This window comes from Anoxybacillus thermarum (assembly GCF_000836725.1).
In the GTDB taxonomy this organism is placed as follows: domain Bacteria; phylum Bacillota; class Bacilli; order Bacillales; family Anoxybacillaceae; genus Anoxybacillus; species Anoxybacillus thermarum.
This window is the reverse complement of record NZ_JXTH01000014.1, coordinates 1-46,608: the sequence shown is the minus strand read 5'-3', so window position 1 is coordinate 46,608 and position 46,608 is coordinate 1. Positions and strand designations below refer to the sequence as shown.

43 protein-coding genes and 7 pseudogenes are annotated in these 46,608 nt (G+C 39.6%); 34 read left to right on the top strand and 16 right to left on the bottom strand.

Annotation, left to right across the window (positions count from 1 at the left end; all coding sequences use genetic code 11):
- From LH47_RS15075 to LH47_RS05350, 3 genes and pseudogenes are all read left to right on the top strand, one after another.
- A pseudogene (locus LH47_RS15075) lies at positions 1-146 on the top strand (UPF0236 family protein); the annotation flags it as partial.
- A 148-nt stretch (positions 147-294) separates the two neighbouring features.
- A pseudogene (locus LH47_RS05355) lies at positions 295-534 on the top strand (aldo/keto reductase); the annotation flags it as partial.
- A 148-nt stretch (positions 535-682) separates the two neighbouring features.
- Entirely contained in the window at positions 683-1,885 is a 1,203-nt protein-coding gene (locus tag LH47_RS05350) for an MFS transporter (protein WP_043965371.1), read from the top strand.
- 36 nt (positions 1,886-1,921) lie between these two features.
- Here the strand turns inward: LH47_RS05350 and LH47_RS05345 are convergent, their stop codons facing one another.
- Genes LH47_RS05345 through LH47_RS05335 form a run of 3 tightly spaced genes read right to left on the bottom strand, consistent with a single transcriptional unit; the run spans position 1,922 to position 3,532 of the window.
- Positions 1,922-2,626 carry a pirin family protein gene (locus LH47_RS05345; protein ID WP_043965369.1) on the bottom strand — a complete coding sequence of 235 codons (705 nt, stop codon included), beginning with the start codon at positions 2,624-2,626 and terminating at the stop codon, positions 1,922-1,924.
- Positions 2,627-2,637: 11 nt separating this feature from the next.
- A complete protein-coding gene (locus tag LH47_RS05340) occupies positions 2,638-3,036 on the bottom strand; it encodes a DoxX family protein (RefSeq protein WP_043965368.1) in 399 nt (132 codons plus the stop codon).
- Positions 3,037-3,091: 55 nt separating this feature from the next.
- On the bottom strand, positions 3,092-3,532 hold the full coding sequence (locus LH47_RS05335; protein ID WP_043965366.1) for a MarR family winged helix-turn-helix transcriptional regulator: 441 nt from the start codon (positions 3,530-3,532) through the stop codon (positions 3,092-3,094).
- A gap of 257 nt (positions 3,533-3,789) precedes the next feature.
- On the opposite strand from LH47_RS05335, the gene LH47_RS05330 reads away from it, so the two are divergent.
- Positions 3,790-4,377 (top strand): cell wall hydrolase, encoded by a 588-nt coding sequence (locus LH47_RS05330; RefSeq protein ID WP_043965364.1) that lies wholly within the window; start codon positions 3,790-3,792, stop codon positions 4,375-4,377.
- A gap of 65 nt (positions 4,378-4,442) precedes the next feature.
- Here LH47_RS05330 and LH47_RS15070 read toward each other — a convergent pair whose 3' ends face one another.
- Positions 4,443-4,604, bottom strand: a complete 162-nt coding sequence (locus LH47_RS15070; RefSeq protein WP_003397421.1) for a hypothetical protein — start codon at positions 4,602-4,604, stop codon at positions 4,443-4,445.
- Positions 4,605-4,617: 13 nt separating this feature from the next.
- Positions 4,618-5,463: an SPFH domain-containing protein gene (locus LH47_RS05320; RefSeq protein WP_043965361.1), complete on the bottom strand. Its 846-nt coding sequence runs from the start codon at positions 5,461-5,463 to the stop codon at positions 4,618-4,620.
- A 150-nt stretch (positions 5,464-5,613) separates the two neighbouring features.
- Here LH47_RS05320 and LH47_RS05315 point away from each other — a divergent pair, with 150 nt between their 5' ends.
- The 6 genes from LH47_RS05315 (at position 5,614) to LH47_RS05290 (ending at position 13,218) form a co-directional block, all read left to right on the top strand.
- Positions 5,614-6,486, top strand: a complete 873-nt coding sequence (locus tag LH47_RS05315; protein ID WP_043965360.1) for an ABC transporter ATP-binding protein — start codon at positions 5,614-5,616, stop codon at positions 6,484-6,486.
- A gap of 11 nt (positions 6,487-6,497) precedes the next feature.
- Positions 6,498-7,292: an ABC transporter permease gene (locus LH47_RS05310; RefSeq protein WP_043965359.1), complete on the top strand. Its 795-nt coding sequence runs from the start codon at positions 6,498-6,500 to the stop codon at positions 7,290-7,292.
- A gap of 11 nt (positions 7,293-7,303) precedes the next feature.
- A complete protein-coding gene (locus tag LH47_RS05305) occupies positions 7,304-7,954 on the top strand; it encodes a TetR/AcrR family transcriptional regulator (RefSeq protein ID WP_043965358.1) in 651 nt (216 codons plus the stop codon).
- A 131-nt stretch (positions 7,955-8,085) separates the two neighbouring features.
- Complete coding sequence (locus LH47_RS05300) at positions 8,086-10,269, top strand: malate synthase G (protein ID WP_043965387.1); 2,184 nt, start codon at positions 8,086-8,088, stop codon at positions 10,267-10,269.
- Between the two features lie 57 nt (positions 10,270-10,326).
- Positions 10,327-11,091 (top strand): IclR family transcriptional regulator, encoded by a 765-nt coding sequence (locus tag LH47_RS05295; protein ID WP_043965356.1) that lies wholly within the window; start codon positions 10,327-10,329, stop codon positions 11,089-11,091.
- Positions 11,092-11,157: 66 nt separating this feature from the next.
- Complete coding sequence (locus tag LH47_RS05290; protein ID WP_043965354.1) at positions 11,158-13,218, top strand: GDYXXLXY domain-containing protein; 2,061 nt, start codon at positions 11,158-11,160, stop codon at positions 13,216-13,218.
- Positions 13,219-13,303: 85 nt separating this feature from the next.
- Here the strand turns inward: LH47_RS05290 and LH47_RS05285 are convergent, their stop codons facing one another.
- Positions 13,304-14,068, bottom strand: coding sequence for a CAP domain-containing protein (locus LH47_RS05285; RefSeq protein WP_043965352.1), 765 nt, complete (start codon positions 14,066-14,068; stop codon positions 13,304-13,306).
- A gap of 226 nt (positions 14,069-14,294) precedes the next feature.
- Between LH47_RS05285 and LH47_RS05280 the strand changes: the two genes are divergently transcribed.
- Positions 14,295-15,695 (top strand): PTS mannitol transporter subunit IICB, encoded by a 1,401-nt coding sequence (locus tag LH47_RS05280; protein WP_043965351.1) that lies wholly within the window; start codon positions 14,295-14,297, stop codon positions 15,693-15,695.
- Positions 15,696-15,890: 195 nt separating this feature from the next.
- Positions 15,891-17,063: pseudogene (locus LH47_RS05275) on the top strand (BglG family transcription antiterminator); the annotation flags it as partial.
- Between the two features lie 317 nt (positions 17,064-17,380).
- Here the strand turns inward: LH47_RS05275 and LH47_RS05270 are convergent.
- On the bottom strand, positions 17,381-17,773 hold the full coding sequence (locus tag LH47_RS05270) for a hypothetical protein (protein WP_043965384.1): 393 nt from the start codon (positions 17,771-17,773) through the stop codon (positions 17,381-17,383).
- A gap of 922 nt (positions 17,774-18,695) precedes the next feature.
- Here LH47_RS05270 and LH47_RS05265 point away from each other — a divergent pair.
- The 4 genes from LH47_RS05265 (at position 18,696) to LH47_RS05250 (ending at position 21,535) form a co-directional block, all read left to right on the top strand.
- Positions 18,696-19,823 carry a two-component system sensor histidine kinase NtrB gene (locus tag LH47_RS05265; protein ID WP_235341060.1) on the top strand — a complete coding sequence of 376 codons (1,128 nt, stop codon included), beginning with the start codon at positions 18,696-18,698 and terminating at the stop codon, positions 19,821-19,823.
- A 169-nt stretch (positions 19,824-19,992) separates the two neighbouring features.
- Complete coding sequence (locus LH47_RS05260) at positions 19,993-20,352, top strand: ArsR/SmtB family transcription factor (protein ID WP_043965347.1); 360 nt, start codon at positions 19,993-19,995, stop codon at positions 20,350-20,352.
- Positions 20,345-21,292, top strand: a complete 948-nt coding sequence (locus LH47_RS05255) for a permease (protein WP_043965345.1) — start codon at positions 20,345-20,347, stop codon at positions 21,290-21,292. The genes LH47_RS05260 and LH47_RS05255 overlap by 8 nt, the downstream gene beginning before the upstream one ends.
- A 12-nt stretch (positions 21,293-21,304) precedes the next feature.
- The gene (locus LH47_RS05250) at positions 21,305-21,535 is read left to right on the top strand and encodes a thioredoxin family protein (RefSeq protein WP_043965343.1); all 231 of its coding nucleotides are present in this window, start codon (positions 21,305-21,307) and stop codon (positions 21,533-21,535) included.
- 26 nt (positions 21,536-21,561) lie between these two features.
- Here LH47_RS05250 and LH47_RS05245 read toward each other — a convergent pair whose 3' ends face one another.
- Complete coding sequence (locus LH47_RS05245) at positions 21,562-22,605, bottom strand: cytochrome ubiquinol oxidase subunit I (RefSeq protein ID WP_043965341.1); 1,044 nt, start codon at positions 22,603-22,605, stop codon at positions 21,562-21,564.
- An 18-nt stretch (positions 22,606-22,623) separates the two neighbouring features.
- Positions 22,624-23,943: a c-type cytochrome gene (locus LH47_RS05240; RefSeq protein WP_235341059.1), complete on the bottom strand. Its 1,320-nt coding sequence runs from the start codon at positions 23,941-23,943 to the stop codon at positions 22,624-22,626.
- A gap of 183 nt (positions 23,944-24,126) precedes the next feature.
- On the opposite strand from LH47_RS05240, the pseudogene LH47_RS05235 reads away from it, so the two are divergent.
- Positions 24,127-24,416 (top strand): annotated as a pseudogene (locus tag LH47_RS05235) (YnfA family protein).
- Positions 24,417-24,442: 26 nt separating this feature from the next.
- A complete protein-coding gene (locus tag LH47_RS05230; protein ID WP_043965339.1) occupies positions 24,443-25,174 on the top strand; it encodes a YkgJ family cysteine cluster protein in 732 nt (243 codons plus the stop codon).
- Positions 25,175-25,213: 39 nt separating this feature from the next.
- Here the strand turns inward: LH47_RS05230 and LH47_RS05225 are convergent, their stop codons facing one another.
- From LH47_RS05225 to LH47_RS05200, 6 genes are all read right to left on the bottom strand, one after another.
- Entirely contained in the window at positions 25,214-25,468 is a 255-nt protein-coding gene (locus LH47_RS05225) for a sigma-G-dependent sporulation-specific acid-soluble spore protein CsgA (protein ID WP_043965337.1), read from the bottom strand.
- Positions 25,469-25,520: 52 nt separating this feature from the next.
- Positions 25,521-26,558: an iron-containing alcohol dehydrogenase family protein gene (locus tag LH47_RS05220; protein ID WP_043965336.1), complete on the bottom strand. Its 1,038-nt coding sequence runs from the start codon at positions 26,556-26,558 to the stop codon at positions 25,521-25,523.
- Positions 26,555-27,205 carry an MtnX-like HAD-IB family phosphatase gene (locus LH47_RS05215; RefSeq protein WP_043965334.1) on the bottom strand — a complete coding sequence of 217 codons (651 nt, stop codon included), beginning with the start codon at positions 27,203-27,205 and terminating at the stop codon, positions 26,555-26,557. Before LH47_RS05215 ends, LH47_RS05220 begins: the two co-directional genes overlap by 4 nt.
- 48 nt (positions 27,206-27,253) lie before the next feature.
- Positions 27,254-28,372 carry an NAD(P)/FAD-dependent oxidoreductase gene (locus LH47_RS05210; protein ID WP_043965332.1) on the bottom strand — a complete coding sequence of 373 codons (1,119 nt, stop codon included), beginning with the start codon at positions 28,370-28,372 and terminating at the stop codon, positions 27,254-27,256.
- A gap of 81 nt (positions 28,373-28,453) precedes the next feature.
- Positions 28,454-29,443: a sodium-dependent bicarbonate transport family permease gene (locus LH47_RS05205; protein WP_043965330.1), complete on the bottom strand. Its 990-nt coding sequence runs from the start codon at positions 29,441-29,443 to the stop codon at positions 28,454-28,456.
- 119 nt (positions 29,444-29,562) lie between these two features.
- Positions 29,563-29,922, bottom strand: a complete 360-nt coding sequence (locus LH47_RS05200) for a DUF2294 domain-containing protein (RefSeq protein WP_043965328.1) — start codon at positions 29,920-29,922, stop codon at positions 29,563-29,565.
- A gap of 295 nt (positions 29,923-30,217) precedes the next feature.
- Between LH47_RS05200 and LH47_RS05195 the strand changes: the two genes are divergently transcribed.
- The 4 genes and pseudogenes from LH47_RS05195 (at position 30,218) to LH47_RS05180 (ending at position 35,269) form a co-directional block, all read left to right on the top strand.
- Positions 30,218-31,135, top strand: coding sequence for a diacylglycerol/lipid kinase family protein (locus LH47_RS05195; protein ID WP_043965326.1), 918 nt, complete (start codon positions 30,218-30,220; stop codon positions 31,133-31,135).
- Positions 31,136-31,249: 114 nt separating this feature from the next.
- Positions 31,250-32,227: a permease gene (locus LH47_RS05190; protein WP_043965324.1), complete on the top strand. Its 978-nt coding sequence runs from the start codon at positions 31,250-31,252 to the stop codon at positions 32,225-32,227.
- 9 nt (positions 32,228-32,236) lie between these two features.
- Positions 32,237-33,094 (top strand): TIGR03943 family putative permease subunit, encoded by an 858-nt coding sequence (locus LH47_RS05185; RefSeq protein ID WP_235341061.1) that lies wholly within the window; start codon positions 32,237-32,239, stop codon positions 33,092-33,094.
- A gap of 30 nt (positions 33,095-33,124) precedes the next feature.
- Positions 33,125-35,269, top strand: a pseudogene (locus LH47_RS05180) (DNA topoisomerase III).
- A 12-nt stretch (positions 35,270-35,281) separates the two neighbouring features.
- On the opposite strand, the gene LH47_RS05175 reads toward LH47_RS05180, so the two are convergent.
- Positions 35,282-35,647 (bottom strand): rhodanese-like domain-containing protein, encoded by a 366-nt coding sequence (locus tag LH47_RS05175; RefSeq protein ID WP_043965321.1) that lies wholly within the window; start codon positions 35,645-35,647, stop codon positions 35,282-35,284.
- A 108-nt stretch (positions 35,648-35,755) separates the two neighbouring features.
- Between LH47_RS05175 and cysK the strand changes: the two genes are divergently transcribed.
- The 12 genes and pseudogenes from cysK to LH47_RS05115 all read left to right on the top strand — a co-directional run.
- Positions 35,756-36,709 carry a cysteine synthase A gene (gene cysK / locus LH47_RS05170; protein WP_043965319.1) on the top strand — a complete coding sequence of 318 codons (954 nt, stop codon included), beginning with the start codon at positions 35,756-35,758 and terminating at the stop codon, positions 36,707-36,709.
- Positions 36,710-36,755: 46 nt separating this feature from the next.
- A complete protein-coding gene (yfmF, locus tag LH47_RS05165) occupies positions 36,756-38,033 on the top strand; it encodes an EF-P 5-aminopentanol modification-associated protein YfmF (protein ID WP_043965318.1) in 1,278 nt (425 codons plus the stop codon).
- Positions 38,030-39,310: an EF-P 5-aminopentanol modification-associated protein YfmH gene (yfmH, locus tag LH47_RS05160; protein WP_043965316.1), complete on the top strand. Its 1,281-nt coding sequence runs from the start codon at positions 38,030-38,032 to the stop codon at positions 39,308-39,310. The genes yfmF and yfmH overlap by 4 nt, the downstream gene beginning before the upstream one ends.
- Before the next feature lie 6 nt (positions 39,311-39,316).
- Positions 39,317-40,030, top strand: a complete 714-nt coding sequence (gene ymfI / locus LH47_RS05155; protein ID WP_043965314.1) for an elongation factor P 5-aminopentanone reductase — start codon at positions 39,317-39,319, stop codon at positions 40,028-40,030.
- 65 nt (positions 40,031-40,095) lie between these two features.
- Positions 40,096-40,344: a DUF3243 domain-containing protein gene (locus LH47_RS05150; RefSeq protein WP_009362683.1), complete on the top strand. Its 249-nt coding sequence runs from the start codon at positions 40,096-40,098 to the stop codon at positions 40,342-40,344.
- 182 nt (positions 40,345-40,526) lie between these two features.
- On the top strand, positions 40,527-41,318 hold the full coding sequence (locus LH47_RS05145) for a DUF3388 domain-containing protein (protein ID WP_043965312.1): 792 nt from the start codon (positions 40,527-40,529) through the stop codon (positions 41,316-41,318).
- A 9-nt stretch (positions 41,319-41,327) separates the two neighbouring features.
- Complete coding sequence (locus LH47_RS05140; protein ID WP_084221253.1) at positions 41,328-42,194, top strand: helix-turn-helix domain-containing protein; 867 nt, start codon at positions 41,328-41,330, stop codon at positions 42,192-42,194.
- A gap of 29 nt (positions 42,195-42,223) precedes the next feature.
- Entirely contained in the window at positions 42,224-42,802 is a 579-nt protein-coding gene (pgsA, locus tag LH47_RS05135) for a CDP-diacylglycerol--glycerol-3-phosphate 3-phosphatidyltransferase (RefSeq protein ID WP_043965307.1), read from the top strand.
- 21 nt (positions 42,803-42,823) lie between these two features.
- Positions 42,824-44,056, top strand: a complete 1,233-nt coding sequence (locus tag LH47_RS05130; protein ID WP_043965305.1) for a competence/damage-inducible protein A — start codon at positions 42,824-42,826, stop codon at positions 44,054-44,056.
- 105 nt (positions 44,057-44,161) lie between these two features.
- A pseudogene (gene recA / locus LH47_RS05125) lies at positions 44,162-44,770 on the top strand (recombinase RecA); the annotation flags it as partial.
- 80 nt (positions 44,771-44,850) lie between these two features.
- A complete protein-coding gene (locus tag LH47_RS05120; protein WP_009362677.1) occupies positions 44,851-45,474 on the top strand; it encodes a DUF559 domain-containing protein in 624 nt (207 codons plus the stop codon).
- 280 nt (positions 45,475-45,754) lie between these two features.
- Positions 45,755-46,183, top strand: a pseudogene (locus tag LH47_RS05115) (recombinase RecA); the annotation flags it as partial.
- Positions 46,184-46,608 lie beyond the last annotated feature (425 nt).

Below are 46,608 nucleotides of genomic sequence, written 5' to 3'. Positions count from 1 at the left end.
AGTCCAAGCGGGTTGAACAGGCCAAACGGAAGGCAGGACGGTTGTGGGCAGATGTGGTGCGTCAGAATCTACCGTGTCTGCAGCGGTCATCCGGGACGCCGATCCATCAAGCGTTGTCGGCGCTTCGGGATTTTGGTTGGGTGTAAAAAAATGGAATACAATATCATCACTTCAAGATGAGGGATGAGAGTCCAAAAGCGCTTACGATATCAATTCCTGAAAATGGTTCGCTAACTAGTGATTGACAACACCCGTAGTGAACCGAAAAAATGTTCTCCACAAAGTCTTGACTGACTCGACAACGAGAAATTTCCGAAAGTTAATGAAGTGCTTGGACGAATAGCGGAGGAAAAAGGAGTAAGCAAGTCAGCGATTGCCGTCGCTTGGATTTTGCGTCATCCAGCGAACATGCAAGTCATCATTGGCACGACAAACTCCGCTCGTTTAAAAGACATTTGCCAAGCAAGTCATGTGCAACTCTCCCGACAAGAGTGGTACGAGATTTATCGTGCGGCAGGCCATCGCTTGCCGTAATGGCGAAAACACTTTTTTGGCGATTGCTGAAAAAGTGTTTTTTAGTGTGCTCGGCATGGGTGCAATTTCTAGTAGGCAAAAAAATTGAAAGATTGGCAGAAGCGATTATAATGTAAATATTCAATTTGTTTTCCAGGGAGAGAAGAAGATGCAAGCAAGTGTTGAACAACGTACAAATATGCAAACAGTCGTTTATCCGATTTTAATTGCCATTAGTATTGGTCATTTATTGAATGACGCGATGCAAGCTGTTGTACCGGCGTTGTTTCCGATTTTAGAATCGTCGATGCACTTATCTTATACACAAATCGGTTGGATTGCATTTACGCTTAATATGACTTCGTCTATCCTGCAACCGATTGTCGGATTGTTTTCCGATCGGCACCCATCACCGAGCTTTTTGCCGCTTGGTATGGGGGCGAGCTTGATAGGGATGGTTGGATTAGCGTTTGCACCTAATTTTTTCTTTGTGTTATTGTCCGTTTTATTCATTGGATTTGGTTCAGCTATCTTTCATCCAGAAGGTTCGCGTGTCGTTTATTTTGCTGCGCGGGCGAGAAGGGGATTCGCTCAATCCATTTACCAACTTGGCGGCAATACAGGCAACGCCCTTGCTCCATTGTTTACAGCGCTCATTTTTGTTCCGTTTGGTCAAAAGGGAGCAGGTTGGTTTGTCATTGTTGCGGCGTTAGGAATGGCTGTTTTATTTTGGGTGTCAAAATGGTACGCTCTTCAGTTGCATCAACTGAAAAATCGTCCAAACAAAACGGTAGAAGGAAAGAAGCATACAAGCAGACGAATTATATTTGCCCTCGTTCTTCTCGTGTTGCTAGTATTTGCACGTTCGTGGTATTATGCAGGGATTGCAAATTACTATCAATTTTATTTAATGGAATATTACGACATTTCCATTCGTAAGGCGCAGCTTTATTTGTTTGTTTTTATGATTGCGGGGGCGATCGGTACCGTTTTTGGCGGTCCACTTGCTGATCGATTTGGGAGACGAAATTTAATTTTTGCATCCACGCTTGGTACGGCGCCGTTTGCACTCATTTTGCCATATGTGCCACTTCATTTTGTTTTGCCAATTGTTTTTGTCACAGGCTTTATTTTATCGTCTAGTTTCGCTACCTTTGTTGTTTACGCACAAGAATTGCTTCCAGGAAATGTCGGGATGGCTTCTGGATTAATTGTTGGTCTCGCATTTGGAATGGGGGCACTTGGAGCGGTTGCACTTGGAAAAATTGCTGATGTGTATACGTTAAAAGCACTTATGGTCATGTGTAGCTTTCTTCCGTTGTTTGGCGTGTTGACATTTTGGCTGCCGAAAGATGCAAATGTTGCTTGCTAAAATTCAGCTTGCCCAATAAAACGGGCAAGCTGGCAACTACGGTAAGTCAATGAGCATAAAACGGCTGTCTATGTTCGCTGTTATGTGCAATCGTGTGATATCTGTTATACGAGCGGCATCACGACGTTGTAAAATCGTATCATCATTTAATACAAGTTCTCCCTCAATAACAAACACATACATTCGACGTCCTTCTTGCTGTTGAAATGTAAGTTGTTGATTATTTTCTAAATCGGATAAATACATTGTTATATCTTGGTGAATGTAGGCAACTTGCTCACCGGCTTGTTTTTTTGAAACAATGGGCAATAACCGATTTTTCATGTTTTCAACATCATATGAAATTTGTTCGTATGATGGAGTAAGACCGTACGTTTCAGGTAAAAACCAAAGCTGTAGAAGATTGACTTCTTCCGTAGTAGACGGATTCATTTCTGAATGTACAATACCTGTTCCGGCTGTCATTCGTTGTACTTCACCGAATGAGATGATGCGATGATTGCCAAGATTATCGCGATGTTCGAGTTGCCCTTTCAAGACGACTGTAACGATTTCCATTTCTTGATGAGGATGTGCGCCAAATCCGCGTTGTGGAGCAATTATATCGTCATTAAAGACGCGCAATGGGCCAAAGTTCATATTTTTTTGATCAAAATATTCAGCAAATGAAAAACTAAAATAACTTTGCAACCAACCGTGGTTTGATTCAAATCGTTCATGTGCAGGATATATGTGAATCATGGTGTGCCTCCTTATTTTATAAGTGCATCAAGTGAGTAGTCGCCTGCGCCAATAAGTGCAACGCCAATGACAACCACAATTAAAATGAGATTGTATTCAAATCCATTTTGTGTGATCCAAAATCCATTTGGTGCATGTACTTTTACAATGGCGACGAACATCGTTGCAGCGATTAACAAAGCTGCAAATGGGGTAAACAGCCCAAGCGCAAACAACACCCCTCCAACGAACTCAGCTAAACCAGCAATGAGAGCCATTGTCACCCCCGGCTTTAGTCCAATAGATTCAAGCCATCCTCCCGTTCCTTTTAAGCCATATCCTCCAAACCATCCGAATAATTTTTGAGCGCCATGACCTACAAAAGTTAAACCGACAGCTAGACGAATAAGTAAAATACCGATGTGCATCATAATCATTTCTCCTTTTATATATCTTGACTTCAAGATAAAAGTTGTGCGATAGGCCTTAAAAAGGCGCTAACGAAAGACCTATCTTTTTGAGTAAGTGAATCGCCGTTTCTTTTTCATCTGTGGATAAAGATTGGAAAATTTCCGATATTTTTTGTGCGTGTTGAGGAAAAATGTGATCCATTAGTGCTTTTCCTTCGTCAGTAATGACAGCGTACGTAATGCGGCGGTCCTTTTCACAACGTTGCCGGACAATATATCCTTTTTCCTCGAGCTTGTCGATGACGTATGTCATGCTTCCACTAGTGAGTAAAATTTTGTCACCGATTTGTTGAATCGGCTGCGCTCCTTTATGATACAACAAGTCGAGAACACCGAACTCTGTTGGGTTTAGTCCGTAACGTTGAATGTCATGTTTTACATGTCCCGACACCGCCTTATGTGCTCTAGAAAGAACAATGAATAGTTTTAATGATAATGTTTGATCGTTTTGGCTCATATGCATCAACCTTTATCTTGATTTCAAGATAATTATAAACTTACAAAAAGTAAGTTGTCAATACGTATTGTATTTTTTGTTTTGAGATATGCATGAGTGCTTATTCATGATGAGAACTCTACTAAATGAATAAATTTCCATATGCCGTCCCGATCGTTGCATACTATGTATTTTGAGATTTTTCCATAAATTAGATAATGATAGATTGCTAAATCCCTGCTAGTCTTATAAGCGAGCAACGGACTAGGAGGGATAATATGAGGAAATTGCTAGCACTTGCTTCTGCCTTTGTAGCAGCTTTTTGTTTTTCAACAACTGAAGTAGCTGCACAAACGACAGTTCATTATGTAAAACAAGGGGAAACGTTTTGGACGATTGCAAAAAGTTACAATGTTTCATTGCTAGAGCTTCAACGAATCAATCAAAAACAATCCGATATTTTATTCGTTGGTGAAGCGTTGCGTATTCCGCAACCTATTTCTCAAGCCGATAAAGATTTGTTAGCTCGCCTCGTTCATGCGGAAGCAAAAGGAGAGCCGTTTGCAGGGAAGGTGGCAGTTGCTACAGTCGTGTTGAATCGTGTCGACCATCCGAATTTTCCAAATACAATTCGCCAAGTCATTTATGGGCGTTCAGGGGGATATTATGCGTTCACTCCTGTACAAAACGGCGAGATTAACAAACCAGCGGATCGAGAAGCATATCGAGCGGTTGAAGAAGCCATTGCTTTTCGCGGTTTAGGAAGTGGTTCATTGTACTTTTACAATCCAAAGACGGCGAAAAGCGAATGGATCCGCTCGCGCCAAGTGACAGTTGTGATTGGAAACCATGTATTTGCGAAATAGTATTTCTCCATGCGTAGAGGTATGATGACGGAAAAAGGTGTCCCGAAAGCTTTTGGGACACCTTTCTATTTTTTATTTTCTTTCAAACGTCCTTCGCGCTTTGCTGCTTCACGCAGTAGAAATTCGATATGAGCATTCACACTTCGAAATTCATCTTGCGCCCAACGCTCGATAATTTCATACAATTTTGGATCGATTCGTAGCGGAAAGTTTTTTTTCTTTGTCATTTCGTATTCACCGTTAGTATAACGTTCCGGCGTTGATCACTGGTTGGGCTCCACGATCAGAAATAATTGCTACCATTAAATTGTTAACCATATTTGCTTTCCTTTCCTCATCTAACTGTAAATGAGCTTCTTTGTCCAGCTGTTCAATCGCCATTTTGGCCATTGAAACTGCTCCCTCAACAATTTTTTTCCTTGCTGCTAAAATGGCGGCAGCTTGTTGGCGTTGTAACATAGCGCTTGCAATTTCCGTAGAGTACGCTAAGTGCGTTAAACGCGCTTCAATGACTTCAACGCCTGCAACATTCAATCGTTCTTGTAGTTCTTCTGCTAATACCTCTGAGACAATATCAGCGTTTCCGCGCAGTGAAATGTCTTCGTTTTCAAATGTGTCATATGGATATTTTGTGGCGACGTGACGAATGGCTGTTTCACTTTGAATTTCGACAAATTGCTCGTAGTTATCTACATCAAATATTGCTTTGGCTGAATCAATCACTTTGAAAACAACGACAGCTGCAATTTCGATTGGATTTCCTTCGACGTCATTCACCTTTAGTTTTGCACTATTAAAGTTGCGCACACGTAATGAAACCGTTTTGCGAACGCTGAGGGGAACAGTTAGGAATAAACCGCTATCGTGAATGGTCCCGATATATTTCCCGAAAAAAATGACGACTTTTGCTTGATTAGGTTGAACCATTGTCATGCCTGTTGCTAATAGGAAAGCGAGGACAACAAATAAAAGTGGAAGGACAAGTTCCATCTCCATAAAAAATCGCCAAACAGCTCCTGCAAGTAACGCGATAATGAAAAATAAAGCGAAAAACCCGTTTACATACCATGCTTTTGTTTCTTTCACGTTTCTTCCTCCTAACATCATAAAGATATTTTAATGATATCATTTTTTGAATTATATGTAAACATATCCTTATTGACTATTGAGTCAAATTGTTGTATTGTGGAATTGACTTATTAGTCAATAAATGAGCGATGTCGAGGAGGCGGAATAATGGGCATTGTTGGTGTTAAACAGTTAACGAAAATGTATAAAAACAATCGAGGAATTGAACATGTTACATTTTCGATTGAGGAAGGAGAAATTTTTGGATTTATCGGACCGAATGGGGCGGGAAAAAGCACAACGATTCGTACATTGCTGAATTTCATTTATCCAACGAGCGGAAGTGCGACGATTTTCGGAAAAGATATTGTGAAAGATGCAAAAGAAATTCGGAGACATGTCGGCTATTTACCTTCTGAAGTGCATTACTATGATGACATGAAAGTAATCGACTTATTGACGTATTCGGCATCATTTTACAAAGTGTCGGGTCGACGATTGAAACAGTTAGCTGAACGTCTTGATTTAGATATCTATAAAAAAATTGAAGATTTATCATTTGGAAATCGAAAAAAAGTGGGGATCGTTCAGGCGTTGTTGCACGAACCGAAATTGTTAATTTTAGATGAGCCAACAGGTGGATTAGATCCGCTTATGCAGCATACGTTTTTTGAACTTCTTTTAGAAGAGCGGAAAAAAGGGGTGACGATTTTCTTCTCCTCACACATTCTTTCTGAAGTACAAAAACTTTGCGATCGTGTAGCAATTATTAAAGAAGGCAAGCTTATTCAAGTGGAGACGATTGAACACTTAACGAAAAACCAGTTGAAACATGTGACGGTCGTGTTTGAAGACGGTCAATACGCCCCATTTGATTTGGCGGGTGTTGTAAAAAAAGAAATCAACGGCAATGAAATGACGATGCTATATAAAGGGGATATGAACGAACTAATAGCCGAGTTGCACAACTTGCGCATTAAAGATGTGTCGATGAGCGAACCGTCTCTTGAAGATGTATTTATGCACTATTACGAAAAGTGAGGGGATAGACGATGTTTAAACGGGAATGGAAACGGAACGCAAAATCTTTAGTTATTTGGACTGTTGTGCTTAGCGGACTCATACTGTTGACGCTAAGTATTTTTCCACAGTTTGCGGAGCAGCAAAAAGAAGTAACGAAACTTCTTCAATCATTGCCACCAGCGATGATTAAGGCGTTTGGGATGGATCAATTGAGCATCGGTGATTTGACAGGGTATTACGGTGTTCGTGTATATACGATGACGACGTTACTTGGTAGCGTTTACGCAGCGATGTTAGCCGCAAACATCGTTGCGAAAGAGGAGAACGATAAAACGATTGAATTTTTACTTGCTAAACCAGTCACAAGAAGTGAAATTTTGACAAATAAAGGGCTCGTTGTCGTTGTAAATATTATTATCATAAATACGGTTTCCTTCCTTGTTAGTCTAGTCGGTTTTCAGATAGCTAAAGAATATGATGTTTCGTTAAAAGCTATTTATTTGCTGACAGGAGCAACGATATTTCTTCACGTGACGTTTGCGGCTGTAGCATTTTTGTTATCAACGATGATGCGTAAAACGAGAAATGCTTCATCGCTTGCCCTTGGGCTTGTTTTCGTCACTTATTTTATGAGCATGATGTCAAGTATTTCTGAAGATTTATCGTTTTTAAAATATGTGAGTCCGTTTAAATATGTCGATGCGGCACCGATCATTTATGATTTACAAATAGATCCATTGTATGCAAGTTTAATGATTGTAATCATTATTTCAAGTATTGTTGCAGCATACGTCGTTTATCAAAAGAAAGATATTGTCGCATGAGGGTGGTTTGATTGTACGAAACGTTTGAAAGGCAACCAGAAGAAAAAAAGAATGTCATTATTCAAAACGTTATTGAAGAGTTTGTGCAGAACGGATACGAAAACGCATCAACAGATGTGATGACGAGCCGTGCTGGCATTTCAAAGGGATTGTTGTTTCACTATTTTAAAAGCAAAAAAAATTTGTATTTGTATGTCGTTCATTATGCAAAACGGTTATTGACTGAAAAAACGATGGAAGCAGTAAATGAACTGAGATGTAGTGACTTTTTTGAACGAATAAAACAAATTGTGCTTATCAAGCAACGAGTATTTATGAAATATCCGAATGAAACACAACTAGTCATCGATGCAGTCGCTAATCCACCAAAAGCGGTGAAAAAAGAAATGGAACAACTGCTTGCAGAACATTACGAAACATATGCTGAAGATTTTCAATTGCAACATATTTTTTTAAAAGATCTTCTGCAGAAAGAAACATTGCGTGACGATGTATGTGCTGAAACTGTCGTGCGCATGACGATGTTGATCATTGAACAATTGTCGAATAAGTACATGCAACTGTATAAAAATAAAAAATATAACCCGATTCAACAAGGAGATTTGCTTGTACAAGAGTTAGATGAATATGTGAATATTATAAAATATGGGATTTACAAGTAAGGCGGGACTTTTCCCGCTTTTATTCATTGTAAGAAAATTGTTGAAATTTTCTGGTTTTGTATGGTATGATATTTTCGAGAAATTTGAAACGATGTTTCATAATACGCAACAAAAGGGGAAGGGGAATGATGATGGGAGAATATGTACAAGTTGGACGTTTGCAAGTCGCCAGCAACTTTTATGATTTTATAACAAATGAAGTGCTACCGAATAGCGAGGTAGATGCGAGCAAGTTTTGGAGCGATTTTGAGCAGCTGATTGAAGAACTCACACCGAAAAATAAAGCGTTGCTTGCGAAGCGTGATGAACTGCAAGAAAAGATTAATGAATGGCATAAGCAACATCGTGGGCAGTTCGATTTTGAAAAATATAAATCGTTTTTGCAAGAAATCGGATATTTAGAGCCAGAAGTTGATGACTTTGAAATTACAACAGAAAATGTAGATGATGAAATTGCTAAGCAAGCAGGTCCACAGCTTGTTGTTCCAATTACAAACGCACGTTATGCCCTTAATGCAGCCAATGCTCGTTGGGGAAGTTTGTACGATGCGCTATATGGGACAGATGTGATTAGTGAAGAAGATGGTGCACAGCGAGGAAAAGGATACAATCCGGTGCGCGGTGAGAAAGTCATTGCTTACGTCCGTGCCTTTTTAGATGAAGCGGTACCGCTTCGTGAATATTCGCATAAAGATGCTGTTCAATACGCTGTTGTAGACGGTATATTAACTGTAACAGTAAAAAATGGACAAACGACAACATTACAAGATGGGGAGAAATTTGTCGGGTATCAAGGCTCACCAGAGCAACCTTCTGCTATTTTGTTAAAAAATAACGGCTTGCATATTGAAATACAAATTGATCGAACTCATCCGATCGGACAGACAGATGCAGCTGGGATTAAAGATGTTTATTTAGAGTCAGCTTTAACAACAATTATGGATTGCGAAGATTCCGTTGCAGCGGTGGATGCGGAAGATAAAGTACTTGTGTATCGCAACTTACTCGGTTTAGTTCGAGGTGACTTAACGGCAAGCTTTACAAAAGGAAACAAAACTATTACACGCAAGCTAAATCCAGATCGTGTATATACAACGCCAAGTGGCGAAACGCTCACATTGCCAGGCCGTTCACTCATGTTTGTGCGAAACGTTGGGCATTTAATGACGAACAATACGATTTTGCTTGAAAATGGGGAAGAAGTGTATGAGGGCATTTTAGATGCTGTTGTGACAACTTTAATTATGAAACATTCACTTCTCGGTAATGGAAAATATGTGAACTCAAGAAAAGGTTCCATTTACATCGTAAAGCCGAAAATGCACGGGTCAGAAGAAGTAGCATTTGCGAACGAATTGTTTGATCGGGTTGAAGATATGCTCGGTCTTGAGCGAAATACAATTAAAATTGGCGTGATGGATGAAGAGCGTCGTACAACACTGAATTTGAAAAATTGTATTTATCGGGTAAGAGATCGAATTATTTTTATTAACACAGGATTTTTAGATCGTACAGGCGACGAAATTCACACATCAATGGAAGCAGGACCGATGATTCGGAAAAATGAAATGAAGTCGTCCGTATGGCTACAAAGCTATGAAAATTCGAACGTGGCGATTGGGTTAGCGACAGGTTTTCAAGGACGAGCTCAAATTGGTAAAGGGATGTGGGCGATGCCTGATATGATGGCGGAAATGTTAAAGCAAAAAATTGCCCATCCGCAAGCTGGGGCAAATACAGCCTGGGTTCCGTCGCCGACTGCCGCGACGTTACATGCGCTTCATTATCATCAAGTAGATGTGTTTACGGTGCAAGATGAGCTGAAGAAAAATGTGAAGAACTATCGTGACGACATATTACAAATTCCTGTCGCTGTCAACCCACAATGGACGCCTGAGGAAATTCAACAAGAGTTAGATAATAATGCACAAGGTATTCTTGGTTACGTTGTTCGTTGGATCGACCAAGGGATTGGATGTTCAAAAGTACCTGATATTCATAACATTGGTTTAATGGAGGACCGTGCAACGCTTCGTATTTCGAGTCAACATATTGCGAATTGGTTGCATCATGGGATTTGTACGAAAGAACAAGTGCTTGAAACATTGAAGCGAATGGCGAAGGTTGTCGATGAACAAAATGCTGACGATCCAGCATACCGACCAATGTCAGCGGATTATGATAACTCAGTTGCCTTCCAAGCAGCGTGCGATCTCGTTTTCAAAGGATATGAACAGCCGAACGGCTACACAGAACCGATTTTACATCGCCGTCGTTTAGAAGCAAAAGCAAAATTTGCTCATGTAAAACAATAATGTGATGAGGGCATTCCATGTGAATGCCCTCGTTATGTGCTAAAGGTGGGAAGCAGCATGGAAAAAGATTCGTTTGTGAAATCAGTCGATAGAGCTTTACAAATTATGGATATTTTAAGTAATGAACGTCATGGAATGGGTGTAACTGAAATCGCAAAACAAATAGGTATTCATAAAAGTTCAGTTTATCGGTTACTGTCGACACTGGCTGAACACGGATACGTTGAACAAGATGGAGAAACAGAGCGATACAAGCTCGGTTATAAGCTTTTGGAAATGAGCTCAAAGTTGTTAGAATCGATTGATTTGCGAAAAGAAGCGAAACCGTATTTGCGTGGGTTGGAAAAATTGACAAATGAAGTTGTGCATCTTGTCGTGTACGATCAAGGAGAAGTCATTTATATTGAAAAGTTAGATGGGAATGAAACGTTGCGCATGCATTCGAAAGTTGGAAAGCGAGCGCCGATGCATTGTACGGCTGTTGGAAAAGCGATTTTAGCACATTTGCCCAAGCATGTTGTTGCGGATATTTTAGATCGAAAAGGATTGCCGCCACATACTCATTATACAATTACAGATCGTCAAATGTTGTTTCAAGAGCTAGAACGTGTTCGGCAACGTGGTTATGCGCTCGACTTAGAAGAAAATGAATACGGTATACGATGTGTCGCTGTTCCGATTTTTGATCATACGAAACAAGTCATTGCCGCAGTAAGTGTTTCCGGACCGACCATTCGCATGACAAATGAACGGATTGAACAACTTCACGAACAAATGAAAAAGATAGGTAAACAAATTTCGGAGCGGCTTGGATATCGATGAATGATGTATACGTTTGGCCCCTAGTCATAGTATAATGATAAAAAGGATGTTTAAGGAGGCCACTTTATGGCACAACGTGTTGTGAAAACAACATATTTGTTAGGGCTTTTGTTTTTTGTCGCAGCGCTCGTTTATTTTTTCGCTTCTAACTGGCCTGAACTTGGGCGCTTGATGAAAGTCGGGATTGGTGCTGGGTTTATGATTTTGTTTTATGGCATGAGCGCCACGGTTTTTCGCCATCATTTTTTAAGTAAATGGTTGCTTATTTTTGGGGCGATAACATTTGGAATTTGTGTCGCATTAATTGGTCAAGTATATAACTCGCATGCGGATAGCTTTTTATTGTTTTTCATTTGGTTCATTCCTACTGCTATGTTTGCCATGTTTACTCGCATTCGATTTCTCGCTATATTCAGTTTCGGACTGCTACAGCTTACGTTTTGGTTTTACTACTTTCCGTCTTCGTATCAAATTGAGCGAGGAGAATGGCTAGCGTTTTTTATTTTGTTGCTTTTTGCCGTAATCAATGGAATTATTTCATTTCTTGGACGTCCGTCGATTGTTTCTGTTCTGGCTTATATGGCAACGCACATTTGGCTATTTGTCATATTTGTACACGGGATTTCCGCAGACCAGTTTCATTTTTGGCCGTACGTATATGCTTTGATCTTCGTATTGTTTTTAATATATGTAAGGAAACAACCGTATTTTATATGTACGGTGCTGTTTGCAGGTATGTTTTGGGTTGTGCAATATTTTCGCTTTGTTGAGCGACATTTTGGTGGTAATTGGTATATATTTGGGCTTGTGTTGGCGGCCGTCATCGTTTATATAGGCATTTATGCGCTTCGTTGGATGAAAAAGCGAAGCAACGGAAAAATAGAGAAAATATTTTTTGTTGCTTTTCAAGTGATTGTTACAGGGGTTGCTTCGATTATTACAGTTGGAAGTATATTGCAATTATTGTCGTTTTGGTTTGATGTGTTTTCTCCTTATTGGTTGTTAAGTATATCAGTTTTTTTGTTTGTTGTTCCGGGATTGTTATTGAAAAGATGGAACGATGTTGTTCGCTACACATTGCTTGCGATTGGATATATCCTCGGTGCGTTTAGCGTAACAGAGGTTTTCTTTATTGTCATTACTGTATATATCGCTGTATTATTTGTTGTTTCATGGCGAATGTCGGCGGGTGTACGAACGATGACGAATGTGGCTGTTTCTCTTTATTTCGTCATGATGATGCTTGATGAGTGGAGCGACATTCGTTTCACGTTATTTACCGTATTTGTTTTTTACGGCATCATTTATTGGATTACAAAACATACGTATGAGCGACTCGTTTTCCTCGTTTTTTCATTCGCTACGCTTCTTTTATTGACGAGTGCTGATTTAGTTGTGGTGGATTGGGCGTATGTTGTATGGAATATACTGTTTCTTGGCTTTGTTGCTTTTGTTCTCTTTTTCCGTACGAATGAAAAAGAACAAGCAATTGCTTGGTTATATATCTTTTTGTTTTTAGCGTTAAAGTATTATGAATGGGTATGGAATTTATTGCATAAATCTATGACATTAGCCATTGTTGGAGTATGTTTATTGATCGTTGCTTCGGTCGTACAAAAAAGAAAGTCGATTTCATTATCTTTCCATGAGCAAAAATGGTTACCGCTTTTCGTCATTATCATGTTGCAAGTTGCTTTTATCACCTATGTGACGTTTGATAAAGAGCAACATCTTCAATATGGTCAACAAATGAAATTGCAACTTGAACCGATAGACCCACGTTCGCTCATTCAAGGAGATTATGTTCGTCTTCAATATGAAATTTCAACAATTGAGGGAATGGATGAGTGGGGAAAAGCACAAGTCATTTTACGAAGGGATGAAACAGGCGTTCATCGGTTCGTTGGCGTGTATTCGTTAAATGGAAAACGACGCGATTCGAATATGTATCGAGAAGGCGATGTATTAGTAAATGGAAATATATACGGAAATACAATCATTTATGGAATTGAAACGTATTTTGTTCCAGAAAAAACAGGAGGAGATATACAACGCCATGCTCGTTTTGCGTATGTACGTGTAAGTAAGACAGGAGATGCGTTATTAGAAAAAGTGTCTGAACGGTAAGATAAAAAACCGTCGCCTCGTATTGAGACGGCGGTTTTTTTATGATGTTCAACTGCCGTTTCCTTTGACAGTGGTAAAGGAGACTTTACTTTCCAATAAACATTTGTGTCCAATAGTTTCCGTTTCCGTCAAATCCAACACCGATATGCGTAAAGTTTCGATTTAAAATGTTGGCGCGGTGTCCGGCACTATTCATCCACGCGTTAACTACTTCTTGAGGTGTTCGCTGCCCTTTGGCGATGTTTTCCCCAGCTGTTCGATAAGAAACGCCAAAATCGCGCATCATATCAAAAGGAGAGCCGTATGTTGGGCTTGTATGCGAGAAATAATTATTTTTTCGCATATCTTCCGATTTTTTCTGAGCGACCGAGCTGAGCTGCGCATCAGCACGTAAAGCTGGCAGCCCTGCCCGAGCACGTTCTTTGTTTGTCAAATCGATGACTTGTTGTGCATATTGACTAATACTTGTTGTCGGTGTTGTTTGTTTTTGTTGCTGCTGAGTCGGTTGTTGTGTTTGTCTGTTCGGTTGTGTCGGCGTCACCTGATTTGGACGTTGATACGTATTTGGTGACGGCGTGTAAGGTCTCGGTTGTACATACATTCTTTGTTGTTCCGTTAACGATCGTTCGATTTGTGTGCGTAAATTGGCTGCGTCTTTTGGATCGATCGGAACAAATTTATAGCGAGCTTCTTGAATCAATATCGCTTTTGTATGAGGATATTGATCGCTTGATAGCGTCGTATGCAAAGCAGAAATGTTTGAACGGTTGTTCATATCCATTGCGTTGTTACAGCCAACAATGGCAAGTAAACCTAAGGCGGCAATAGATTTCGTTAGTTTTGTTATCATTTGTGCATCCCTCCTTGACATTTTAATTGTTATGCATCATTAGTTTTTGCCGTTACGAAGCAAACTAATAATGGGAATGGTTGAGAAATGTTTTTTCCTCTTTTTGTTTTTAAAAAATGACAAGATTGTGACAGACAAAATGATATTTACTTTACATTGAATGTGACCTGTAAGCGCTTTAATATGAAGCTATAGCAAGACCAAATAAAAAAGAGGAGGAAAAAACATGGAAAATCAAACAGGTTTTCGTGTAAAAGTGCAACGATTTGGCAGTTATTTAAGCGGAATGATTATGCCAAACATCGGGGCATTTATTGCGTGGGGAATTATTACTGCATTATTTATCCCGACAGGTTGGTTGCCAAACGAATCATTCGCTAAATTAGTTGGCCCCATGATTACGTATTTATTGCCATTATTAATTGGTTATACAGGCGGAAAAATGATTTATGACGTTCGTGGTGGTGTCGTCGGTGCAACCGCAACCATGGGGGTTATTGTCGGTTCAGACATTCCGATGTTTTTAGGTGCCATGATCATGGGGCCGCTTGGCGGATATGCCATTAAACAGTTTGACAAACTTGTTCATGGGAAAATCAAACAAGGTTTCGAAATGTTAGTAAACAACTTTTCGGCAGGTATTATTGGTGGGTTACTCACATTAGTCGCTTTCAAAGGAATTGGTCCAGTTGTTTTAGGATTAAACAAAACATTAGCAGCGGGCGTAGAAGCAATTGTTAACGCGAAATTGTTACCTTTAGCAAACATCTTTATTGAACCAGCAAAAGTATTATTTTTAAACAATGCCATTAACCATGGTATTTTAAGTCCGCTTGGTATTGAGCAAGCAGCAAAAACAGGAAAATCTATTTTATTCTTGCTTGAAACAAACCCGGGTCCAGGTCTTGGTATTTTACTTGCCTATTGGTTGTTCGGAAAAGGGATGGCAAAACAATCAGCACCGGGTGCAGTGATCATCCATTTCCTTGGAGGAATTCACGAAATTTACTTCCCTTACATTTTAATGCGCCCAGTACTCATCTTAGCTGCCATTGCCGGTGGTGTGAGTGGGGTGTTTACATTCACAGTATTTAATGCAGGTCTTGTTGCAGTTCCATCGCCAGGAAGTATTTTTGCGCTACTTGCTATGACGCCGCGCGGTCATTACTTAGGGGTTCTTGCCGGTGTAATCGTTGCTGCTACCGTTTCTTTCTTAGTGGCATCCTTCTTCTTAAAAACATCAAAACAAGGAGAAGGCGATCTAGAACAAGCGACAGAACAAATGCAACAATTAAAAGGAAAGAAAAGCAGCGTGGCTTCAGCTTTAAGCACTGCGGCGCCAAAACAAGTGAAAAAAATTGTTTTTGCTTGTGATGCAGGAATGGGATCAAGTGCGATGGGTGCTTCCATTATGAGAAACAAAGTGCAAAAAGCTGGACTTGATATTGAAGTAACAAATACAGCGATTAATCAATTGCCAGCGGATGCAGATGTGGTTATTACTCATCAAAATTTAACAGATCGTGCGAAAGAAAAATTACCAAATGCATACCACGTATCTGTTGAAAACTTCTTAAATAGTCCAAAATATGATGAATTGATCGAGATGTTAAAAAAAGGTGAATAACGAATAAACAAGCAAAAAGGTAAGTGAACAGCTTACCTTTTTGCTTCTTTCATTTAAAAAATGTCAACATGTAAAGTGACGAAAAAGCGCTTTCTATTTGTTGTGATTTAAGAAAAGTGACGGTAAAATTTTTCTTGAAAAGCAAACGTGTTTTTAAAAATTGTCAACAATCGTTGCTAGATGGGAGGTGAGTGTGTGTATATATCAGCGAGAGAAAGAAAAATATTAGATCTTTTATTAGCGAACCCAAAAGGAATTACAGTAGGAGATGTCGCCAAGCAATTAGATGTAAGCGAGCGAACGGTTCACCGTGATTTAAAAGGTGTTGAACCAGTTGTTGAATCATATGATTTACAACTAATAAAAAAAGCAGGTGTTGGTATTCAAATCGTCGGAGAAGAAGAAAAAAAGCGTCAGCTACAAATGCATGTATTTCGTTTATCACATACGGAATATACACCTGAAGAGCGGCAAACGATGATTTTAATTGCTTTATTAGAATCAGGAGAACCGGTGAAGTTAGTCTCTCTTGCGAATGATTTAAACGTAACAGTCGCCACGATCAGCAACGATTTAGACAAAATGGAAGAAAAGGTAGAAAAACACGGACTTTCTCTCATTCGTAAAAGGGGATATGGGGTCGAAATATGTGGCTCCGAAGCAGCAAAACGTAAAATGATGAGCGAACTGTTATTTGATCATTTTGATGAATCACAATTTCTCTCTTTAATGAAAGAGTCTATTCAAAAAAAGTCAACAGATTTAGTAAATACGGTAACAGAGAAGTTGCTTGGGCTTGTTGATAAAGAAAAATTGTTTATGATCGAACAACAAATTGAAGCGATGAAAGAAAATCTTCCGTTTACGATTGCCGATAGTTCGTATATCGCTCTCGTTATTCATCTGGCGTTAGCCATTGAGCGCATTGTGCAAGGAGAGGCTATCCATTTTGATGCCCAACATTTGCAAGCGATTCGTGCAACGAAAGAATATGAAACAGCAGAAAAAATCGCAAAAAAATTAGAAGAAGTTTTTCATGTTGTGATTCCCGAAGAAGAAATTGGTTACATCACGATGCATTTAATGGGTGCAAAGTTAAGAACTCGGCGTGGATATATGTTAGAAGAGGCGAGTTTAGCAATCGCGATGAAAGCGCAAGAGCTCATTCGTTTTGTGAGCGATAAAATAGAGATTGATTTAACGGACGACTATCCATTGTACGAAGATTTAATTGTCCATTTAAAACCAGCTTTATATCGTATACAGCATCATATGGGCATTACTAATCCGTTGCTTCATAAAATTATGCAAGACTATAGCGAATTGTTTCATATTGTGCAACAAGGTGTACAACATGTATTTTCGGAGACAGATGAAGTAATACGAGTAGCTCGTTCGCCAATTCGTAAACTCGGATCAAACGATCGGCTCATTCGCCCAGCAATGAAATATTATGAATGCTTTGGAGAAGTTCCTACATCTTTAGCCAAAGGAATCGCAGCATTGTTGTTATTTGATTATGAAGGGGATGCAGAAGCAGTACAACTTCAGCAAACGATAAAAGAAAGCGGAGTAGAAGGAGCACTTGAAACGTATGCGAAGCTCCCGTCTGATCATCCACTTGCGGTCGAAATCAAAAAACAAATGCTTTATATGTAGGGAGCCATCTTTATAGATGGCTCTTTTTACTTGGGCTTCTTTTTCAAAAAAGCGCGAATAATTTCGGCAATAACTCCGGTAACAACGCCAAACAATGAAATAGTGAGAAAAGAAATGATGCTTGTTATATCGCTCCATCCTTGGTGAGCGCGGGTCATAGAAATAAAAACAACGTTTATCATTCCGATAATTGAAAAAGTGAAAGATACAGTAGTGAATGCTACTTTGCCAAAAAAGCCACCGGTTCCGATGATACTCGCTAAAATGAAGGATATCACGGCAAAAACGATCAATTGTTTAAAGTCCATGGAGATGTGAAGCAACAATTGAGAACCGGCAAGTGTACAAAGAAAGAGAAAAAATAAAAACGCACTGATACCATACCATTGTTTTGAATGATTTTTAGGCAACTTAATCATTGCTGTCACTCCTTGGTCATTTTCTTTTTTGAAAGGCAAGAAAGTATAAAATTTTTCCATTGGGTAGGGAGCTGTCTAGCTTCAAGGGCCATCGACTTAAGGAGTTTCCTCCTCAGTGAGGCTTGTACGCTCTTCGCGGAGCCATGGATAGCGACATTTCGTCTTTGCTCGTAGGGTGAGAACCGTCTTTAGGCGAAATGGGGGACGCTTTGCGCTTTTCTTATATTGTATCATATCGATGATTGCTTGGAATAATAGAGAACACAAAAAAATCCTGTGTTGCTTATTGTTTCAGTTTGCCATAGAATGATAGAGTCAAACTATTACAGATAGGTGAGTACATTTCATGAGACGATTATTTGTACTATATGTGACGCTCATTTCTTTGTTTGGGTGTGCATTATTTCTGTATATATGGCCATTTTCTAGCGTGCACGTAGAAGAACAGTGGCTGTTGTTATTGTTGTTTGCCGGGGCTGTGGCATTGCTAGATCGATATTTAATATGCCTTCCGCCTAGTGGTAATTCATTTACATTGGAGTCATCGATTTATTTGTCCTTACTTTTTGTTTTTGGATTGAAATATACACTAGTGGTTTTAATATTGGGGAGCTTTATCATATATTTTACTCATCTTCAAAAAATGGTTTGGTGGAAACATGTATTTAATTTCTCTGTCTATGTGATTATGATATGCGTTTCATATTACGTGTACAACATTTTCGGAGGGGGAGTTGGAGAAATATCTTTAAGATATTTTTTAGCCTATATCTTTTGTTTCCTCACCTACTTTATTTTAAATGCTGTACTTATGGCTTTATATTTTTCGCTTCATTCGTCTACGGACTTCATTGTTGTACTGAGTAGCACAGTGAAGGAAGTTTCGTATATTTATGCGGTTATGTTGGTGGTAGCCGTTATATTGTCTGTTTTATTTAAATTCGATTCATTATTTGGCTTATTTTTATACACAATCATTATGCTACTACTCTCGTCAACATTTCGCCAGTATTCTCGACTATACGAAAAACTACAGGATGATAAAGTATATATTGAGAGATTACTAAATTCGTTGCCTATCGGTTTGATTACAATCGATAATTCAAAGCGGGATCATTTCATTAACGATTCCGCGGCTGCTTTGCTTCATTTAGATAAAAAAGAAATTAAGCAATTAATTCAACAAGAAAAAGAAAGTGAACATAATGCTTTATTTTGGGAACTTTTCATTCATCGCGATCCATTCCAACAACTAAAAGTACCATATGAAAGGGATGGGGAGAAAAAAATTTTTTTAGTGTCACAATCGAGTTTACTTAATTTGTATGGCGAAACGGTAGGGCGTACACTTTTCTTTCTTGACATCACTGAAATAGAGAAACTCACAAAACGCATCCATCAATCGGAAAAGTTGGCGTTAATGGGGGAAATGGCGGCGAAAGCAGCGCATGAAATTCGCAATCCACTCGCGGTCATTCACGGCTTTTTAGCGTTTATGAACGAAAATTTATATGAACGCGATCGCGAGCAATATCACATTCCGCTTTTATTAAAAGAAATTGACCGCATTAATGCAATTGTTGAAGATATGCTTCTGATCGCAAAACCGAGCGCACCGATGTTGAAAGAGACGTATATGGAAACGATCGTTCAAGACTTGCTTTCGTTGTTGCAACATACGTTAGAGGAAAAACATATTCGCGTGTACGTTCATCTTGACCGTGTTTTGTTGAAGCTCGATCCGAAACAGATGATGCAAGTGTTGTACAATTTACTTTATAACAGTATCGAGTCCATTGAAGAAGATGGGACGATTTGCATATATTCTGATGTCGGCGAGACGTACAATATGTACGTTTACGATTCTGGAAAAGGAATTCCACAAGGGATGCAAGCAACGATGTTTGAACCGTTTATGACAACCAAGCCGTCAGGGACAGGTCTAGGGTTAACGATCGTCAAACGAATCGTTGAAAACCATGGCGGGACGATTGCGCTTCACAACAGCTCGGAACAGGGAACGACGTTTGTCATTAAGCTGCCGATTTGACGGTAGACGGAGTAAAGAAGTCAAGGTGTCCGTTACGGGCATCTTTTCTGTATGTTTTTTATTTCCATTATTAAAGATGGTTAAAATCATGTTAAAAAAATGTTCATTATTTAAAACTACAAAACTAGAAAAATAGTTTTATTATAAAAGTAAAGGGAGTGAATGACAGATGAAAAATCATTGGCAACTAAAAAATGAACAAGAAATAAACGGGGTGATTGAAAAAGCAAAGCAAACGTTTCCTTTTCTTCAAGATGATCAGCTCATACAACATCGTGCCCAATTGTTTAAAGCACTTGGAGATGAAACACGTTTGCGTATTGTTGGTATGTTAACGCACAGCGATTTATGTGTATGTGAGATTACAGCTGCCTTGCAGCTACCCCCATCGACTGTCACGCATCATTTGAAATTGCTTGAGCGTGGAAACGTAGTGAGCGTATATAAGCAGGGGAAATTTACAATTTATCAACTAAATCAAGAAGTGGTGATGCCACTTATGGAAGAAAGAAGAGATGTTCATGTTTAACATGTTTGCGGATTGGTTAGTTGAGGATGTATTCGGACTGTCGATCACTTCAAAGTTTGGAGGAGCACTCCATTTTTTTATTTATGATACGTTAAAAATTCTTTTTTTATTGTCTGTGATGGTGTTTACTATTTCGTTTGTACGTAGCTATTTTCCGCCTGAAAAAGTAAAGCAGTGGATTAGCGGGAAGAAAAAAGGGATTGCGGGCGTACTAGCAGCTTTGCTTGGAGTCGTATCACCATTTTGTTCATGTTCAACCGTTCCTCTTTTTATTGGATTTGTTGAGGCAGGCATTCCACTTGGGGTGACGTTTACCTTTTTAATTTCGTCACCGATTGTCAATGAAGTCTCACTTGTTATGTTGTTTTCGATTTTCGGATGGAAAATTGCCGTGTTGTACGTCTTGTTTGGTGTATTATTAGCCATGATCGCTGGATTGGTGATTGGAAAGTTGAATTTAGAGAAATACATCGAGCCATATGTGTTTGATATTAAATTAGGGGAATCTGTTGTCCAAGAAATGACGATGCGTGATCGATTCGCTTATGCAAAAACAAATGTCATTGATACCGTAAAAAAAATATGGATATTTTTGCTTATTGGTATTGGAATTGGGGCGTGGATTCACGGATATGTTCCTGAAGATTTACTCGTTCGTTATGCTGGAAAAGAAAGCATATTCGCTGTTCCAGTGGCGGTCATTCTTGGAGTACCGTTATATTCGAATGCAGTCGGATCACTTCCGATGATTGAAGCGTTAATGGGAAAAGGAGTGGCGTCGGGAACGGCACTTTCCTTTATGATGGCGATGACAGCGCTATCGTTCCCAGAGATGGTGTTGCTTCGCAAAGTGATGAAACCGCAACTCATTGGTATATTTGTCCTTATTGCAACCATTGGCATTATCGCCATTGGCTATATATTTAATGCGATATTGTAGGAGGATGAGAAAATGGTGATTAAAGTGTTAGGAACAGGATGTAAAAAATGTAAAGAGCTCGAACAAAACGTTCGAATGGCCATTGCGCAACTTCAAATCGATGCGCAAGTAGAGAAAGTAGAGGATATTGGAAAAATTATGAGCTATGGGGTGATGAGTACACCGGCGCTTGTAGTAAATGAAAAAGTTGTATCAACAGGAAAACTGTTATCTGTCGATGAAGTCAAGGCGTTCATAAAATAAGAGGCGGCGTACAAAACGCCCCCTCTCTATTTTATTGGTTGAACATTTTCTTTTTGAACATCGAACGTTCGTGGATATTCGTCCATGTAAGGCTGCAAATATGCTTCCCGCACTTCGTGCCGCATCCATCCCATAAGCGCAACAATCAAAACGAAACAGGCGATTGATGCGTAAAACCATTTGGGAGTATCTTTTTTCATTGCTACATATAAAAGGGCACATAGTACAATTGTCAATAAAATCGATGTAAGTAAAAGCGTTGTAAGCAGCAAATCATCGCCCATAAACAATAGCATGACATCGCGGCGAAATGACATGAGCAACAAAGAACCGAATACTAATTGCAACAATGTAATCCAAAACGTCACTTTCACACCGCCAATTTTTAACGTTTGTTCAACGTCAGATAACGTTTGTTTTTTCTGTTTCCACGTAAAGTAGAAGTACATATAAAATCCACCGGCAGCTAGGCTAGCTAAAATAAAGTGAGCATATCGTTGCCAAATTTGTGGATAATGAACAATGCTATGGAAAAAGCCGTTTGCAGTTTCCCATTTCTCTGGATATAGCATAGAAACGATATTGACGATGAAAATGAACGGGATAAACAGTAAAATAGCTGACGCAATAAGACCAACAATAAAATGCAATCCTTTTTTATTTTCCCATTTTTCCCATGAAAACTTATATAAATATAAGAGAAGAAAGGATGTAATCAGCAGAATAATGATGCTGAGCCACGCTTTTCCGATTAACAAAGTAGATGTATAAAAGTATTGCGTATAAATGACGCTAATAATTAACAGAGGAGCGACGCCGAGAACAACAGCAATACTTTTGTGAACGGAAGCATGGAACGAACAAATGCGAGCCATATCGTCCAATCTTTTTGATTTCTTAATCATTCCAACTCCTTCGAGGGCGATAGCGCCATTGGCGAGCGATATTGTAAGATTCACAAATACAATATGAAGAAGGAAAGTTAAAACGATTAAAAACTCAAGTAACGATAAATTTCCTGGTATTGGCAAGGGAAAGTCTGGTGGGATGGCTAATTGTAATACATGCATATGTGTTTCCACTCCTTTCTAGTTTTGTTCATTAACCACCTTATATAAATAAGCAGCGAGTGCTTCAAGTTCCTCTTCTGTTCCAACAAACGGTGGCATCATAGGTCTTACGTTATGCATGTTTGGAATAAATGACTTAATTGTCTCCTGAGACCATCCGTCAAGCCGATTAGCGAGTGCTCGTTTTGAACGCCAGCCATCGATTGTATGACATGCCAAACATTGTCCTAGATAAATTTCGCGCCCGGCTTCAAGTTTGTTTTCATCTGTTATTTCTTTTACCTTGGCAATTGTTGAATGAGCCAAGTATCCTTCTCGATTCATTGCTTCTGCTTTTGCTTTGGTAATTCCGTTTACATACATATAGTTGTAAATGATATACGGTTTCCGAACGGATTCGCGAACGACTTCGAATTCACCGATAAAGCCAATGGCTGAAACAAACATTGCTAACGCGAGCACTATCGGTAGTTTTTTTGGTCGAATAACGAGCCAAGCGAGAAAAACGACAATTAGTACAAACGCAAAAATATTTAACACGTTAAATGTTTGTTCAGGTAAGCCGGTTGACCAGACAATAAGCTTCGCGGCTTGCTCGGGGATCGATTTCAAATACCAAAGCCCAAAAACAAATGTTGCCGGTAGTGAAATTGCACCCCAAATTGAGAAAATACGAAAGAGCTGTGGGCGAACGTCTTCATCTTTAACAAACAGGCGTACGAAGATTGTAAACAACGAAATAGTCAGCGTGACAGCTAAAAATGTGCGAAACGCTAGTGAAGGTAAGTATGTTGGATTGAAAAAGGCGTTCCAAAACGAAAGCGTTTCCATCCAACGGCCGGGTGTAAGTTTAGCCGCTAAAATACCCGTAATGATCGCCATCGTAAGCCACGAAAAAATGGAAAGAGTAATGCCGATATTCAGATGTTTTTGCTTTTTTCTTCCTTCTTTCCACTTCTCCCACGTATAGTAGTAAATGAGGAGGAGTACAACTTCTCCGATAAAAATGACCCATTCTGTTACCCATGCCCAGAAAAAGATGCGCAACAAGGAACCGATGGAATCTGGCTGAATCACCATTGTAGAAAGCCAAATTCCTACCCCTGTCATAGCGCCGATAGTTGTTGTGATGATAACGATCCACTTTGTCATTTGTTTAGCTAGTTGATCCAATTTTGCATTTTTTGTTTGCATGGCATAATATTCAGTTGATACAACGATAGCTGTTGCGCCGATCGCTACCCCATGGCTAATGAGAACATGAATAATAGCGATGAGTGCAACGATGTTTCCGTTCCCAAACCACGGAAATTCAACGATTGGAAAATTCACTTTCATTCATCTCCCTTCATCAATTCTACCCGTTATCACTATAGCAATTGTTTGTGAAGTAAAAATGGTTATTTTGTGAGAAATGTTTTCGGAAAGTATTACGATTTTGTGGCAAATTATTGTACAATCCAGCCATCTGTGTAATAAAAGGCAGGAAGGAATGGACATATGGGTGCTGTGATTTGATTTTTGTTAGCTGGTGTTGCAGAAATTGGTGGAGGATATCTTGTATGGATTTGATTACGTGAAGGAAAGTCAGCGATGTATGGGATTGCTGGGGGAGTATGTTTAGCGTTATACGGTGTCATCGCAACATTTCAGTCATTCCCATCATTTGGACGTGTGTATGCGGCGTACGAAGGAATCTTCATTCTTTTATCTTTACTATGGGGGGATGGGGGATCGACAAAAAAACGCCAGATTTGTATGATTGGATTAGTGGGTTTGTATGTTTAGTTGGTGTGGCAATTATGCTATAGGCACCGAGACAGTAAGGAGGATACACATGCCTTTAACATATGAGCAAATTGTTCGGATTTGTAAGCAAATTAACGACAAGCATATGCCGGATGGACAAGCGTTCGTTGATGCAGTTGATGAATGGTTGGAACGATATGATGGGGAAAATGGGAAGGAATTTATGTTTCAAGCATTTAAAAAATTGCTTTCGCTTGTTGATGAACATATTCATACAATTGAGCGCAAAGTGAATATTCGCCCAACTTGTACAAAAGGGTGTACACACTGTTGCTATTTTCCTATTATTACGACGCGTGCAGAAGCAACATGGATTATGACTCATATTGCTAAACTGCCAAATGACGAGCAAGAACGCATATATAAGCATATACAATGGTATATTCAACACTGCTCGGAACAAATAAAGCGAGTAGAAACGTTAGATTTTACAGAAGAGAGAAATTTTAAAAAAATATATATGAAAGAGCAATTACCTTGTATATTTTTAAATCCCGAAACAAATACATGTTTCATTTATGATGTACGACCTATTCCATGTCGCACGTATGTGAACTACTGTTCACCGAGTGTATGTGCGAAATCGCATATGCCTAATGAACCGTTTAGTTATGAATTTTTATATGAGTTTTATATCGAGTCGCTTCATGATTTGATTCAAACGCTCATTTATGAAGGGGAAGATGTAGGGATCGACTATCCAGACGATTTGTTTACGATGGACTATTTGTTTTGTTATTTTATTAACGAAAAGAAATAACCATGTCTAGCGCCCATGTAAGCGCTAGACATAGTTTGCTTAAATGAGTTGTTCATATACTTCATTTAAATGATAAACTCGAACAACATCTTGTTCTTCTTTTGCATACTTCATTTCTTGACGAAGCATGCGATCTAAAAATGCCGCTTCTTTTTGCGATAAATCCCGAACGAATTGTTCCTCGTTTTTGTATGATTTACTCATCAGTTTTTTATATAAATGAACGGCTATCATGTGATGCCGATCAGCATAGTTTGTTAATGCCTCACGCAAATAAGCCAACGTTTGATTCAACCGCCCACCTCCTCAATAGTAGGGTAAGCGATTTCGTGATCAATTATGTGCGTTATAAGAAAATCTCTTGTAAGATACGGTCTTCGTCAAGAAGTTGAATGGCACGCTTTCGGTATTGTTCATCATGAATATAAGTATAACGGTTTGGCTTGATCGTTGGCGCGATGTTGATCGCTTGGCGATATTCTTCTTTATTTAAACGCAATGTTTTGACGTAGTCAAAAAATCCGGTACGTGCAAACACTTTTGTGATACGTTCCGCTCGATGTTGTTGTACGTGTGCCATGATATACGTAGCGATCCCAACTTGAATGCCATGCATATGCGGTGATTCGCTAATTTGATCAAGCGCATGGGAGATTAAATGTTCAGATCCGCTAATAGGTGCGCTATTCCCACTAATAACTGTTGAAATGCCACCCATCGTTAAGGAACTAATTAGTTCTTTTAAAAAAATGGGATGCTTAATGTTTTGCATTGGCGTACGAATGAAACTATTGACTGCCTTTTTGCTAATCATCGCTGCAAAAGCATTGACACGGCTAACTCCATGGTTTTGTTCGAACTCCCAGTCATACAAAGCTGTAATATTCGACATTAAATCCCCGACGCCCGCTAAAATAAAACGATCCGGTGCCTGTTGAACGATACGCAAATCAGCTAAAATGCCAAATGGTACTTTGGCGGGAACGGTTGTTTTTTTACCGTTGACAAGTAACGAACAGTTAGTACTTGCAAACCCGTCATTTGACGCAGATGTCGGTATGCTAAGAAACGGCACTTGTCGTAAGAACGCCATATATTTGCCGCAATCAATGACTGCTCCGCCACCCATGGCCATCATGACATCACAGTGAGGAAGTTCAAACGCCTTTTTCATAATGTCAACGATATCAAGCTGGGGGGGTAAGCAAACAGTGTGAACAGCAGCAGATGAAATGGCTCGCTTCATTTCTTTCTCGTACGTTTGATAAGTGAAATCATCAAATAATATAACAGCTTTAGAAAAACGATACGTTTTCATCAGCTCGTCGATGCGCCAAATGACACCTTCTCCAATTTCAAGAATGGATGGAATAGGGATGTTCATTTCAATACTCCTTTTTCTTGTAAATAACGTTCAACATCCGCAAACGTGTCCACAGGAACAAAAGGAATATGTTGTTCGCGCAACAACGCTTGTAACGTTCCTTTTGCAAATGTGACATCTGCGACTTTGGATGCATGAACATCTGGTTCGCTATCGCCGATAAAATAAACCGTTTTGTACGTTTGTTTTAATGTGCGAACGACACTTGATTTATCAATACCGTATCGTTCTGAATAATGAATATGATTCGGATCAATGCGCATATGAATATTTTTATCGTGATAATACCCTTCATTAGAAAAAATGTCTACGCCACGTATATTGTACTTTTTGAAAATATGGCGAATATAGTAATCCGATCCGGCGCTTAGCACGTAAAAATCGCCACCGTTTTGTTGGATGCGTGTAATAAAGGGTAAAACTGTTTCGTCAATCGGAATGTTATAAATATCTTCAATAATTTTTTCTTCATCTTGATGAATAGATGTAAAGACGGTGCTTAAAAAGTCAATATCTTTTATTTTTCCAGCCCGCCATTGTTGAAATAATTGTTCACCTTCAGGAAAATATTTTTCAATAACAATCCAGTAAAAGTCTTGATGCGAAATCGTTCCGTCAAAGTCAGAAACAAATGCCCATTTGTTCATAAGAAAACCTCCACTTTCGATAGGATATGCAATTAAACAGTACGTTCATCAAAGAAATCGAATCGCTTGAGCGACATCGTAGTCGCTTCGTTGTAATGAGGTAGATTGCCCGAGAATCATTTTGGATAGTTCGAAGCCGACGTATGGTCCTGCAGTCAAACCGGATGCCCCAAGGCCGTTTGCAACATAAAGCCCTTCGATCTGTGGGACGGCACCGAATACAGGTAAAAAGTTTGGTGCGTGAGGTCGGAAGCCGACACGTGTTTCTAAGTGAGTCCAATCAGCAAGATGGGGGGCGACGGTTAACGCTTTATGTAACACTTCATATATTCCACCAGCAGTCACGCGACAATCGATGCCAACACCATCTTCATGTGTAGCCCCAATGACAATTTTTCCTTTTGGGAAGGCGAGTATATATTGGTTGTTTGGTGGCATGACGACAGGCCAATGATCAGTATGTTGCTCAAGGTTTTGTAAATGGACGATTTGTGCTCGCTGGGGGGTAATGAGAAAATCAATACTTAGCGGTAAAAGTAACGATTTTGCCCAAACTCCTGCCGCGACAATAACCGCATCCGCTTCATAACGTTCATTCCCAACTGTAGCGCCAATAACCCGTCCATTTTTATGCAAAAGGGTCGCACTTCCTTTTATATATGTTGCCCCTAATTGAATAGCAGCATGAATAAGAGAACGTCGCAATGCGCGTCCGTCCACTCGAGCAGCTCCGCTTACATATAGCGCTTCGTATTCGTCACTTAATACAGGAAATCGTATTTTTACGTCTTGCGAAGATAGACGAATAATCTCTCCAATTTCAGGCGCTTCTTCACGCCGATTGTACAAACGCTCTTCCATGCTTTGTAACTTATTATCATCATGATGTAAGCAAATTGCTCCGACACGTTTATATCCTGTTTGATGACCATATGTTTGTAATTGTTCAATGAGATGGGGATAAAATGCCGCACCGCCTTTGGCAAGCGCATACCACTTTTTATTTCGCCGTTGTGACGTCCACGGGCAAATGATTCCTGCTGCTGCATCTGTTGCTTGCCCTCGGTCTTCACGATCGATTAAAATCACCTGCCCTTTTTCTTTTGCTAGATGAAAGGCAATAGAAGCACCAACAATTCCAGCCCCGATGACGATATAACGATTCATTGCTCACACCTTTTCTTTCGTTGTTTCGTACCATTACAATAACATAAGACGTCAAAAAAGCAAGGGACGCCCCTTGCTTTTTCAATAAAACCATTTAGCCATTTCATAATATAGTGGCATGCCGATCGTTAAGTTAAACGGAAATGTAAGCCCGAGTGCCATGCCAAGATAAATCGCAGGATTTGCTTCAGGAACGGATGCGCGCATCGCTGCTGGGGCAGCAATATATGAAGCACTTGCAGCAAGCACGCTAAGTAAAATGGTTCCTCCCAACGATAGCCCTGAATAATAACCGATCACAACTCCTAAAAAGCCGTATACAGGAGGTAAAAGAATACCTAATGCAAGCAGTTTGATCCCATATTTACGTACGGCTGCAAGCTGATTTCCGGCTGTTAAACCCATTCCTAGTAAAAAGAGAACGAGAACACTTGGGTATAAATCAATAAACAACGGTTTCACAATCGTAAGGGCACGATCGCCGCCGATCAACCCGACGAGAAGGCTGCCGACCATTAAAAAGACGCTTTTTCCAAATAGACCTTCTTTAATGATTGGTCCGTATACAGATGTAGCTGAGAAACGATATACTACTTCTTGCTTATATGAGCGATTTTCTAACAATTTCAATATGACGAGGGACACGATAATCGCAGGGCTTTCTAACAAGACGACAAAGGCGTTCATGTAGCTTTCGTACGAAATATTTGCTTGTTCAACAAAAGCGATTGCGGCACCAAATGTAACGATGCTAACGGATCCGTAAGTTGCTGCAATGCCGGTTGCATTTTTACGATCAATGCCAAGACGGCGGCAAATCATAAACGTAATGATTGGAATAATGATACCAAGCGACAACGTTCCAACTAACGGGCGAACGAGTTCATGAAAAGAATGTTCCGCAAGTTCAATGCCACCTTTCATTCCGATTGCGATTAACAAATAGATGCTTAACGATTCATTTAACCCGGTAGGTAATTTTAAATCTGATTTGACGAGAGCAGCAATAATGCCGAGAATAAAAAATAAAATAGCTGGCGATGTTAAATTGTTGATAATCATTTCTTGCATAGCAATCCTCTCCTTCTATTTCTTTTTTATACTCAACAAAAAAGCCGGAAACATTTTTCGATTTGGTCGAAAAATATTTCCGGCGTATCTTTTACTGACCGCAATCGGCCTTTAAAAGATCAACCTTGTATATCGATTGGTTCTTGTAATAAAAAGACGATCATCCGTTCCCCTGTTTTTGTGCTAATATCTGTATGCATGCTTGTTACTTGCTTACCTGTTAATGTATAAATCATTTGTTTTAGTTGCTCGCTACCTGATTCAATTAAATCTGCGCGAATGCGTTTAATCGACAACATACCTTCTTTTGTTTCGCACAATACTTTTTCAGCAGGAGTTAAAATGCCGCGCAACTGCACGATGACCATATTTCGTAAAATATCTGTTTTCACAGAGAGTGGACCGCGACCTAAATATTCTTTTTCCCATTGAGTAAGGGCGCGACTAATTTGATCTTCTAGTTCCCCTTTTGTTCTCATACGAATCCCCCCTTTAGAAACGAAAATCGGCATGCTACACATCATGTGAAGCATACCGATGTATCTTTAGCCTAAACGGTTTTAACGTTTGCCTTTTCGCTTTCGCCATGTCACCACGTCAAAAGCGCTAAGGTAAAACAATGGAACTGTTTGGCTATCAATCGCTCGGTGCAATAATTTGTTTTTAATTTTATAGGTCTTAAAAAATTATGTCAAGGGAAAAGATTGATGTTATACATAGATATGCCATGATAGAATAAAAGGAAAGGGGAAGATAAGGAATGGGGGAGAAAGTTTGAAACTGTATTTTATTGTAAACCCTTCTGCTAAAAATGGAAAATGCAAAAAAATATGGTATAAAATTGAACAAGTGCTTCGACGACAGCATATTTGTTATCGTGTTGCGTTCACACAAAAACAAGGAGACGGGGCGAAATTAGCACAACAAATAGCAGAACAGACAAATGAACCGATTACATTAATTGCTGTTGGGGGAGACGGAACAATTCACGAAGTAATGAACGGGGTCGCGATGTACAGTCATGTGACTGTAGGGTATATGCCCGCTGGGACAGGAAACGATTTTGCTCGTGGGATACAAATTCCAATAAAGTGGAGTGAGGCTCTTAGCTACATGTTATCGAGTGTTAAGGACGCGCATGTAGATGTATATGACATTGGAACGTTTAAAGGTGTAAAACAAGGTGTTTTTGTGAATAACGTTGGTTGTGGATTCGATGCACATATTTCACGAAGGGTGAACCATTCTAAATGGAAACATCTGTTAAATCGGTTGTATTTGGGGAAGTTTGTTTATGTGCTTTATTTATTGAAAGAATTGTTCGCATATAAACCAACCGTTGTGCAATTGACTATTGATCAAAAACAATATACGTTCTCAAACGCGTGGCTTGTCACCGTTGCAAATCATCCATATTATGGCGGTGGAATGAAGATTGCTCCATTTGCGCTGTCAAATGATCAGCATTTTGATGTTGTCGTTGTCGATAATATATCACGTTTAAAATTGCTCGCTTTATTTGTGACAGTTTTCTGGGGCGGTCATGTGAAGATGAAAGAAGTACATATGTTTCAAGGGAAATATATTCATATTTGTAGCAATACGTCTCTTCCCCTTCATGCAGATGGCGAGCAAATTGGCGAAGGCGAAATTACGATTTCAGTAAACAAACAAATACGTGTGCTGAAGTAGCCCGAATGGATTTTCATCTATTCGGGATTTTATTTTGACAAGAAAAAAGTTGTATGTTAAAAGAAAGACAAGCATATAAAGAAAATAAGAATCATTATGTTTTGGAGGGAGCATATGGAGAAAGTGGTTGGTAAGAAAGGAGATTTAGCTTCATTGATATTATTTATATCCATCATGACCTTATTTTTATTTGGGGATGTTCTTGTTAAGGAAGTAAACGTTCCTTCATTTGCTTTGCAAGTAGGAACAATTTTCCTAAGTATCTTGTTGGAAGCTATTCCATTTATTTTACTAGGTGTATTTGCCTCTTCATTGATTCAGACGTTCGTTTCGGAACAGATGGTACAAAAATGGATTCCGAAACGTCCAATTGTTGCACTTGTTCCAGCGGCAGTTGTTGGTGCCTTGCTACCTATTTGTGAATGTGCCATCATTCCTGTTGTTCGTCGACTCATCACAAAAGGAATGCCACTTCATGTAGGGGTAGTTATTATGGTAACGGCACCGATTTTAAACCCTGTTGTATTTGCGTCTACGTACTATGCGTTTTCGGCAAATATGTCTATCGTTTATGGAAGAATGGGCATTGCATTTGTTGCGTCTTTGATTATTGGCTTAATCGTTTATGTTATTTTTCGGAATCATTTGCCATTAAAGTCGATTAAGCATTCACATGATCATCATGTAAATAGTCGACTAACAGCAACGTTGACTCACGCAGTTGATGAATTTTTTGATGTTGGTCGCTACTTAATTATTGGGGCATTTGTCGCTAGTTTCTTTCAAGTTGTGATTCATCGTGAAATATTAGTTGAAGTTGGACAACACGAAATAATTGGCCCGGCTTTAATGATGGGATTTGCTTATGTGTTGTCGCTTTGTTCAGAGGCAGATGCGTTTGTTGCGGCATCGTTTACATCGACATTTGCTCCAGCGTCTCTGTTAGCATTTTTAATATATGGTCCAATGATTGATTTTAAAAATACGTTAATGATGCTTGCATATTTTCGGCGAAGATTTGTCGTTATATTTATCGGTGTTGTGACGACTGTTGTGTATGTGTGCGTCTATATATTTCACTTCATAGGATGAGGAGGGGTGATGATGATTCGAGGTGTTTTATTGTGTGGATATGCTTTATTGTTTATCAAATTATTATTAAGCGGGAACTTGACAAACTATATCGTCCCTAAAATGTTACCTTTTATTTATTTTGCAACGTTCACAATTTTACTACTTGGAAGTATACAAATATGGAGAAAGGAAGAGGATGGATGTTGTCATCATTGTGAAGGCGGGCATCATGTTCCGAAAACAGTCGGACAAAGCATACGAGTGTATGGAGTGTTTATTGTTCCGTTGCTTATCGGTTTTATGTTTTCAAACTATGTACTAGATAGTGCACTTGCAGCTAAACGTGGTGTGCAGTTAGGTGGAAGAGAAATAAGTGAAGAAAATAAACAGATGGTCGAACAGTTTTTAGAAGATCCAGAAGGGTATATGCAAAATATTGACAATCAAATTGAAAATATTATGCAAGATGAAGGTACGGAAAAAGTTGAGAAACAAGAACAGTTAAAAGAAGATTTATTAGAGGCACAAACGGTTGTTGTAAACGATGACAAGTACGTATCAACATTAAACTTCATTAACGAACAAATCGACGCTATGATTGGGAAAAGAATTGAAATTACAGGATTTGTATTTCGAGAACGTGATTTTGCTGCCGATGAGTTTGTTGTTGCGCGTTATGGATTAACTTGTTGTGTGGCTGATGCAACAGTTTATGGGATATTAGTAAAAACAGATCAGGCAGCAAAATGGGAAAACGACACATGGGTAAAGGTTGAAGGGATTATTGACGAAACGACATACAGAGAGAGATTTGTTCCCGTAATCATAAAGCCAAGTGTCACCGTTGTGAATGCGCCAGATCAACCGTATGTATATGAGTATTAAAGGCTCTAGCCATCGTGAAGGGGTGGAAAAATGAAAGTGATTATTGCTGAAAAACCTGATCAAGGAAAGACGCTTGCATCTATTTTTCAAACAAAAAAACGAGAAGGGTATATTGAAATTTTACCGAATGAGCTGTTTCCGAAAGGCGCTTATATGACATGGGCAGTTGGACATTTATTTGAATTAGCTTCTCCGGAAACGTATGAAGCAAGCTGGAAGCGGTGGACACTAGATACGTTGCCGATCATTCCTAATCGTTTTCAATATAAAATGGATCGAAAAAAGGTGAAACAATTTTCCATTATTAAACAATTACTCCATCAGCCAGAAGTGACAGAAATTATTCATGCAGGCGATGCAGGGAGAGAAGGAGAATTGATTATTCGAAATATCATTTATATGAGCGGCGTCAAAAAACCGATCAAACGGCTTTGGATTTCATCGTTAACACCGAAAGCAATCGAACAAGGCTTTCGCCAGTTGTTAGATGAAAACGAGACCCGTCCGCTATATGAAGAGGCGTATGCGCGGACGTGTGCCGATTGGCTTGTTGGCATGAACGCATCGAGAGTGTACACAATTTTATTGAAACAAAAAGGGATGAACGATGTTTTTTCCGTCGGGCGTGTGCAAACGCCGACGCTTGCATTAATTGTGAGACGAGAAAAAGAAATTGAACAGTTTCGTCCCGAGCCGTTTTGGGAAGTTGTTGCTACGTTTGATGTGAATGGAAAACGATACGAAGGAAAGTGGTGGCATGAAAATGAAACAAGAACATATGATCAGCAGCTCGCCGAAAAGGTGAGCGCATTTTGCAGAGGAAAACAAGTAGAGATAGAAGAAGTTACATGTGAGCGAAAAACATTTTTACCGCCGCTTTTGTTTAATTTATCAACATTACAAGCAACAGCCAACAAGCGATTTAAATATTCACCACAAAAAACACTAGATATATTACAAAAGCTATATCAAAAAGGATATGTATCGTATCCGCGTTCGGATTCACAATATGTCACGAAAGGGGAAGCGGAAACGTTTCCGCATATTTTAAAGTGGCTTGCCCAAAAGGAAGAGTATGCTTCTTATTTTCCACTTGCTCATTATTCAATTTTACATAATAAAAGTTATGTAAACGAAAAGAAAGTAACAGATCACTATGCCATTATCCCGACTGAACAAGTTCCAGATTTGGAAAAACTGAGCCATGATGAGCGAAATATTTACGATCTTATCGTTCGACGCTTGATCGCTGCCCATTGTGAAGAGGCGGTATTTGACTATACGACGATGATTACTCTTGTCGATGGACGGGCACGTTTCATTTCAAAAGGAAAAAAGCAAATACAAGCAGGATGGCGGAACGTCCTTATGTCACAAGATGATGATGTGCAGCTTTTACCAAATGTACAAAGCGGAGAAAAAGGGACTGTATATGATGTGCATGTGAAAGAAGGAAAAACACAGCCGCCAAAGCGATACACGGAAGGCGAGCTGATTACGTTAATGAAGACAGCAGGGAAATTTTTAGACGATGAACAACTAGAAAAAGTATTAGCAAAAACAGAAGGACTCGGTACGGAAGCGACTCGTGCTTCCATTATTACAACATTAAAGGAACGAAACTATATCGAAATAAAAAATAATCAAGTATATGCAACCGATAAAGGAAAAGTATTAATTGAAGCCATCGGTCCACATATTTTAGCGTCACCCGAGATGACAGCGAAATGGGAGCAACGATTAAGTGAAATTGGCGAACAAAAGGCGTCAGCTACACATTTTATGGAATAAGTCAAAAAATTAGCAGCGAAAATCGTAACAGATGCGGTGCAAATGGCAAGCAGCTGGTCGTTTGAAGGGCTTGATATGGCTTCGATTCGGCGAAAGAAAAAAACAACGATCGGAAAACATGTTGGGACTTGTAAGTTTTGTGGGGGATCCGTCATTGATAAAGGTTCGTTTTACGGCTGTGTCAATTACGCAAAAACAAAGTGCTCATTTACTATTTCAAAAACGATGTTAGGAAAATCCATTTCACAAACAAACATAAAAAAATTGTTAACAGAAGGAAAGACAAATGTCATCAAAGGGTTTAAAAAGGGAGAAAACACATTTAACGCTGCGCTCATATGGGATGAAAAAGAAAAACGTATATCGTTTTCGTTTGAAAAATAGGAGGACTGCCTCCTATTTTTCAACATCACCATTCCACTCGTTCATGCCACCAGTCATATTATATATATTTGTAAACCCTTCTTTCGCTAGCAATTCGCTTGCTTGCGCTGAGCGATTACCTGAACGACAAACAACGATATATGTCTCGTCTTTTTTCAGTTCATTTATGCGCTCTTTCAGTTGTTGTAAAGGAAGTAACATCGCACCTGGAATATGACCAGAAGCGTATTCTTCTTCTGTTCGAACATCAAGAACAACAACGTCTCCTTTTTGGATCATTTGTGCTGCTTCATCAACAGAAATGTTTGCATACCCCCCTTGTGCACATCCGCTTATGATGAAAAGAAATACGAATAAAAGAACTGCCCATTTTTTCATTTTGTTCCCAACCTCCGTATATAATCGAATACCCACTCGTGTATTCTAACTGATTTTTTTCATTTCTTCAAACGTTTCGACACCATTGTTATTTTAATGTGTAGTACAATGAAAAAAAGGTTTACATGGAAAGAAGGGAAAATGATGTATCAATCGATTATCGATTTGATCGGAAACACGCCCATTGTGAAGCTCAATCGGGTCGTTTTTCGAGAGGGAGCAAGTGTATATATAAAGCTCGAGTCGTTTAATCCAGGTGGAAGCGTGAAAGATCGCGCAGCTAGACGAATGATTGAACGAGCAGAACAAGAAGGGAAAATCGTCCCTTATGAAAGCACAATTATTGAGCCGACATCAGGAAATACAGGAATTGGATTAGCGATGGTATGTGCAGCAAAAGGATATCGTTGCATTATTACGATGCCAGATAATGCAACGAAAGAACGTGTGAATTTATTGAAAGCATATGGGGCAGAAGTGTATTTAACTCCGGCAGCTTTGCGCATGCAAGGGGCGATTGATGAAGCGTATCGGCTTGCCGAGAACATTCCAAACAGCTTTATACCTATGCAATTTGAAAATGAAGCAAATCCAGATGCTCATCGGGTTAGCACAGCGCTTGAAATTATAGAAGCATTTCCAGATGGGATTGATGCGTTTGTACTTACGGCAGGAACTGGCGGGACAGTAACAGGAACGGGGGAAGAATTAAAGAAAAAATTTCCTCGTTTACGCATTTATGTTGTGGAACCATACGGGTCTCCCGTTCTTTCGGGTGGGCAACCGGGGCCGCATAAAATTCCTGGTACTGGGCCAGGTTTTATTCCCCGCATTTTAAATCGAACGGTGTATGATGATGTTTTGCTCGTCAAAGATGAAGAAGCGCAAATGATGGCAAGAAGATTAGCGAAAGAAGAAGGAATTTTTGTCGGAGCTTCAGCTGGAGCGGCAGCTTATTGTGCTATTCAAGTGGCTCGCACTCTTCCGAAAGATGCACGTGTACTTTGCATGGCACCAGATACAGGAGAACGATATTTATCATCCGATTTATTTAGCGGATAAGAGCGATCAAAAATGTCGAGGCTATAAAATAAAAAGGAGTGATTGTATGTTTCAAGAAGAAGTAAAAACGATAGGCGGTCTTCGTCTTCATGTCATTCCGACAAAAAAATATAAAACGAATACGCTCGTATTAAAGATGAAAGCGCCGTTATGTGAACGAGATGTAACGATGCGAGCCCTTGTTCCATACGTACTACAAAACGCTACCGAGCGGCATCCGTCGATGAAAGCGTTACGTACATATTTAGACGAACTATATGGTGCTACTTTACAAGTTGATTTAGCGAAAAAAGGAGAAAATCATATTATTACTATTCGAATGGATATTGCAAACGAAAAATTTTTAGGTGACACATCGCCATTATTACGTGAAGCGTTGACGTTATTTAGCGATATGCTATTTCGTCCGTTTACCGAGGGAGATGGATTTTCTGTTGCGATCGTTGAACAGGAGAAACGGGCATTGAAACAAAAAATCCAATCGTTGTTTGACGATAAAATGCGATATGCCCAACATCGACTCATGGAAGAAATGTATAAAGGTTCACCTTATGCGCTTGATGTTCACGGTAAACTAGAGGATGTCGATTCGATTGACGCTAAACGTTTATATGAACATTATGAGCACATGTTGAAACACGATGAAATAGATTTATACATCGTTGGGGATGTCATGTTAGCTGATGTAGAACATGATGTGGCTGAACGTTTTTCGCTAGAAGTGCGCCCGCCGCGTTCAATAGCGACACCGACGATCATAAGACGAACGGATGTGCAAGAAGTTGTAGAAAAACAAGATGTGAAACAAGGGAAGCTTCATCTCGGCTATCGAACGAATACGACATATAATGATCCAGATTATGATGCGTTACAAGTATGGAATGGGATATTTGGAGGATTTGCACATTCAAAATTGTTTATTAATGTGCGCGAAAAAGCGAGTTTAGCTTATTATGCAGCTTCTCGTATTGAAAGTCACCAAGGAATGATGATGGTCATGGCGGGAATTGACCCAAGCAAGTACGAGCGTGCACTCGAAATCATCCATGCTCAAGCAGAGGGGATGCGTAACGGGCAATTTAGCGATGAAGAAATCGTTCAAACAAAAGCGGTCATTCGTAATCAACTATTAGAGACGATCGATACCGCAAGAGGAATGATCGAAATGTCTTATCATAATGTCATTGCAACAAATCAACGTCCGTTACAACAGTGGCTTGAAGGAATTGAAAAAGTGACGCGAGAAGATATCGTTCGTGTGGGGAAAAAAATTGAATTAGATACGATTTATTTTTTAACGGAGAAGGAAGGTGAGAAAAAATGAAAATCATTCACCACGATCAACTACAGGAACAATTATTTTATGAACGGTTAAACAATGGATTACATGTTTACATTTTGCCAAAAAAAGAATTTAACAAAACATATGCGACGTTTACAACGAAATACGGTTCGGTGGATAACTACTTCACCCCATACGGAAAAACAACGATGAAAAAAGTACCAGATGGCATCGCTCATTTTTTAGAACATAAATTGTTTGAAAAAGAAGATGGCGATGTATTTCAAACGTTTAGCAAACAAGGGGCATCTGCGAATGCTTTTACGTCTTTCACACGCACCGCCTATTTATTTTCTAGTACAACAAATGTAGAAAAAAATTTAGAAACGTTACTTGATTTCGTGCAAGAGCCGTATTTTACAGAACAAACGGTTGAAAAGGAAAAAGGGATTATCGGTCAAGAAATTCGCATGTATGATGACAATCCGGATTGGCGTTTGTATTTTGGGACAATCGAAAGCATGTATCATCACCATCCCGTAAAAATTGATATTGCAGGAACGGTAGAGTCGATTTCACACATTACGAAAGACTTATTATATGAGTGTTATGAAACGTTTTATCATCCGAGCAACATGTTATTGTTTGTTACAGGTCCTATTGATCCATCCGCTATACTTGAACAAATTCGAACGAATCAAGCGAAAAAAACGTTCCGTCCGCCGACAGAGATCGAGCGATTTCGTTATGAGGAGCCGACTCATGTTGCTCGTGAACGACATGTCATTGAAATGAACGTGCAAACGCCAAAATGTTTCGTTGGTGTAAAAGCGAACAACGTATATACAAAAGGAAAAGACAAGTTAAAACATGAATGTACCATCGGCTTATTGCTCGACTATTTATTTGGAAAAAGCTCGCTGCATTATGAGCGGTTGTATCAACAAGGATTAATTGACGAAACATTTATGGTTGACTATACGGAAGAAAGTGATTTTGGGTTCGGCTTAGTTGGCGGTGACACATCGCAACCTGATCAATTAGCGATAGAAATTCAGCGTATTCTTTTGGAGTTTGACGATATTGATGATGAGCAAGTCGAACGAATGAAAAGAAAAAAGATCGGCACATTTTTACGTTCGTTAAATTCTCTTGAATATGTTGCAAATCAGTTTACTCGGTATGCGTTTGATCATATGAGTTTGTTCGATGTTGTGGAAACGTTACAATCATTAACGTCTGACGATTTAAAAGCGGTCGCTCGCGAATGCTTTGTTCGCGAACAGTTTACTGTATGTCAAGTTGTTCCGAAAAGGTGAAATGAGATGAAATATGCTTTAATTACGGGAGCGAGCGGGGGAATTGGGCAAGAAATTGCTCGGCAGCTTGCTAAAGATGGGTATAGTTTATACTTACATTACTACAAAAATGAGCAATCCGTTCGACATGTAATGAAAGAAATATCCACAGACACATATGCGATTCAAGCTGATTTATCTCATCCTTCTGGGGTAGATGTGTTAATGTCTTCTATTTTCCATCCTATTGACGTGCTCATTCATAATAGTGGAATGAGTGCGTATGGATTGATGACGGACATGACTAATGAACAAGTAGAACAAATGGTGCAACTACATGTAACAAGTCCATTTTTACTGACAAAACGACTGTTGCCTTCTATGATTCAACAACGTCGTGGACAAATTGTAGTAATTTCATCCATTTGGGGGCTAACAGGTGCGTCTTGCGAAGTGTTATATTCGATGGTAAAAGGTGCGCAAAATACATTCGTTAAAGCGTTAGCAAAAGAAGTGGCTCCAAGTGGCATACGAGTCAATGCGATCGCTCCAGGGGCCATTGATACGCCGATGCTTCATGAGTTTACCGAAGAAGAGATGGAAGCGCTAATTGATGATATTCCACTCGGGCGAGTAGGGAAGCCGGAAGATGTGGCAAAAGCTGTGTCATTTTTAATTTCTGATCATGCATCGTATATTACAGGACAAATTTTATCTGTAAATGGCGGTTGGTATTGTTAAGCAAGCATAATTTTTTATGTTGTGAGGCAAACTGTTCTTGAAACGAATTTCAAGGAGGTTTGCATATGTCTGTTCTTGATAATTTTGAACAATGGAAAAGCTTTTTAGCTGATCGTCTTCATCAAGCACAAGAGCAAGGGATGAACCAGCAAGTCATTTCGGATATTGCTTATCAAATTGGGGATTATTTGGCGAAACAAGTCGATCCGAAAAACCCAGAAGAGCGTGTACTTGCCGATTTGTGGCATGTGGCAAATGAGCAAGAGCAACATGCTATTGCAAACATGATGATTAAACTTGTCCAAAATAAATAAGTCATGTAGGCACAAGCTGGTGATATCCACCAGCTTGTTTTACTATGTTTATCTGTTCACAAAAAACGGTCGTCCATTCTTTTCATTCTCGCATTCAAATGGTAAAATAAACATACATGCGTGTTTCGACAAAGCGTTGCTTAAATGATCGCATCGTGTAACGTAAAGGGGAGAAGGGGTATATGGAGAAAAAAGAATGGTATTTAGAGTATGAAATACATATGAATCGCCCGGGGTTGTTAGGAGATATCGCATCGCTCCTTGGCATGCTTTCCATTAATATCGTCACGATTAACGGAGTGGATGATTCGCGTCGAGGTATGCTTTTGTTATGTAAAAGTCATGAACAAATTGAGCGCTTACAATCCATTTTAGCGACGATGGAAGATATTACTGTAACGAAATTACGTGAACCGAAGCTTCGGGATCGTCTTGCTGTTCGGCATGGGCGTTATATTCAGCGCGATGCTGATGACAAAAAGACGTTTCGCTTTGTTAGAGACGAGTTAGGTTTGCTCGTTGATTTTATGGCAGAGCTGTTTAAACAAGAGGGGCATAAGTTAATTGGAATTCGCGGTATGCCACGCGTGGGGAAAACGGAATCGATCGTAGCTGCGAGCGTGTGTGCAAACAAGCGTTGGTTGTTTGTTTCTTCTACATTAATTAAACAGACGATTCGTAGTCAATTAATCGAAGATGAATATAGCGAAAATAATGTTTTTATTATTGACGGGATTGTTTCGACGCGTCGGTCAAACGAGCGACATTGGCAACTTATTCGTGAGCTCATGCGTCTACCGGCGACGAAAGTGATTGAACATCCTGACATTTTTGTAAGGCATACAGAATATAAGCTCGATGACTTTGACTATATCATTGAATTGCGTCACGATGCAGATGAGGAAATTACGTATGATCTCGTTGATCATTCCTCATTTTTTGGAAATGACGGATTTTCAAGTATCGATTTTTAAAGATGGAAGGTGTTTCCGTTGACAGAGTTAGGGAAGCGTTTGAAAGAAGCGAGAGAACAGCGTCATATGAGTTTAGATGATTTGCAAGAAATCACTAAAATTCAAAAACGATATTTAATCGCAATTGAACAAGGAAATTATGTCATTATGCCAGGGAAATTTTATGTTCGAGCATTTATTCGGCAATATGCCGAGGCAGTCGGCCTCGATGCTGACGAACTGTTTGAGCAATATGCAAACGAAATTCCAAATGCCCAACAAGAAGAACTTCCTGGCGAACTATCGCGTGTAAAATCGCGACAATTATCAGAACAAGGCGCAAAAGTGCTCGATGTTCTTCCGAAAATTTTGATCGGTACATTAGTGATTGGAGTGGCTGTTGTTCTTTGGTTTTTTTTCCAAAATCGGACGGTAAACGAAAAACCACAAGAGCAAGTGATTAACGAAAAGACAGAATTTGAACAGTCCGAGCAAGCAAACGAGCAACAACCGGAAAAACAAAGTGAGCAACAGTTTGAAAACGAAGGAGAAAATGAACAGCAGGAACAACCATTAGAAGCGACGGTTAAAGTAATTGAAACGAACGGGAGAAGATCGACACTTGAAGTGACAGGAGAGCAATTGATCATTGACATTGCAACAAAAGGTGACGCTTGGATTGAAGTGAAAAACGGAAAAGGAAAGGCGTTTGCACGGAAAATGATGTATGCAAATCAATCCGAAACATTTGATTTAACAAATGAAACAGAGGTATTGTTAGTCATCGGACAAACATTGAATGCAGAAGTAAAAATAAACGGGCAGACGCTTGAATATCCTGTCAATCCAAACGATCATGTGCGCCAAGATATTAATATTCTGTATAAAAAACAATAATGTTGGATGAAGTGTTGGAGGTAAGTGTTGTGAATATACCAAATCAAATTACGATTGCGCGAATGCTTCTTATTCCTTTCTTCCTTATTTTTCTGTTGGCACCGATTGATTTCGGTGTGATTCAAATCGGAACAGAACAGCTACCGGTAACACACGCCATAGCTGCGCTTATTTTTATTATCGCATCAACAACAGATTGGGTTGACGGATACTATGCACGAAAATATGGATTAGTAACGAATTTAGGGAAGTTTCTAGACCCTCTCGCAGATAAATTACTTGTATCTGCTGCGCTCATTGCGCTTGTCGAATTAGGCTTAGCTCCTGCATGGATCGTCATTGTCATTATTAGCCGTGAATTTGCTGTAACCGGATTACGGCTTGTATTAGCGGGAGAAGGTGAAGTGGTAGCAGCGAATATGCTTGGAAAAATTAAAACGTGGACGCAAATTGTAGCGATTGCTGCGCTTCTTTTGCATAATCTTCCCTTTTCCCTTTTGTCGTTTCCGTTTGCGGACATCTCGTTGTGGGCTGCACTTGTTTTCACGATTTGGTCAGGATGGGATTACTTTGCGAAAAATAAACACGCATTTCGTCATTCAAAGTAAATAAAAAGGGATGGGAGAAAGATGAAAGCAGAACTTATTGCGGTCGGTTCAGAACTTTTACTTGGTCAAATTGCAAATACGAACGCTCAGTTTTTATCGCAACAATTAGCTGAAATAGGAATAGATGTGTATTACCATACGGTTGTTGGCGATAACCCTCAAAGACTTACACATGCGATTGAAGTAGCGAAGCAACGCTCGAACTTAATTATTTTCACAGGGGGACTTGGTCCGACAAAAGACGATTTAACGAAAGAAACGATTGCAAACATGTTAAATAAATCGCTCGTTTTAGATGAAGAAGCATGGCGTTCTATTTGTGATTATTTTGCGAAAACGAAGCGCCCGATGTCCCCGAACAATCGAAAGCAGGCGCTCGTATTGGAAGGAAGTTATGTGTTAAAAAATGAACATGGGATGGCTCCGGGAATGGCACTTACTGTTGATCACATCACGTACATGCTCCTCCCGGGTCCGCCAAAAGAAATGCAACCGATGTTCATCAAATATGGACGTCCTTTTTTATTGCAAAAACGTCATGTTCGCGAGAAAATTGTTTCACGTGTTCTCCGCTTTTTTCATATCGGTGAATCACAGTTAGAAGCAGAAATCGAGGATTTCATCGATGCTCAAACAAATCCGACGATTGCTCCGCTGGCGTCTGATGGCGAAGTAACTCTTCGCTTAACAGCGAAGCATGAGCGTGAAGAAGAAGCAAAGCGGCTCATTGATGAGTTGGAGCAAAACATTTTAGCCCGCGTTCATCCTTACTTTTACGGTTATAATGATGACACGTTGTTTAGCAAATTGTTAGCTACATTGAAAGAAAACAATCAGACGCTCGCTGTTGCTGAAAGTTTAACGGGAGGTTTATTTTTAGAAGAAATGACAGCACTCCCAACGGCTTCTACAGTTATCGCGGGGGGAGTTGTTTGTTATACGAATGAAATAAAGGAAAATGTGCTCCATGTGCCGAAAGAAGTATTACAAACGGAGGGGGCAGTTAGTGAACGATGCGCGCAGTTGATGGCAGAAAATGTTCGAAAGCTTTGCGGAAGCAATATCGGTATTAGTTTTACAGGTGTTGCAGGACCGGACGAGTTGGAAGGAAAGCCAGTAGGAACGGTATGGATAGGAATTGCAACAGAACGAAGGACAAAGACATTTGCCCTTACATTATCAGGCGGACGCCGAGCCATTCGGATGCGTACAGCGAAATACGGTTGTTATTATTTACTACAGCTGCTACATTAATTTACGAACACTTATTCGATTTTTCTTGGCAAATAAATAGAAAAGCTGTATAGTAATAAGTAGCAGTTACTGCTTTATTTTTCACGAGCAAAAGGAGGAGTTTCTTTGAACGATCGTCAAGCAGCATTAGAACAAGCGTTAAAGCAAATTGAGAAACAGTTTGGAAAAGGTTCAATTATGAAGCTAGGGGAGCAAACAGATCGTCAAATTTCGACGGTATCGAGCGGCTCTCTTGCCCTTGATATTGCGCTAGGCGTAGGAGGATATCCGCGCGGACGTATTATTGAAATTTACGGTCCAGAGTCTTCGGGGAAAACAACGGTTGCCCTTCACGCGATTGCAGAAGTGCAAAAGCAAGGGGGGCAAGCCGCATTTATTGATGCGGAACATGCGTTAGACCCTGTTTATGCTGAAAAATTAGGGGTCAATATCGATGAATTGTTGCTTTCACAGCCAGATACAGGGGAGCAGGCGTTAGAAATCGCCGAAGCGCTCGTGCGAAGCGGGGCAGTTGACATTATCGTCATTGACTCAGTTGCAGCTCTTGTTCCGAAGGCAGAGATTGAAGGAGAAATGGGCGATTCTCACGTTGGATTGCAGGCGCGACTCATGTCCCAAGCGTTACGTAAACTATCAGGCGCCATCAACAAATCTAAAACGATCGCCATCTTCATTAACCAAATAAGGGAAAAAGTAGGAGTTATGTTTGGAAATCGATATATGGTTGCTTAATTTCGTTACATGTTCACAAATTGTAGTTCTTTCTATATCCTCTCTCTAGGAGGAGATATGATTTGGTTGTTAAAGTGGGAAATAGAACATTTAGAAATATAGAGCAGTGGCAAGTTGATTATATCGTTCAAAATTCGAACAAGAAATTAACCGAAATATCGCGTGAAACACGGTTAGATCCTCGAAGGATTGGGGAAATCATCAAACTTTTAGGAATACAGAGGCAGAGACATTGGAAGGTGTATTTACCCAAAACAGAAGAGGTTGAGAGGGAGTTAAGAAATCCTTATTTATCCCACGTAGAGATTGCTAAAAAGTATGGTGTAACTGATACTTGTGTGGCAAAGAGAAGAAAAGAACTTGGGGTGAAGGTTCGACGGAAAAACTTTGATACACAAATCGAGCAACAGGTTGAACAAATTCTTGAACAACTTGATCTAGCGTATATAAAACAAAAACGAATAGATAAATGGTCTATTGATTTTTATCTTGGAAGAAAACATTGTATCGATGTCCATGGTGAATGGGCTCACTCAACAAAAAAGGTACAAGATCGAGATGTTAGAAAGAGAGAATATTTATCAAAAAAAGGCTATCGTTATTTGGTTATATACGAAAAAGAACTACAAAATATTGAACATGTAACAGAAAAAATTAAGCAATTTACTCTGGGTTTCCCTTGCTAGTGATAGCAAGAAAAAAACCTTGTGAACCCGATTGCCTAGGGGTGTGCGAAGTTTGTATACTTCGTGCTAACGGTGGAGCCCTCCAAGATTTATGGGGTAATACCGTGCCAAGCCTTACTACTTTTATAGTAAGGAAGGTGTAGAGACTACCGAAAGGGGCATATGTTGCCACTGAGTAGGGTACAGCAGAGGATAGGCTACTGCTGGAAGCGCAAGGCTCTCCATGTTTGGAGATGAAGATATAGTCCACCCTATAGAGATGGTAAATCTATAGGATGTGCCAGAGACAACTCCTGGAGGTCGTGCATTGAAGTTTTATGCGTCTGTTCGTTTAGAAGTGCGTCGTGCAGAACAAATTAAACAAGGCAACGACATGGTTGGAAATAAGACGAAAATTAAAGTCGTGAAAAACAAAGTGGCGCCTCCGTTTAAAACAGCGGATGTAGATATTATGTATGGCGAAGGAATTTCAAAAGAAGGCGAAATTATTGATATGGGTGCTGAACTCGACATTATTCAAAAAAGTGGCGCTTGGTATTCATATAAAGATGAGCGACTAGGACAAGGACGAGAAAATGCAAAACAATTTTTAAAGGAAAATCCCCATATTATGGAAGAAATTGCACGTGAAATTCGCCAACATTATGGCATTACAGCAGGGGCATCGACGACATCCGTACGCGAAGATGATCTAGACTTTTTAGAATAATAAAAAGGTCGCCTTGCTTCAATAAAAAGGTGATTATGTGCATATATAGTCATGGAAAGGGTGCTCCGTTATTTCTGGAACACCCTCTTTTTTTGGAAAATAAAGCGATATGAAACGCTTTCCCACAATGGTGTGAGTAAAATATTTGTGGGTGACATTCAGGAATGATTCCCCGACGAGGGTTGCGAACTTTTGTTCGCGACGCTCGTCGGGGCCACCAAGCGAAGCGCGGTAGAAAAAAGCAAATGTCATGCAAAAAGGACTCTCTCCCTGCTATGATGGTGATGACCAACATCAATAAAACAGGAGGGAGAGAGTCCATGAAACATTTTACCACAGAATGGCCTTTATTAAAAGAGCTGGAGGAACAATTAGTCAGAACTCTTCAAAAGGTGTTCGCTGTCTTGTTGGCGGCCCTTTTGGAG

Bases quoted from the DNA above. Each gene is read 5' to 3' on its own strand.
- LH47_RS05215 (WP_043965334.1), bottom strand. From the start codon at position 27,205: ATGAACAAATGGGCATTTGTTTCTGACTTTGACGGAACGATTTCGCAT.
- LH47_RS05295 (WP_043965356.1), top strand. From the start codon at position 10,327: ATGGAAAAAGATTCGTTTGTGAAATCAGTCGATAGAGCTTTACAAATT.
- LH47_RS05175 (WP_043965321.1), bottom strand. From the start codon at position 35,647: ATGAAAAAATGGGCAGTTCTTTTATTCGTATTTCTTTTCATCATAAGC.
- LH47_RS05340 (WP_043965368.1), bottom strand. From the start codon at position 3,036: ATGATGCACATCGGTATTTTACTTATTCGTCTAGCTGTCGGTTTAACT.
- yfmF (WP_043965318.1), top strand. From the start codon at position 36,756: ATGTTTCAAGAAGAAGTAAAAACGATAGGCGGTCTTCGTCTTCATGTC.
- cysK (WP_043965319.1), top strand. From the start codon at position 35,756: ATGAAAAAAAGGTTTACATGGAAAGAAGGGAAAATGATGTATCAATCG.
- LH47_RS05145 (WP_043965312.1), top strand. From the start codon at position 40,527: ATGGAGAAAAAAGAATGGTATTTAGAGTATGAAATACATATGAATCGC.
- LH47_RS05310 (WP_043965359.1), top strand. From the start codon at position 6,498: ATGTTTAAACGGGAATGGAAACGGAACGCAAAATCTTTAGTTATTTGG.
- LH47_RS05205 (WP_043965330.1), bottom strand. From the start codon at position 29,443: ATGCAAGAAATGATTATCAACAATTTAACATCGCCAGCTATTTTATTT.
- LH47_RS05290 (WP_043965354.1), top strand. From the start codon at position 11,158: ATGGCACAACGTGTTGTGAAAACAACATATTTGTTAGGGCTTTTGTTT.
- LH47_RS05345 (WP_043965369.1), bottom strand. From the start codon at position 2,626: ATGATTCACATATATCCTGCACATGAACGATTTGAATCAAACCACGGT.
- LH47_RS05330 (WP_043965364.1), top strand. From the start codon at position 3,790: ATGAGGAAATTGCTAGCACTTGCTTCTGCCTTTGTAGCAGCTTTTTGT.
- LH47_RS05130 (WP_043965305.1), top strand. From the start codon at position 42,824: ATGAAAGCAGAACTTATTGCGGTCGGTTCAGAACTTTTACTTGGTCAA.
- LH47_RS05190 (WP_043965324.1), top strand. From the start codon at position 31,250: ATGGAGAAAGTGGTTGGTAAGAAAGGAGATTTAGCTTCATTGATATTA.
- LH47_RS05270 (WP_043965384.1), bottom strand. From the start codon at position 17,773: ATGATTAAGTTGCCTAAAAATCATTCAAAACAATGGTATGGTATCAGT.
- LH47_RS05240 (WP_235341059.1), bottom strand. From the start codon at position 23,943: ATGAAAGTGAATTTTCCAATCGTTGAATTTCCGTGGTTTGGGAACGGA.
- LH47_RS05210 (WP_043965332.1), bottom strand. From the start codon at position 28,372: ATGAATCGTTATATCGTCATCGGGGCTGGAATTGTTGGTGCTTCTATT.
- LH47_RS05200 (WP_043965328.1), bottom strand. From the start codon at position 29,922: ATGAGAACAAAAGGGGAACTAGAAGATCAAATTAGTCGCGCCCTTACT.
- LH47_RS05335 (WP_043965366.1), bottom strand. From the start codon at position 3,532: ATGAGCCAAAACGATCAAACATTATCATTAAAACTATTCATTGTTCTT.
- LH47_RS05350 (WP_043965371.1), top strand. From the start codon at position 683: ATGCAAGCAAGTGTTGAACAACGTACAAATATGCAAACAGTCGTTTAT.
- LH47_RS05230 (WP_043965339.1), top strand. From the start codon at position 24,443: ATGCCTTTAACATATGAGCAAATTGTTCGGATTTGTAAGCAAATTAAC.
- LH47_RS05280 (WP_043965351.1), top strand. From the start codon at position 14,295: ATGGAAAATCAAACAGGTTTTCGTGTAAAAGTGCAACGATTTGGCAGT.
- LH47_RS05255 (WP_043965345.1), top strand. From the start codon at position 20,345: ATGTTTAACATGTTTGCGGATTGGTTAGTTGAGGATGTATTCGGACTG.
- LH47_RS15070 (WP_003397421.1), bottom strand. From the start codon at position 4,604: ATGACAAAGAAAAAAAACTTTCCGCTACGAATCGATCCAAAATTGTAT.
- yfmH (WP_043965316.1), top strand. From the start codon at position 38,030: ATGAAAATCATTCACCACGATCAACTACAGGAACAATTATTTTATGAA.
- LH47_RS05185 (WP_235341061.1), top strand. From the start codon at position 32,237: ATGATGATTCGAGGTGTTTTATTGTGTGGATATGCTTTATTGTTTATC.
- LH47_RS05245 (WP_043965341.1), bottom strand. From the start codon at position 22,605: ATGCATGTATTACAATTAGCCATCCCACCAGACTTTCCCTTGCCAATA.
- LH47_RS05250 (WP_043965343.1), top strand. From the start codon at position 21,305: ATGGTGATTAAAGTGTTAGGAACAGGATGTAAAAAATGTAAAGAGCTC.
- LH47_RS05285 (WP_043965352.1), bottom strand. From the start codon at position 14,068: ATGATAACAAAACTAACGAAATCTATTGCCGCCTTAGGTTTACTTGCC.
- LH47_RS05150 (WP_009362683.1), top strand. From the start codon at position 40,096: ATGTCTGTTCTTGATAATTTTGAACAATGGAAAAGCTTTTTAGCTGAT.
- LH47_RS05220 (WP_043965336.1), bottom strand. From the start codon at position 26,558: ATGAACATCCCTATTCCATCCATTCTTGAAATTGGAGAAGGTGTCATT.
- LH47_RS05315 (WP_043965360.1), top strand. From the start codon at position 5,614: ATGGGCATTGTTGGTGTTAAACAGTTAACGAAAATGTATAAAAACAAT.
- ymfI (WP_043965314.1), top strand. From the start codon at position 39,317: ATGAAATATGCTTTAATTACGGGAGCGAGCGGGGGAATTGGGCAAGAA.
- LH47_RS05300 (WP_043965387.1), top strand. From the start codon at position 8,086: ATGGGAGAATATGTACAAGTTGGACGTTTGCAAGTCGCCAGCAACTTT.
- LH47_RS05260 (WP_043965347.1), top strand. From the start codon at position 19,993: ATGAAAAATCATTGGCAACTAAAAAATGAACAAGAAATAAACGGGGTG.